This is a genomic window from Kosakonia sp. LAM2021 (assembly GCF_016620385.1).
Taxonomy (GTDB): domain Bacteria; phylum Pseudomonadota; class Gammaproteobacteria; order Enterobacterales; family Enterobacteriaceae; genus Kosakonia; species Kosakonia sacchari.
In genome coordinates, this window is the sequence record NZ_JAENHT010000006.1 from 230,687 (window position 1) to 286,340 (window position 55,654).

At 53.6% G+C, this 55,654-nt stretch carries 50 protein-coding genes and 1 pseudogene (1 of these 51 only partly in view); 20 read left to right on the top strand and 31 right to left on the bottom strand.

From position 1 onward, the window contains the following. From elbB to JKP81_RS15065, 3 genes are all read right to left on the bottom strand, one after another. Nucleotides 1-231, bottom strand: the 5' portion of a protein-coding gene (gene elbB / locus JKP81_RS15055) for an isoprenoid biosynthesis glyoxalase ElbB (RefSeq protein WP_200552361.1). The gene continues 423 nt to the left of window position 1, outside the view; only the first 231 of its 654 coding nucleotides appear in the window; it begins with the start codon at nucleotides 229-231; the stop codon falls past the left edge of the window. A gap of 235 nt (nucleotides 232-466) precedes the next feature. Beyond that, the gene (arcB, locus tag JKP81_RS15060) at nucleotides 467-2,803 is read right to left on the bottom strand and encodes an aerobic respiration two-component sensor histidine kinase ArcB (RefSeq protein WP_200552362.1); all 2,337 of its coding nucleotides are present in this window, start codon (nucleotides 2,801-2,803) and stop codon (nucleotides 467-469) included. A gap of 101 nt (nucleotides 2,804-2,904) precedes the next feature. After that, nucleotides 2,905-3,831 (bottom strand): TIGR01212 family radical SAM protein, encoded by a 927-nt coding sequence (locus JKP81_RS15065; protein ID WP_200552363.1) that lies wholly within the window; start codon nucleotides 3,829-3,831, stop codon nucleotides 2,905-2,907. 670 nt (nucleotides 3,832-4,501) lie between these two features. On the opposite strand from JKP81_RS15065, the gene gltB reads away from it, so the two are divergent. Further along, nucleotides 4,502-8,962, top strand: coding sequence for a glutamate synthase large subunit (gene gltB / locus JKP81_RS15070; RefSeq protein WP_200552364.1), 4,461 nt, complete (start codon nucleotides 4,502-4,504; stop codon nucleotides 8,960-8,962). Between the two features lie 9 nt (nucleotides 8,963-8,971). Next, complete coding sequence (locus JKP81_RS15075; protein WP_200552365.1) at nucleotides 8,972-10,390, top strand: glutamate synthase small subunit; 1,419 nt, start codon at nucleotides 8,972-8,974, stop codon at nucleotides 10,388-10,390. A gap of 96 nt (nucleotides 10,391-10,486) precedes the next feature. Here JKP81_RS15075 and sspB read toward each other — a convergent pair whose 3' ends face one another. From sspB to zapE, 5 genes are all read right to left on the bottom strand, one after another. After that, complete coding sequence (gene sspB / locus JKP81_RS15080) at nucleotides 10,487-10,990, bottom strand: ClpXP protease specificity-enhancing factor (protein WP_175273260.1); 504 nt, start codon at nucleotides 10,988-10,990, stop codon at nucleotides 10,487-10,489. 4 nt (nucleotides 10,991-10,994) lie between these two features. Further along, entirely contained in the window at nucleotides 10,995-11,633 is a 639-nt protein-coding gene (sspA, locus tag JKP81_RS15085) for a stringent starvation protein SspA (protein WP_017457310.1), read from the bottom strand. A 313-nt stretch (nucleotides 11,634-11,946) separates the two neighbouring features. Continuing rightward, the gene (rpsI, locus tag JKP81_RS15090) at nucleotides 11,947-12,339 is read right to left on the bottom strand and encodes a 30S ribosomal protein S9 (protein ID WP_000829818.1); all 393 of its coding nucleotides are present in this window, start codon (nucleotides 12,337-12,339) and stop codon (nucleotides 11,947-11,949) included. A gap of 15 nt (nucleotides 12,340-12,354) precedes the next feature. Continuing rightward, complete coding sequence (rplM, locus tag JKP81_RS15095; protein ID WP_004868222.1) at nucleotides 12,355-12,783, bottom strand: 50S ribosomal protein L13; 429 nt, start codon at nucleotides 12,781-12,783, stop codon at nucleotides 12,355-12,357. Between the two features lie 255 nt (nucleotides 12,784-13,038). Next, nucleotides 13,039-14,166, bottom strand: a complete 1,128-nt coding sequence (zapE, locus tag JKP81_RS15100) for a cell division protein ZapE (RefSeq protein WP_200552366.1) — start codon at nucleotides 14,164-14,166, stop codon at nucleotides 13,039-13,041. Nucleotides 14,167-14,355: 189 nt separating this feature from the next. Between zapE and zapG the strand changes: the two genes are divergently transcribed. The 3 genes from zapG to degS all read left to right on the top strand — a co-directional run bounded on the left by zapG (nucleotide 14,356) and on the right by degS (nucleotide 17,460). Then, nucleotides 14,356-14,754: a Z-ring associated protein ZapG gene (gene zapG, locus JKP81_RS15105; RefSeq protein WP_017457307.1), complete on the top strand. Its 399-nt coding sequence runs from the start codon at nucleotides 14,356-14,358 to the stop codon at nucleotides 14,752-14,754. Nucleotides 14,755-14,923: 169 nt separating this feature from the next. Further along, nucleotides 14,924-16,300 carry a serine endoprotease DegQ gene (gene degQ / locus JKP81_RS15110; protein ID WP_200552367.1) on the top strand — a complete coding sequence of 459 codons (1,377 nt, stop codon included), beginning with the start codon at nucleotides 14,924-14,926 and terminating at the stop codon, nucleotides 16,298-16,300. Nucleotides 16,301-16,392: 92 nt separating this feature from the next. Further along, complete coding sequence (gene degS, locus JKP81_RS15115; protein WP_200552368.1) at nucleotides 16,393-17,460, top strand: outer membrane-stress sensor serine endopeptidase DegS; 1,068 nt, start codon at nucleotides 16,393-16,395, stop codon at nucleotides 17,458-17,460. A 65-nt stretch (nucleotides 17,461-17,525) separates the two neighbouring features. On the opposite strand, the gene mdh is transcribed toward degS, so the two are convergent. Next, nucleotides 17,526-18,464 (bottom strand): malate dehydrogenase, encoded by a 939-nt coding sequence (gene mdh, locus JKP81_RS15120; protein ID WP_200552369.1) that lies wholly within the window; start codon nucleotides 18,462-18,464, stop codon nucleotides 17,526-17,528. A 409-nt stretch (nucleotides 18,465-18,873) separates the two neighbouring features. Here mdh and argR point away from each other — a divergent pair, with 409 nt between their 5' ends. From argR to yhcN (JKP81_RS15135), 3 genes are all read left to right on the top strand, one after another. After that, nucleotides 18,874-19,344 carry a transcriptional regulator ArgR gene (gene argR / locus JKP81_RS15125; protein WP_017457303.1) on the top strand — a complete coding sequence of 157 codons (471 nt, stop codon included), beginning with the start codon at nucleotides 18,874-18,876 and terminating at the stop codon, nucleotides 19,342-19,344. 381 nt (nucleotides 19,345-19,725) lie between these two features. Further along, nucleotides 19,726-19,989 (top strand): peroxide/acid stress response protein YhcN, encoded by a 264-nt coding sequence (gene yhcN / locus JKP81_RS15130; RefSeq protein ID WP_017457302.1) that lies wholly within the window; start codon nucleotides 19,726-19,728, stop codon nucleotides 19,987-19,989. Nucleotides 19,990-20,090: 101 nt separating this feature from the next. Continuing rightward, on the top strand, nucleotides 20,091-20,354 hold the full coding sequence (gene yhcN / locus JKP81_RS15135) for a peroxide/acid stress response protein YhcN (RefSeq protein ID WP_200552370.1): 264 nt from the start codon (nucleotides 20,091-20,093) through the stop codon (nucleotides 20,352-20,354). A 60-nt stretch (nucleotides 20,355-20,414) separates the two neighbouring features. Here yhcN (JKP81_RS15135) and JKP81_RS15140 read toward each other — a convergent pair whose 3' ends face one another. The 5 genes from JKP81_RS15140 to aaeX form a co-directional block, all read right to left on the bottom strand. Continuing rightward, nucleotides 20,415-20,684 carry a hypothetical protein gene (locus JKP81_RS15140; RefSeq protein ID WP_200552371.1) on the bottom strand — a complete coding sequence of 90 codons (270 nt, stop codon included), beginning with the start codon at nucleotides 20,682-20,684 and terminating at the stop codon, nucleotides 20,415-20,417. A gap of 44 nt (nucleotides 20,685-20,728) precedes the next feature. Further along, on the bottom strand, nucleotides 20,729-22,183 hold the full coding sequence (locus JKP81_RS15145; protein WP_200552372.1) for an NAD-dependent succinate-semialdehyde dehydrogenase: 1,455 nt from the start codon (nucleotides 22,181-22,183) through the stop codon (nucleotides 20,729-20,731). Between the two features lie 82 nt (nucleotides 22,184-22,265). Further along, entirely contained in the window at nucleotides 22,266-24,233 is a 1,968-nt protein-coding gene (gene aaeB / locus JKP81_RS15150; RefSeq protein ID WP_200552373.1) for a p-hydroxybenzoic acid efflux pump subunit AaeB, read from the bottom strand. Nucleotides 24,234-24,238: 5 nt separating this feature from the next. Next, nucleotides 24,239-25,171, bottom strand: coding sequence for a p-hydroxybenzoic acid efflux pump subunit AaeA (gene aaeA, locus JKP81_RS15155; protein ID WP_200552374.1), 933 nt, complete (start codon nucleotides 25,169-25,171; stop codon nucleotides 24,239-24,241). Between the two features lie 7 nt (nucleotides 25,172-25,178). Beyond that, nucleotides 25,179-25,382: a p-hydroxybenzoic acid efflux pump operon protein AaeX gene (gene aaeX, locus JKP81_RS15160; protein ID WP_017457296.1), complete on the bottom strand. Its 204-nt coding sequence runs from the start codon at nucleotides 25,380-25,382 to the stop codon at nucleotides 25,179-25,181. A gap of 178 nt (nucleotides 25,383-25,560) precedes the next feature. Here aaeX and aaeR point away from each other — a divergent pair, with 178 nt between their 5' ends. Next, complete coding sequence (gene aaeR / locus JKP81_RS15165) at nucleotides 25,561-26,484, top strand: HTH-type transcriptional activator AaeR (protein ID WP_044489502.1); 924 nt, start codon at nucleotides 25,561-25,563, stop codon at nucleotides 26,482-26,484. 39 nt (nucleotides 26,485-26,523) lie between these two features. On the opposite strand, the gene tldD is transcribed toward aaeR, so the two are convergent. The 8 genes from tldD to csrD all read right to left on the bottom strand — a co-directional run bounded on the left by tldD (nucleotide 26,524) and on the right by csrD (nucleotide 38,815). Continuing rightward, on the bottom strand, nucleotides 26,524-27,969 hold the full coding sequence (tldD, locus tag JKP81_RS15170; RefSeq protein WP_200552395.1) for a metalloprotease TldD: 1,446 nt from the start codon (nucleotides 27,967-27,969) through the stop codon (nucleotides 26,524-26,526). Nucleotides 27,970-28,052: 83 nt separating this feature from the next. Further along, nucleotides 28,053-31,862, bottom strand: coding sequence for an AsmA2 domain-containing protein YhdP (gene yhdP, locus JKP81_RS15175; protein WP_200552375.1), 3,810 nt, complete (start codon nucleotides 31,860-31,862; stop codon nucleotides 28,053-28,055). Between the two features lie 55 nt (nucleotides 31,863-31,917). Beyond that, nucleotides 31,918-33,387, bottom strand: coding sequence for a ribonuclease G (gene rng / locus JKP81_RS15180; RefSeq protein ID WP_200552376.1), 1,470 nt, complete (start codon nucleotides 33,385-33,387; stop codon nucleotides 31,918-31,920). Continuing rightward, on the bottom strand, nucleotides 33,377-33,970 hold the full coding sequence (locus JKP81_RS15185) for a nucleoside triphosphate pyrophosphatase (RefSeq protein ID WP_200552377.1): 594 nt from the start codon (nucleotides 33,968-33,970) through the stop codon (nucleotides 33,377-33,379). The genes rng and JKP81_RS15185 overlap by 11 nt, the downstream gene beginning before the upstream one ends. Before the next feature lie 7 nt (nucleotides 33,971-33,977). After that, a complete protein-coding gene (gene mreD, locus JKP81_RS15190; protein ID WP_017457290.1) occupies nucleotides 33,978-34,466 on the bottom strand; it encodes a rod shape-determining protein MreD in 489 nt (162 codons plus the stop codon). Continuing rightward, a complete protein-coding gene (gene mreC, locus JKP81_RS15195) occupies nucleotides 34,466-35,464 on the bottom strand; it encodes a rod shape-determining protein MreC (RefSeq protein WP_131407861.1) in 999 nt (332 codons plus the stop codon). Before mreC ends, mreD begins: the two co-directional genes overlap by 1 nt. Nucleotides 35,465-35,528: 64 nt before the next feature. Further along, entirely contained in the window at nucleotides 35,529-36,572 is a 1,044-nt protein-coding gene (gene mreB, locus JKP81_RS15200) for a rod shape-determining protein MreB (protein WP_006818047.1), read from the bottom strand. A 305-nt stretch (nucleotides 36,573-36,877) separates the two neighbouring features. Next, a complete protein-coding gene (csrD, locus tag JKP81_RS15205) occupies nucleotides 36,878-38,815 on the bottom strand; it encodes an RNase E specificity factor CsrD (RefSeq protein WP_200552378.1) in 1,938 nt (645 codons plus the stop codon). A gap of 289 nt (nucleotides 38,816-39,104) precedes the next feature. On the opposite strand from csrD, the gene msrP reads away from it, so the two are divergent. From msrP to JKP81_RS15260, 11 genes are all read left to right on the top strand, one after another. Continuing rightward, nucleotides 39,105-40,106, top strand: coding sequence for a protein-methionine-sulfoxide reductase catalytic subunit MsrP (gene msrP, locus JKP81_RS15210; RefSeq protein WP_200552379.1), 1,002 nt, complete (start codon nucleotides 39,105-39,107; stop codon nucleotides 40,104-40,106). Beyond that, the gene (gene msrQ / locus JKP81_RS15215; RefSeq protein WP_200552380.1) at nucleotides 40,107-40,706 is read left to right on the top strand and encodes a protein-methionine-sulfoxide reductase heme-binding subunit MsrQ; all 600 of its coding nucleotides are present in this window, start codon (nucleotides 40,107-40,109) and stop codon (nucleotides 40,704-40,706) included. A gap of 235 nt (nucleotides 40,707-40,941) precedes the next feature. Next, on the top strand, nucleotides 40,942-41,394 hold the full coding sequence (aroQ, locus tag JKP81_RS15220; protein ID WP_200552381.1) for a type II 3-dehydroquinate dehydratase: 453 nt from the start codon (nucleotides 40,942-40,944) through the stop codon (nucleotides 41,392-41,394). 21 nt (nucleotides 41,395-41,415) lie between these two features. Further along, on the top strand, nucleotides 41,416-41,883 hold the full coding sequence (gene accB, locus JKP81_RS15225) for an acetyl-CoA carboxylase biotin carboxyl carrier protein (RefSeq protein ID WP_131407871.1): 468 nt from the start codon (nucleotides 41,416-41,418) through the stop codon (nucleotides 41,881-41,883). Between the two features lie 11 nt (nucleotides 41,884-41,894). Continuing rightward, on the top strand, nucleotides 41,895-43,244 hold the full coding sequence (gene accC / locus JKP81_RS15230) for an acetyl-CoA carboxylase biotin carboxylase subunit (protein ID WP_017457283.1): 1,350 nt from the start codon (nucleotides 41,895-41,897) through the stop codon (nucleotides 43,242-43,244). 108 nt (nucleotides 43,245-43,352) lie between these two features. Continuing rightward, on the top strand, nucleotides 43,353-43,595 hold the full coding sequence (locus JKP81_RS15235) for a YhdT family protein (RefSeq protein WP_200552382.1): 243 nt from the start codon (nucleotides 43,353-43,355) through the stop codon (nucleotides 43,593-43,595). After that, nucleotides 43,585-45,036, top strand: coding sequence for a sodium/pantothenate symporter (panF, locus tag JKP81_RS15240; protein WP_200552383.1), 1,452 nt, complete (start codon nucleotides 43,585-43,587; stop codon nucleotides 45,034-45,036). Before JKP81_RS15235 ends, panF begins: the two co-directional genes overlap by 11 nt. 11 nt (nucleotides 45,037-45,047) lie before the next feature. Beyond that, a complete protein-coding gene (gene prmA, locus JKP81_RS15245; protein ID WP_200552384.1) occupies nucleotides 45,048-45,929 on the top strand; it encodes a 50S ribosomal protein L11 methyltransferase in 882 nt (293 codons plus the stop codon). 369 nt (nucleotides 45,930-46,298) lie between these two features. After that, nucleotides 46,299-47,264, top strand: coding sequence for a tRNA dihydrouridine synthase DusB (dusB, locus tag JKP81_RS15250; protein WP_044489505.1), 966 nt, complete (start codon nucleotides 46,299-46,301; stop codon nucleotides 47,262-47,264). A gap of 25 nt (nucleotides 47,265-47,289) precedes the next feature. After that, nucleotides 47,290-47,586, top strand: coding sequence for a DNA-binding transcriptional regulator Fis (fis, locus tag JKP81_RS15255; RefSeq protein WP_000462905.1), 297 nt, complete (start codon nucleotides 47,290-47,292; stop codon nucleotides 47,584-47,586). A 640-nt stretch (nucleotides 47,587-48,226) separates the two neighbouring features. Continuing rightward, nucleotides 48,227-49,099, top strand: coding sequence for a hypothetical protein (locus JKP81_RS15260; protein WP_200552385.1), 873 nt, complete (start codon nucleotides 48,227-48,229; stop codon nucleotides 49,097-49,099). Between the two features lie 239 nt (nucleotides 49,100-49,338). Here the strand turns inward: JKP81_RS15260 and JKP81_RS15265 are convergent, their stop codons facing one another. The 9 genes and pseudogenes from JKP81_RS15265 to JKP81_RS15305 all read right to left on the bottom strand — a co-directional run. Next, nucleotides 49,339-51,000: a terminase large subunit gene (locus JKP81_RS15265; RefSeq protein WP_200552386.1), complete on the bottom strand. Its 1,662-nt coding sequence runs from the start codon at nucleotides 50,998-51,000 to the stop codon at nucleotides 49,339-49,341. Then, nucleotides 50,984-51,340: a phage terminase small subunit P27 family gene (locus tag JKP81_RS15270; RefSeq protein WP_086598361.1), complete on the bottom strand. Its 357-nt coding sequence runs from the start codon at nucleotides 51,338-51,340 to the stop codon at nucleotides 50,984-50,986. Before JKP81_RS15270 ends, JKP81_RS15265 begins: the two co-directional genes overlap by 17 nt. Before the next feature lie 130 nt (nucleotides 51,341-51,470). Then, a complete protein-coding gene (locus JKP81_RS15275; protein ID WP_044180648.1) occupies nucleotides 51,471-51,623 on the bottom strand; it encodes a hypothetical protein in 153 nt (50 codons plus the stop codon). Beyond that, nucleotides 51,616-52,059, bottom strand: a complete 444-nt coding sequence (locus JKP81_RS15280) for an HNH endonuclease signature motif containing protein (protein WP_200552387.1) — start codon at nucleotides 52,057-52,059, stop codon at nucleotides 51,616-51,618. Before JKP81_RS15280 ends, JKP81_RS15275 begins: the two co-directional genes overlap by 8 nt. Next, nucleotides 52,059-52,352, bottom strand: coding sequence for a head-tail connector protein (locus JKP81_RS15285; protein WP_044179441.1), 294 nt, complete (start codon nucleotides 52,350-52,352; stop codon nucleotides 52,059-52,061). The genes JKP81_RS15280 and JKP81_RS15285 overlap by 1 nt, the downstream gene beginning before the upstream one ends. Beyond that, the gene (locus JKP81_RS15290; RefSeq protein WP_200552388.1) at nucleotides 52,349-52,687 is read right to left on the bottom strand and encodes a phage head closure protein; all 339 of its coding nucleotides are present in this window, start codon (nucleotides 52,685-52,687) and stop codon (nucleotides 52,349-52,351) included. Before JKP81_RS15290 ends, JKP81_RS15285 begins: the two co-directional genes overlap by 4 nt. Next, the gene (locus JKP81_RS15295) at nucleotides 52,684-53,910 is read right to left on the bottom strand and encodes a phage portal protein (RefSeq protein WP_044179436.1); all 1,227 of its coding nucleotides are present in this window, start codon (nucleotides 53,908-53,910) and stop codon (nucleotides 52,684-52,686) included. The genes JKP81_RS15290 and JKP81_RS15295 overlap by 4 nt, the downstream gene beginning before the upstream one ends. A gap of 1 nt (nucleotide 53,911) precedes the next feature. Further along, a complete protein-coding gene (locus JKP81_RS15300) occupies nucleotides 53,912-54,472 on the bottom strand; it encodes an HK97 family phage prohead protease (RefSeq protein WP_044179433.1) in 561 nt (186 codons plus the stop codon). 52 nt (nucleotides 54,473-54,524) lie between these two features. Further along, a pseudogene (locus JKP81_RS15305) lies at nucleotides 54,525-55,535 on the bottom strand (phage major capsid protein); the annotation flags it as partial. Nucleotides 55,536-55,654: the final 119 nt, after the last annotated feature.

A 55,654-nucleotide genomic window follows, 5' to 3' on the forward strand; every position in this document is an offset into this window, starting at 1 on the left:
CGGCTGGACATTGCCACGGGCAATACGGGCGGATTCAATCAGTACATTACGGCGCTCAGCCAGCGTCTCGCCCGTCGAATGGTTTACCACATCGCTTTGCCATTTATCGGGAGCGAAACAGACCGCCTGCGCACCATGACGGGCAATTGCTAGCAGCGTAATCACCGCTTCATGAATCTCCGAACCGTCATACACACCTGCGCCACTGAGAATCACGCCGACTTTTTTCATTTTGCTCATCCTTTATGCAACGTACTGACGATAATTAAAAATTTTGATAAGGGAGCCTTGCTTCACACATTTCACTGATTGATGTAACAAATCATTTAAGATTTGCTATCTTATGTGCGTGTGGTCGAATTTTTTCAGGCTACGCCCTTGCAAAAAATAACAATAACTCAATTACGGCGCAGCCACGATTTCCCTGGTGTTGGCGCAGTATTCGCGCACCCCGGTTAATCCGGGGTCATTTTTTTCCAGCGTCCGCCACCCAGGCTTTTAACACCGCCACATCGTTGCGCCACTCCTGCTTCATCTCTTCCACCCAGTCGCCAACATTGTCCCACCAGGCAGGAAGATCGGGAGACTGAATCTGCTGGCCAAGCTGTTGCAGATGGCGCAGCCCGACAGAACCTGCGGCGCCTTTAATTTTATGGCCCTCTTCCACAATTCCTTTTTGGTCGCGCGCGGTCAGGTTTGATTCAAGCACGCTCAAATACCCCGGCATCATTTTTTCAAACACGTCCAGCCCGTCAGTAATCAATTTCGGCCCGACCAGCTCGATATACTGCTCAAGCATGGCGGTATCAAGCAGGGTTTGTACTTTGCTGTTGTCCATGGTTGTCACTGGCTCCTCCTCACTTTCACTCGCGTCCCAGAACTTTTTAATCATGGCAGTTAATGCCGGGACTGCCAGCGGTTTGCTTAATACATCATCCATGCCCGCATCGAGGTATTCCTGTTTATCTTTCAGTACGTTGGCGGTAAGTGCCACCAGCGGCGGTAAATCCTCACGCGCGTAACGGCGGGTCAACTCTCGCGAAATATCCAGCCCGGTCATATCCGGCAACTGAATATCCAGCAACACCAAATCGTATTCACCCGGCGTGAACATCTCCAGCGCAGCAGTGCCGGTCATGGCGACATCCACGCTGCTGCCCAGTTTTTCCAGCACCGAGCGCGCGACAATCACGTTCAGCTCGATATCTTCCACCAGCAGCACATGCAACGCCGGAAGCGGCATATCATCATCTTCAAACGCGTCTTCAACTTCTTCCGCCACCGCCGGAGCGTGAATGGTCAAGGTAAATATCGAACCCGCCCCAGGCTCACTGCTGACGGTAATGTCGCCGCCCATGTTTTTCGCCAGGCGGCGCGAAACGGCCAGGCCAATGCCAGTTCCTGTCGCCGGTTTACCGCCGTGGCTATCTTTCACCTGGTAATACATGGCGAAAATTTTATCCTGCTCATCGCGGGGAATACCGATCCCGGAATCCTGCACTTCAAAGTGCAGCATATCGCCTTCGTCATAACGCACGCGCACCACGACCTGCCCTTCACGGGTAAATTTGACCGCGTTGCTGATAAGGTTCCACAGGATCTGGCGCAAACGCGTACCGTCCGTAACCACCTGATGCGGCAGCGGCAACGTTGGATCAAGGACAAAGCGCAACCCTTTCTGGTGCGCCTGCAGGGCAGACAGGTTTTCCAGATCGGCCAGGAAACTGGTGAAATCAAGCGGTTGATTATCCAACTGGACTTTGCGCCGCTCCATCTTATCCATGTCGATAATATCGTTGAAAATATTGCCGAGCGTTACGGCGGAGACATGGATCGTCTTCAGGTATTTTTCCTGCTCTTGCGTTAAATCGGTATCCAGCAGAATACGGCTTAACCCAACAATGCCATTCAGCGGCGTACGCAGCTCGTGGCTGATGGTGGAAATAAAGGTGGTCTTATCCCGGCTGGCGCGCTCCAGCGCGTCCTGGTAGCGTTTACGCTCGGTGATATCGCGACCAAAGCCCATCAGCCCATGGCGTTTACCGACGCGATCGTAATACGGGACTTTGCGGATCTCGAAACAGGCTTTGCGGCCGTCCGGGTAATCCAGCCACTGTTCGTAGGTTAAAGAGACGTTGTGACGGAAAACTTTTTCGTCGGTCTCGATCACTTTTTCTGCCGCTTCCGGCGAGTAGACATCCTGCGGTTTGAGGTGAATAAGCTGTTTCTCGCTCTTACCGGTCAGCAGCTCCATCGCCCGGTTACAACCGGAGAACTCTTTGTCTTCATTGCGATAGAACACAAGATCCGGCGAAGCGTCGAGGAAGGAACGCAAAAAAGAAGATTGCTGCTCGAGCTGGATTTGCGTCTGCTCACGCTCCTGCATCTCTATTTTGAGTTTTTCAAAGGTTTCCTGGCGCTCGGCTTCCGCTTTCTCGCGGTCGCTGATCTCCTGGTTAAGCTTGGCAATATTGTCTTTCAACTGCACATTGAGCTTCAGGTCGCGATCGCGCATCTCTTCCAGTTTCTCGACCAGCCGCGACAAACGCTGGCGCGACTCTTCGAGCTGCTCAACCACCACCGACAGGAAATAGACCGCCCATGGCGTGATCAGCAAGCCAAAAAAGATGGAGCGGATAACATCAATGTTTTCCACTTTCCCCTGCAACACCATGGTAACGGCCATCTGCACCACGATTGCCAGCACCACTAGCGCCAAAGCAAGCAGCATGGAAAAACGCACCAGACCCAGCTTCATCATCAGGTCGACGTAATATTGCGCCAGTAAACGGATTTGCTTCATAGAGATTTCCTCGAACAATTCCGCTCAATAATACTCAATTATGAGCAAGGCGTTGAAGCTTGTGCGAAAAATGCAGAGGTGATTAGCGTTTCGCGATGAGATCAGACAGGTAATTGCCAGCAACGCCCCAGCGCAGAACCTTGCCCGCCCTGCTCTTTGAGGTAGCGATCCAGCTCGACCATTCCCGTCCAGCGGTTTTCACACCACAGCGGGGCAAGCAGTGTCGGGCGGCGTGCGCTGGCGGAAACTCGGTGGAAAATCACCTCCGGCGGCGTATGGCGAATCATTTCGCCGGCAATCACGGTGTACTCTTCCAGTTCTATTCCATTGAGGCGCCCCGCTTCCCACGCCTTCGCCATAATGCTGCCTTTCACGATATGTAAAGGATGTAACTTGATGCCGTCGACGCCGGTCTCTACAACGCGCTGTATCGTCTCCAGGCACTCCACGTGGCGCTCGCCGGGTAATCCGACGATAAGATGAGCGCAGACTTTCAGGCCGCGTTCGCGGGCTTGCCGCGTCGTGTGTTGATAACAGGCGAAGTCGTGCCCACGATTGATACGATGCAACGTTTTATCATGCGCGGTCTGCAAACCCAGCTCCAGCCACACTTCATAACCTTGCTCGCGGTATTCGCACAACAAATCCAGCACGGCTTCAGGGACGCAGTCCGGGCGTGTTCCCACACACAAGCCGACAATATTCGCCTGGCTGACCGCCTGCTGGTACATCGCACGCAGCACCTGCACTTCTGCCCAGGTGCTGGTGTACGCCTGAAAATAGGCGAGATAACGCCGGGCGCGGTTCACCAACTGCGCCTGGTGAGCAAGCTGTGCGGCAATGGATTGATGCTGCTGCGCTTCATCGGCAAAAGAGGCGACATTACAGAAAGTGCAACCGCCGCGACCAATGGTGCCATCACGGTTAGGGCAGCTAAAACCGCCATGTAAGGTCAGTTTATGGACTTTTTCGCCATAGCGGCGGGCAAGATCCCCACCAAACATATTGACTAATTTCTGTAACTGCATAATCTGAGAGGCCGCCCGAATAAAAGGGCGTAGCCTGCCACTTTTAGCTTTCGTCGGCGATGACCTGGATCAATCGCCCTGGAAGGCTTTTATTCATTGCATAATCAGTCAATATAATCGCAATTTCATTCATCCTTAAGACGATTACTTTTCCTTATGTCGCTGCGTTATTTTGCAGAAATACTATCACGCGTGAAAAACAGTGTGTTTATGCAACTCTGACGTACATAGCAGAATAAAAATCTGCCATTAAAACCCCACTCAGAATAGAACATCAGAAACAGCGCTTTTAGATAGTGAGTCAGATCACACTCGGCTGCCGCTTAGTAACGCGTTTATTGAATGTAAAAATCATTAAATAACCTTATTTATCAACGCAATAAACATTTTTTAGCACATTTTTGTATAAATAAGCTCGGCATTTGACCTGTGTACGGATTCCCGATAACTTGGGAATCCGCTGGAAGCTTTCTGGATGAGCAGTCTGCTCATCATATTTATGCAGTAATTGAGATTCCCTCTTAAGCAAGTCCTCAACACTTGTGTATCGATGCGAAAAGGAAATTAAAGAGGGCGACATGCGAGGCAATTGCCCCGTCGCCATGCTCTTTTTGTGCCTGTGCGTAACGTTCTGGAGGGGCTCTCGTAGAGCCTGGGGAGGTTCACTGATATGTTGTACGATAAATCTCTTGAGAGAGATAACTGTGGTTTCGGCCTGATCGCCCACATAGAAGGCGAACCTAGCCACAAGGTAGTGCGTACCGCTATTCACGCACTGGCCCGAATGCAGCACCGCGGCGCGATTCTCGCCGACGGCAAAACCGGTGACGGTTGTGGCCTGCTGCTGCAAAAACCCGATCGTTTTTTCCGTATCGTTGCGGAAGAACGCGGCTGGCGCTTAGCCAAAAACTACGCCGTTGGTATGTTGTTCCTGAACCAGGATCCCGAAAAAGCCAGCGCGTCGCGCCGTATTGTAGAAGAAGAACTTCAACGTGAAACCCTGTCGATTGTCGGCTGGCGCGATGTGCCAACCAACGAAGGGGTACTCGGTGAAATCGCCCTCTCCTCGCTGCCTCGTATTGAGCAAATTTTTGTTAACGCCCCTGCGGGCTGGCGTCCGCGCGATATGGAGCGCCGTCTGTTTATCGCCCGTCGCCGCATCGAAAAGCGCCTGCAGGAAGATAAAGAGTTCTACGTATGTAGCCTCTCGAATCTGGTGAACATCTATAAAGGTCTGTGTATGCCGGCGGATCTGCCGCGCTTCTACCTGGATCTGGCGGATCTGCGTCTGGAATCAGCCATTTGCCTGTTCCACCAACGCTTCTCCACCAACACCGTACCGCGCTGGCCGCTGGCACAACCATTCCGCTACCTGGCACATAACGGTGAAATCAACACCATTACCGGTAACCGCCAGTGGGCGCGTGCACGTACTTACAAATTCCAGACGCCGTTGATCCCCGATCTGCATGATGCCGCGCCATTCGTCAATGAAACCGGCTCCGACTCCAGCTCAATGGATAATATGCTCGAACTGCTGCTGGCGGGCGGGATGGATATTGTACGCGCCATGCGTTTACTGGTGCCGCCAGCATGGCAGAACAACCCGGAGATGGATCCGGATCTGCGCAGCTTCTTTGACTTTAACTCCATGCATATGGAGCCGTGGGACGGCCCGGCGGGCATCGTGATGTCCGATGGTCGTTTCGCCGCGTGTAACCTCGACCGCAACGGCCTGCGCCCGGCGCGTTATGTCATCACCAAAGACAAGCTGATCACCTGCGCCTCTGAAGTGGGGATTTGGGATTATCAGCCGGACGAAGTGGTCGAAAAAGGCCGTGTAGGCCCTGGCGAGCTGATGGTTATCGATACTCGCGGCGGGCGCATTCTGCACTCCGCCGAAACCGATGACGATCTGAAAAGCCGCCACCCGTACAAAGAGTGGATGGAGAAAAACGTTCGCCGCCTGGTGCCATTCGAAGACCTGCCGGATGAAGAAGTCGGCACGCGCGAAATGGACGATGACCTGCTGACAAGCTACCAGAAACAGTTTAACTACAGCTTCGAAGAGCTGGATTCGGTAATTCGTGTGCTGGGTGAAAACGGCCAGGAAGCGGTCGGCTCAATGGGCGATGACACGCCATTTGCCGTGCTCTCCAGCCAGCCGCGCATCATTTATGACTACTTCCGCCAGCAGTTCGCGCAGGTTACCAACCCGCCTATCGATCCGCTGCGTGAAGCGCACGTGATGTCGCTGGCGACCAGCATTGGCCGCGAGATGAATGTCTTCTGCGAAGCGGAAGGCCAGGCGCATCGTTTGAGCTTTAAATCGCCGATCCTGCTGTTCTCTGATTTCAAACAGCTAACGACAATGGAAGAGGAACACTATCGCGCCGATACGCTCGATATCACCTTTGACGTCACCGAAACCACGCTGGAAGAGACCATCAAAGCGCTGTGCGATAAAGCCGAGCAGATGGTGCGTAACGGCACGGTTCTGCTGGTGCTCTCTGACCGTAATATCGCCAAAAACCGTCTGCCGGTTCCGGCACCGATGGCCGTTGGTGCGATTCAAACTCGCCTGGTGGATAAGAGCCTGCGCTGCGACGCCAACATTATTGTCGAAACCGCAAGTGCGCGTGATCCGCACCACTTTGCGGTGCTGCTGGGCTTCGGCGCGACGGCAATCTACCCGTACCTGGCCTATGAAACGCTGGCGAAACTGGTAGACAGCAAAGCCATCGAAAAAGATTACCGCACGGTGATGCTGAACTACCGTAACGGCATCAACAAAGGGCTGTATAAGATCATGTCCAAAATGGGCATTTCGACTATCGCCTCTTATCGCTGTTCGAAACTGTTTGAAGCCGTCGGCCTGCACGATGACGTCTCCGATCTGTGCTTCCAGGGCGTGGTCAGCCGTATCGGCGGAGCCGGATTTGCTGACTTCCAGCAGGATCTGCTGAACCTCTCAAAACGCGCATGGCTGGCGCGTAAGCCGCTGGAGCAAGGCGGTTTGCTGAAATATGTCCATGGCGGCGAGTACCATGCGTACAACCCGGATGTGGTGCGCACGCTGCAACAAGCGGTACAGAGCGGCGAATACAGCGATTATCAGCAATACGCGAAGCTGGTGAACGAGCGCCCGGCGGCAACGCTGCGCGATCTGCTGGCGATTACGCCGAATGGCGAAGCGGTGAGCCTGAAAGATGTTGAACCGGCGACGGAGCTGTTTAAACGCTTCGATACTGCGGCAATGTCCATCGGCGCACTGAGCCCGGAAGCGCACGAAGCGCTGGCGGAAGCGATGAACAGCCTCGGCGGCTTCTCCAACTCCGGTGAAGGCGGCGAAGATCCGGCGCGTTACGGCACCAATAAAGTGTCGCGCATTAAACAGGTGGCCTCTGGTCGTTTCGGCGTTACGCCTGCGTACCTGGTCAACGCGGATGTTATTCAGATCAAAGTGGCTCAGGGGGCAAAACCTGGCGAAGGCGGTCAGTTACCGGGTGATAAAGTCACGCCGTACATCGCTAAACTGCGTTATTCCGTGCCTGGCGTTACGCTGATCTCTCCGCCGCCGCACCACGATATTTACTCTATCGAAGATCTGGCGCAGCTGATTTTCGACCTGAAACAGGTCAACCCGAAAGCGATGATCTCCGTCAAACTGGTTTCCGAACCGGGCGTTGGCACCATCGCGACCGGCGTGGCGAAAGCCTACGCGGATCTTATCACTATCGCCGGTTATGACGGTGGCACCGGCGCAAGCCCGCTATCTTCGGTGAAATATGCCGGTTGTCCGTGGGAGCTTGGCCTGGTAGAAACCCAACAGGCGCTGGTGGCTAACGGTCTGCGTCATAAAATCCGTTTGCAGGTGGATGGCGGTCTGAAAACCGGCCAGGACATCATCAAAGCGGCGATTCTGGGTGCGGAAAGCTTTGGTTTCGGTACCGGCCCGATGGTGGCGCTGGGCTGTAAATATCTGCGAATTTGTCACCTGAACAACTGCGCGACGGGTGTTGCAACCCAGGATGAGAAGCTGCGTAAAAACCATTATCACGGTTTGCCGTTCAAAGTGACCAACTACTTTGAATTTATCGCCCGTGAAACCCGCGAGCTGATGGCACAACTGGGCGTGAAACGTCTGGTGGATTTGATTGGCCGCACCGATCTGCTCAAAGAGCTGGATGGCTTTACCGCCAAGCAGCAAAAACTGGATCTGTCGAAACTGCTGGAGACGGCAGAACCGCACCCGGGTAAAGCGCTGTACTGCACTGAGCACAACCCGCCGTTTGATAATGGCGTGCTGAATGCGCAGTTGCTGCAACAGGCGAAACCGTTTGTCGATGAGAAGCAGAGCAAAACCTTCTGGTTCGATATTCGCAATACTGACCGTTCCGTCGGCGCGTTGTTATCAGGTTATATCGCGCAATCACATGGCGACCAGGGGCTGGCGGCAGATCCGATCAAAGCGCACTTTAGCGGCACCGCTGGCCAGAGCTTCGGCGTGTGGAACGCAGGTGGCGTTGAGCTGTATCTGACTGGCGACGCTAACGACTACGTGGGTAAAGGTATGGCTGGCGGCTTGCTGGCGGTACGTCCACCGGTTGGTTCTGCTTTCCGCAGCCACGAAGCGAGCATTATTGGTAACACCTGCCTGTATGGCGCAACCGGCGGTCGTCTGTATGCTGCAGGCCGTGCGGGTGAGCGTTTCGCGGTACGTAACTCCGGCGCAATCACCGTGGTGGAAGGTATCGGTGATAACGGCTGTGAATACATGACCGGCGGCATCGTCTGCGTGTTAGGTAGAACCGGCGTTAACTTTGGTGCGGGGATGACAGGCGGCTTCGCCTATGTGCTGGATGAAGATGGTGAATTCCGTAAACGCGTGAACCCGGAGCTGGTGGAAGTACTGAGCGTCGATGACCTCGCCATCCACGAAGAGCACCTGCGTGGCCTTATCACCGAGCATGTGCAGCATACCGGTTCGCAGCGCGGCGAAGAGATCCTGGCGAACTGGCCAGCCTTCTCCAGCAAATTCGCGCTGGTTAAGCCGAAGTCCAGCGATGTGAAAGCACTGTTGGGTCACCGTAGTCGTAGCGCAGCAGAGCTGCGTGTGCAGGCGCAGTAAGGGGTAGCAATGAGTCAGAACGTATACCAGTTTATCGACTTGCAGCGCGTTGATCCGCCGAAGAAAGCGCTGAAGATCCGTAAAATTGAATTTGTTGAAATCTATGAGCCGTTTTCAGAAGGCCAGGCTAAAGCACAGGCAGATCGCTGCCTCTCTTGCGGCAACCCTTACTGTGAGTGGAAATGCCCGGTCCATAACTACATCCCGAACTGGCTGAAACTGGCAAATGAGGGGCGTATTTTTGAAGCGGCTGAGCTGTCGCATCAGACCAACACCCTGCCGGAAGTGTGTGGCCGCGTTTGCCCGCAAGACCGGTTGTGTGAAGGCTCCTGTACGCTAAACGACGAGTTTGGCGCGGTAACCATCGGCAACATTGAACGCTATATCAATGATAAAGCGTTCGAAATGGGCTGGCGCCCGGATTTGACCGGCGTGAAACAGACCGATAAACGCGTGGCGATTATTGGTGCAGGCCCGGCAGGCCTGGCCTGTGCCGATGTACTGACCCGTAACGGCGTGAAAGCGGTGGTGTTCGATCGTCACCCGGAGATCGGCGGCCTGCTGACCTTCGGTATTCCGGCCTTTAAGCTGGAAAAAGAGGTGATGACCCGTCGTCGTGAAATTTTCACCGGTATGGGTATTGAGTTCAAACTCAACACCGAAGTGGGTCGCGACGTGCAGATTGACGAGCTGCTGCAAGAGTACGATGCGGTGTTCCTTGGTGTCGGGACTTATCAGTCGATGCGCGGCGGGCTGGAAAATGAAGACGCAAACGGCGTATTCGATGCACTGCCGTTCCTCATCGCCAACACCAAGCAGATCATGGGTTTCGGCGAAACGCCGGAAGAACCGTATGTCAGCATGGAAGGCAAACGTGTTGTAGTGCTTGGCGGTGGCGATACCGCGATGGACTGTGTGCGTACGTCAGTGCGCCAGGGCGCGACGCATGTTATCTGTGCCTATCGCCGTGACGAAGAGAACATGCCAGGTTCGAAACGCGAAGTGAAAAACGCGCGTGAAGAAGGCGTCGAATTCCAGTTTAACGTGCAGCCGCTCGGCGTTGAAATCAATGCAAACGGTAAAGTGTGTGGCGTGAAGATGGCACGCACCGAAATGGGCGCGCCGGATGCAAAAGGTCGTCGTCGTGCGGAAATCGTTGCTGGTTCTGAACATGTGGTTCCGGCCGACGCGGTTGTTATGGCATTTGGTTTCCGCCCGCACAGCATGGAGTGGCTGGCGAAACACAGCGTTGAGCTGGATTCGCAGGGCCGTGTGATTGCGCCAGAAGGCAGCGAAAATGCGTTCCAGACCAGTAATCCAAAAATCTTTGCCGGCGGCGATATCGTGCGTGGCTCCGATTTGGTGGTAACGGCGATTGCCGAAGGCCGTAAGGCGGCAGACGGCATCCTGAACTACCTCGAAGTGTAATATCTATGTAGCGACCAAAAAGGAGGCTTCGGCCTCCTTTTTTATGCGCATTTTACACGCAAAAAAAAGCAGAACCGTCAGGTTCTGCTTTTCAGGTTACTTCACCACACGCAGCGATGGACGCCCACCGCGCGGCGGCGGATCGTCATCAGGGCTGTTATCGTGATCGTCTTCGTGATCGGGTTTATCACCGTCGATAACCGACATCACCGTCTCGTTTTCCTGCGCAGAAGTATTGTCGTCATCGTTCAGGCTGACGACCTCTTCATCGTACGCGGCTTCCGGTTCAAACATCGTACCGGCACCGTTTTCACGGGCATAAACCGCCAGCACGGCAGCCATTGGCACTTCAACCTGACGCGGAACGCCGCCGAAGCGCGCGTTGAAACGCACTTCGTCATTCGCCAGTTCCAGGTTGCCGACCGCACGCGGCGCAATGTTCAACACGATCTGCCCGTCACGCGCATACTCCATCGGCACGCGTACGCCCGGCAACGTCACATCAACAACCAGATGCGGCGTAAGCTGGTTATCCAGCAGCCATTCGTAGAAGGCCCGCAGTAAATACGGACGGCGTGGAGACAGTTGTGACAAATCCATGCAATTAACCCCGGCCCAGGCGCATTTCGCGCTCGGCTTCTGTCAGAGAGGCAAGGAAGGAATCACGTTCGAAAACGCGCGTCATATACCCTTTCAGCTCTTTCGCACCGGCACCGCTCAGTTCGATACCCAGTACCGGCAGACGCCACAGCAGCGGTGCGAGGTAGCAGTCAACCAGGCTGAACTCGTCGTTCAGGAAGTAAGGCTTCTGGGTGAACAGCGGACCAATCGCCAACAGCTCTTCACGCAGCTGTTTACGCGCCGCGTCCGCCTGTGCGCCACTGCTGTTCTGGATGGTATTCATCAGCGAATACCAGTCCTTCTCAATACGATGCATGTACAGACGGCTCTCACCGCGCGCCACCGGGTAAACCGGCATTAACGGCGGGTGCGGGAAACGCTCGTCCAGATATTCCATAATAATGCGTGATTCCCACAGGGTGAGTTCACGATCTACAAGTGTCGGTACGCTTTGATTCGGGTTGAGGTCAATCAGATCCTGAGGAGGATTATCCTTTTCCACGTGCTCAATTTCGAAGCTGACACCTTTTTCGGCCAGCACGATACGGACCTGATGGCTATAGATGTCCACAGGACCAGAAAACAGCGTCATTACCGAACGTTTGTTGGCAGCGACAGCCATGAAAACCTCCAGGTATATATTCAGAATTTACTGCTACCGGACTTACTCGACCGGTCAGATGTTGAGTTAACTACCCGCGCGTACTGTCACTCTCGTTGTAAGGCAAACAAAAAATGAACAATCCCAGCCATTTGGGCAGAAAATTGGATGATAGTTTACCAGATTTTGCGGGCTTTGTGGTGAGGGGATTCTGGAAATGCTGAAAAAGAAGAGATAATCAATGGATTGCTGTGGATAACACGATCTTTATCCATAAAAAAACCCGGTTCGCACCGGGTTTTTTCGCCAATCGTTCTGCCGAAGCAGAAACCAATTAACGTTTGGAGAACTGCGGACGACGACGTGCTTTGCGCAGACCGACTTTTTTACGTTCAACCTGACGCGCGTCACGAGTGACGAAGCCAGCTTTACGCAGTTCGGAACGCAGGGACTCGTCGTACTCCATCAGAGCGCGGGTGATACCGTGACGGATCGCACCAGCCTGACCGGAGATACCACCACCTTTAACGGTGATGTACAGGTCCAATTTTTCAACCATGTCGACCAGTTCCAGCGGCTGACGAACTACCATGCGGGCAGTTTCACGACCAAAGTACTGTTCCAGCGAACGCTGGTTGATTACGATTTTACCGTTGCCCGGTTTGATAAACACGCGAGCGGCGGAGCTTTTGCGGCGACCAGTGCCGTAGTATTGATTTTCAGCCATTGCCTATAATCCCGATTAGATGTCAAGAACTTGCGGTTGCTGTGCCGCGTGGTTGTGCTCGTTGCCAGCGTAAACTTTCAGTTTACGGTACATAGCACGACCCAGCGGGCCTTTTGGCAGCATGCCTTTAACCGCGATTTCAATCACACGCTCAGGACGGCGAGCAATCATCTCTTCAAAGGTCGCTTCTTTGATACCACCGATGTGGCCGGTGTGGTGGTAATACATTTTGTCTTCGCGCTTGTTGCCGGTTACAGCAACTTTTTCTGCGTTCAGAACGATGATGTAATCACCCGTATCAACGTGCGGAGTGTATTCCGCTTTATGCTTACCGCGCAGGCGACGAGCCAGTTCGGAAGCCAGACGGCCCAGAGTTTTACCGGTCGCGTCAACAACATACCAGTCGCGTTTTACGGTTTCTGGTTTAGCTGTAAAAGTTTTCATTAAAAGCTTACCCAAATAATTAGTTACACGTTGGTGAACACCCAAACGTTTAGTCAGTTGAGGTTCACACGACATTGTCCAGCAAACCTACCCCTTCGAATAGCCTATGCCGGCGCAGAGAAAGTTTCGGGAAAAAAACCTTCTTGTAACGTGGGGTCGCAGGATTATAGAGAAGTCGGGGTCAAAGATCGACCCCTTTTCGTGATTTGACGCAGGTTTTGTCGCCCTCTGGCAATAAAAGAAGGCAAGGCCGCATCAGGGCATATGCGCGCGTTTCAGATATTCTTCGCTCTGCATCTCTTGCAAACGAGATAAACAGCGCTGGAACTCAAACTTCAGCCGCTCCCCCTGGTAAATGTCATGCAACGCTGCCGCGGCGCTAACCACCAGCTTCACGTGGCGCTCGTAGAATTCATCCACCAGCGCGATAAACCGGCGCGCTTCACTCTCCATCAGCGGCGTCATCACCGGCACATCAAATAACATCACCGTATGAAAGAGCCGTGAAAGCGCAATGTAGTCATGCTGGCTGCGGGCATCCACGCAGAGGGTAGAAAACGACACCGCCAGCGTCTGGTTTTCCACACCCAGCGTGGGCAATGGTCGATGATTAATCTCTAATTCCGGCGCGTGTTGTCGTGCCGCACCCGCTAACGCCAGCCATAGCTTGTCCATTTGCTGAGCGGTACTAGCATCTAACGGCGTTAACCACAGGTGCGCCTGCGTTAGTGTACGCAGGCGGTAATCCACACCCGCATCGACATTCATGATGTCGCAAAACTGCTTAATAGCGTCGATGGCAGGTAAAAACCGCGCCCGCTGCAAACCGTTACGGTACAGCTCATCCGGCGGAATATTCGATGTCGCCACCAGCGTGATACCGCGCGCGAACAGCGCTTTCATCAGCCCACCAAGCAGCATGGCATCGGTGATATCCGACACAAAAAATTCGTCAAAGCACAGCACATCGGTTTCGGCTTTAAAGCGGTCAGCCACGATTTCCAGCGGATCGCTTTGCCCCTGTAGAGAAGTCAGCTCTTCATGGACGCGCAGCATAAAGCGGTGAAAGTGCAGACGCTGTTTACGCTCGCCGGGCAGGCTTTGATAGAACATGTCCATAAGCCAGGTTTTTCCCCGCCCGACGCCGCCCCACATATAGAGGCCACGTACAGGTGCGGCTTCTTTAAGCTCACGTTTGCCGAGCAACTTGCCAAACTTCGCCATCAAACCGCCACTTTGCGGCGCGGCGGGTGCGCTGCGGTTAATTAATGCCTGGTAAATGACATCCAGCCGCGAGACGGCTTCTTTTTGCACATCATCCGGTTGATGACTACCCTCGTTCAGGGCATTTAAATATCGCGATGTTGGGGAAAGGCTCTGCATGGTGTTGTTGTTATTCCTTGAAAATCGATCCGCCCCCACAGGGTTGACGAAAAAAAGGCCGTTCTACACTACGCGATGCTGCGTCAGGATTCCACTTCTGCACGATTAGCGGTTATAGTGGCACAATCAGGCGCAGGCAGGAGCTTGCAGCCCACACCCTACGGAATCAAAAAACAACGGGAGAAGTTCATGACCTGGGAATATGCGCTAATTGGGTTGGTTGTCGGCATTATTATTGGTGCCGTGGGTATGCGTTTCGGAAACCGCAAATTGCGCCAACAACAGGCCTTGCAGTACGAGCTGGAAAAAAACAAAGCGGAACTCGAAGAGTATCGCGAAGAGCTGGTAAGCCACTTTGCCCGCAGCGCTGAGCTGCTGGATAACATGGCGCACGATTACCGCCAGCTTTATCAGCATATGGCGAAAAGTTCGTCCAGCCTGCTGCCGGAAATGTCCGCGGAAGAGAACCCGTTCCGCAACCGTCTGGCCGAGTCCGAAGCCAGTAACGATCAGGCGCCGGTGCAGATCCCGCGCGACTATTCGGAAGGTGCTTCCGGCCTGCTGCGCGGCGGCGCCAGCCGTAAATAATCGAACACATCTTAAATATTTGCGGGCGCGTTCCTTGCGCCCGTCCCTTCTTGCGCATCGCAGCTATTATTTAGTCATTCACCTCATTGTTACCCGGTTGAAATTTCAATAACATCAAACTGTTTTGGGGCGTCATTCCTTCCACTTCAGGTTACGAGAGTCAGCATCAATGAAGAAACAAACCCAGCTGTTGAGTGCATTTGCGTTAAGTGTCGGGTTAACTCTCTCGGCACCCTTTCAGACCTTTGCGGCCATGCCGTCACAAGTCCCTGGTCAGGGAGCATTACCCAGCCTCGCGCCGGTGCTGGAAAAAGTTCTGCCGGCGGTTGTCAGCGTGCAGGTAGAAGGCACGGCGGTACAAGGCCAGAAAGTCCCTGAAGAACTGAAAAAATATTTCGGCGAAGAGATGCCGGATCAACCCCAGCAGCAACCGCAGCCGTTCGAAGGCCTTGGTTCCGGGGTGATTATCGACGCCGCCAAAGGTTACGTGCTGACCAATAACCACGTGATTAACCAGGCACAAAAAATCAACGTACAGTTGAATGATGGACGTGAATTCGAAGCCAAATTGATTGGCGGGGACGATCAGAGCGATATCGCGCTGCTGCAATTACAAAATGCGAGCAATCTGACGCAAATTGCCATCGCCGATTCCGATCAGCTGCGCGTCGGTGATTTCGTAATTGCCGTCGGCAACCCCTTCGGCCTGGGACAAACCGCCACGTCCGGGATTGTTTCTGCGCTGGGTCGCAGCGGCCTGAACCTTGAAGGGCTGGAAAACTTTATCCAGACCGATGCTTCCATTAACCGTGGCAACTCCGGCGGCGCGCTGCTCAACCTGAACGGCGAACTTATCGGTATTAACACGGCGATACTCGCACCGGGCGGCGGTAGCGTCGGCATCGGTTTTGCGATTCCAAGCAATATGGCGCAAACCCTCTCTCACCAGTTGATTCAGTTTGGTGAAATCAAACGCGGCCTGCTGGGCATTAAAGGCACCGAAATGAGCGCAGATATCGCCAAAGCCTTTAACCTGAACGTGCAGCGCGGCGCATTTGTCAGTGAAGTGCTGCCGAATTCGGGTTCGGCGAAAGCGGGGATCAAATCGGGTGATGTGATTGTTAGCCTGAACGGTAAGCCATTGAGCAGCTTCGCTGAACTGCGTTCACGTATTGCGACCACAGAACCGGGTGCCAAAGTGAAACTGGGCCTGCTACGTGATGGCAAACCACTGGATGTTGAAGTGACGCTTGATAAAAGCACCTCATCTTCTGCTAGTGCCGAATTGATCTCCCCGTCGCTGCAAGGCGCGGAGCTGAGCGATGGTCAGTTGAAAGATGGCACCAAAGGCATCACCGTCGGTAATGTGGAAAAAGGCAGCGCCGCTGCGCAGGCTGGCCTGCACAAAGATGATGTGATCATTGGCGTGAACCGCGATCGTGTACAGTCGATTGCGGAAATGCGCAAAGTGCTGGAAGCGAAACCGTCTGTCATGGCACTGCATATCATGCGGGGCAACGACAGTATCTATCTGCTGCTGCGCTAAGTAATTCTATCGCCGGACATCACCGCCTGCGTGTGATGTCCGGATAACTCATGTTATGCTGCTGCCGTTCTCCTTTTAATGACTATCCCATCATGTATGTGAAGCTTTTACGTTCCGTGGCAATCGGTTTGGTCGTCGGTGGTCTGATCATCGCCACCATGCCTTCGCTGCGTAAAAATATTCCGCTCGCGACGCCGCAAATCGACAGCGCCGATGAAACGCCTGCCAGCTATAACCCGGCAGTGCGTCGCGCAGCGCCTGCGGTAGTGAACGTCTATAACCGTAGCCTGAATAGCTCCACCCATGATCGCCTCGAAATCCGTACGCTCGGTTCCGGCGTCATCATGGATCAACGCGGCTATATCATCACCAACAAGCATGTGATCAACGATGCGGACCAAATCATTGTCGCGCTGCAGGATGGTCGGGTGTTTGAAGCGTTACTGGTGGGCTCGGATACGTTGACTGATCTTGCGGTATTGAAGATTAATGCGAACGGCGGCTTGCCGGTGATCCCCATCAATACAAAGCGCACGCCGCATATCGGCGATGTGGTGCTGGCGATCGGCAACCCGTATAACCTTGGTCAAACGACGACTCAGGGGATTATCAGCGCCACGGGTCGTATTGGTTTGAATCCCAGCGGGCGGCAAAACTTTCTGCAGACCGACGCGTCCATTAACCACGGAAACTCCGGCGGCGCGCTGGTGAATTCGCTGGGCGAACTGATGGGTATCAACACCCTGTCGTTTGATAAAAGTAATGACGGCGAAACGCCGGAAGGCATCGGGTTCGCCATTCCCTTCCAGCTGGCGACCAAAATCATGGATAAGTTGATCCGCGATGGCCGCGTGATCCGTGGCTATATCGGCATTGGCGGCCGTGAGATCGCACCGTTGCATACTCAGGGCGGCGGTATCGATCCGATCCAGGGAATTGTCGTCAACGAAGTCTCGCCGGATGGCCCGGCGGCGCGCGCGGGGATTCAGGTCAATGATGTGATCACCTCGGTGAACGGAAAACCGGCTGTTTCCGCCCTCGAAACCATGGATCAAGTGGCGGAAATCCGTCCTGGCTCGGAAATTCCGGTCGAGGTCATGCGCGATGACAAGAAACTCACCTTCAGGGTCACGATTCAGGAATACCCGGCGACCAACTGAGTACCATAAAAAACCGGAGCAACAGGCTCCGGTTTTTTCTTCCTGCAGGTGCAGGCCAACAAGGCTTAACGATTAACGAAATCGACGCCAAGCTGAATATCTTTTTTCAGCGTATCCAGCATACCATCCAGCGACTGCTGTTCAAACGCGCTGAGCTTACCGATAGCGTGACGCTCCTCGATACCGTTTTTGCCCAGCAGCAGCGGCTGTGAGAAGAAACGCGCGTGCTCGCCGTCACCTTCCACATAAGCACACTCAACCACGCCTTGCTCGCCCTGCAACGCGCGCACCAGCGACAAACCAAAACGTGCGGCGGCCTGGCCCATAGAAAGCGTTGCTGAACCGCCACCCGCTTTCGCCTCTACCACTTCGGTACCGGCGTTCTGAATGCGTTTTGTCAAATCAGCCACTTCCTGCTCGCTGAAGCTTACGCCCGGGATTTGCGACAACAGCGGAAGGATTGTCACGCCAGAGTGCCCACCGATAACCGGGACTTCGACATCCGTCGGCTGTTTGCCTTTCAACTCTGCCACGAAGGTGTTGGAACGGATGATGTCCAGCGTGGTCACGCCAAACAGCTTGTTCTTATCGTAAACACCGGCTTTTTTCAGCACTTCAGCGGCAATCGCGACTGTGGTATTCACCGGGTTAGTGATGATGCCAATACAGGCTTTCGGCGCGGTTTTCGCCACCTGAGCGACCAGATTTTTCACGATACCGGCGTTGACGTTAAACAGGTCGGAGCGATCCATACCCGGTTTACGCGCCACACCTGCGGAAATCAGTACCACATCGGCACCTTCCAGCGCGGGCGTCGCATCTTCGCCGGAGAAGCCTTTAATGGTAACAGCGGTAGGAATATGACTGAGGTCAACGGCAACCCCAGGGGTTACAGGTGCAATATCATACAGAGAGAGTTCTGAACCTGAAGGCAGTTGTGTTTTCAGTAGTAGGGCGAGCGCTTGACCGATACCGCCGGCCGCGCCGAGGACTGCGACTTTCATCCTAAACTCCTTATTATGGTTAGCTAAATATTTTGTTACTCCGTTGCGGCGACCTTAATCCACCCTGGTAATTATGACAATAAACGCGCCAAAATAGTGCGGCGCAGCCCACTGTTAAGATCTTATATAAGGATGGATATGACCGTCAGATCGGCAATCTAAGCAACTAACACTCAGAGTTTATAATATAGCTGTGATATTCACCAAAATAACATCAACTTTATAACATTTAATTTACTTTTTAATCTTATTTGCGACGTAAGACACATGTGGCTGTGCTTCATCACAGGATTTGATAAACTTCGCGCCTTCTCAGCAGTTTTCAGAAAATCCCTCGCGAGAATATTTGCATAAAAATTCATCAATATGCATAATAATGTTGTTTTCACGGCCATATTACGGGTGACTTATGCGAAGCTCGGCAAAACAAGAAGAATTAGTTAAAGCGTTTAAGGCGCTTCTTAAAGAAGAGAAATTCAGTTCTCAGGGAGAAATTGTTCAGGCTCTGCAAGAAGAGGGCTTCGACAATATCAATCAGTCTAAAGTCTCTCGCATGCTGACCAAATTCGGCGCGGTGCGCACGCGCAACGCGAAGATGGAAATGGTCTACTGCCTGCCGATAGAGCTGGGTGTACCCACGACCTCCAGTCCGCTGAAAAACCTGGTGCTGGATATCGATTACAACGATGCCGTCGTGGTGATCCACACCAGCCCCGGCGCTGCGCAGCTGATTGCGCGTCTGCTGGACTCTCTGGGTAAAGCGGAAGGCATCCTTGGTACCATCGCCGGAGATGACACGATTTTCACCACGCCAGCCAAAGGCTTCACGGTGAAAGACCTCTACGAAGCGATTCTGGTACTGTTCGAACAAGAACTGTAATTAATGTCTCTCCCCCGGCTTCGCTCGCGGGGGAATGTTCGGCTTTTCGCTCCACAATTCGACTTTTCACCTACCGCTAACTTAGCAGTTAGTGCGATTTATGGTTTCCATTTCCTTTCACAGCGTATACCACCGCACAAAAAATCAAATTCATCTATCCATATGATTTTCTTAACTATCGTTAACTAAATTTTTACCTGAGCGCTAGTTTTTATGCTTTTCTGCAATATAAAACTGCAAATGCTATTCCCATTCATCATAGTTATAATTAGCTTGGTATTAATTATTCGCGTGACTAGTGTATACTTGATTTTGTGATGAGGGTCACGAAACAAGGCCCTGCGAAAAATTTAAAGAAAAGAATACGACGAGGTAAGAGACATGAATATCAAATCAACCGTTGCAACATTGAGCATCCTTTCAGCCCTGTCATTTGGCGCTTTCGCGGCGGATTCCATCAACGCGGAACAGGCGCAATCTCGCCAGTCGCTGGGTACTGTTTCCATCGGTTCTGTCACAGCGTCTCCGATGGATATGAACGCGCAACTGAGTAAAAAAGCGGAAGAACAAGGTGCTTCAGCTTACCGCATCATTGAAGCACGTAGCGGCGACCAGTGGCACGCCACCGCAGAGCTGTATAAATAAGTTTTACCGATAACCCTATCTAACCGTCACTCAACGGCACCAGGCACAAAAATAGCAGTTTAATCCTTCTCGCCGTTGAGTCTCTTTTAAGGAGACAGACAATGAAACGTAATCTCATCATCGCATCCCTTGGCCTTGCATCCCTGATCTCTTTCGGCGCGAGCGCCGCAACGCTTGTTAACAGCGATCAGGCCAACAACCTGCAATCTATCGGCAGTGTTTCTATTTCCCAAAGAGCGGGCGTCCCGATGGACATTCGCCAGGAGCTCTCTGCTAAAGCCGATCAGGCTGGCGCGAGCAGCTACCGTATTATTGAAGCGCGTACGGGTGATAGCACCCACGTTACGGCTGAACTGTATAAATAAACCCTCGTCGTCTTGTCCGACGACTTGCCCCTGCCTGTCAGGGGCTTTTTTTTGCCTCGCTCACCGCACATTAAAACGCAGTTCGCCTTCCAGCTCCTCTTCCGCTTCATCAAATAGCAGGATCAACGCGCCAAAACGGCGGCGCTGTTTTTCCGGCAGATGAATAAATTCAATTTCCAGCGGCAAAGGCAGCGCACCATCCATCACCGTGTCCCACAGGGAATCGAGATCGTGAACTTTCTCGCGCTCAATAGCGAACAGGCGGCTAAACTCGCGGTAGAAAGCACTTTGATCGTCTATATGTTTAAAATCGAAAGTGTAGATATTCATTTTCCGCCATCAGCCCAACAGGGCGGCAAACGCCGCCCACATGATTACAATCCCCCAAGGTGCAGAGTTTTCACTTCCAGAAACTCTTCCAGCCCCAGCACAGAACCTTCCCGGCCAAGACCGGACTCTTTCACCCCGCCAAATGGCCCCAGCTCCGTTGACACCGCACATTCGTTAATGCCGATCATGCCGCTTTCGATCGCCTGCGAAACGCGGAATACCCGCTGCAGGTTCTGCGTATAGAAATAGGCGGCCAGACCAAACGGTGTTGCGTTGGCGCGTTGCACCACCTCCTCTTCACTGGTGAAACGGAAACAGGCAGCTACCGGACCAAATGTCTCTTCCTGCGCCAGTTTCATGCCATCGCTGCAATCACCCAGCACCGTTGGCTGCCAGAAGTTCCCGCCGAGGCTGTGCGGTTTACCGCCGGACAATACTTTCGCCCCTTTGGCGACGGCATCGTCGACATGCTCGCGCACTTTGTCCACCGCAGCGCGTTCAATCAGTGGCCCGACGACCACCCCCTCATCCAGACCATTACCTACTTTTAGTGCATTAACAGCCTCTGTCAGTTTTTGCGTAAAGGTATCGTAGACAGATTCATGGATGTAGAAGCGGTTAACGCTGACGCACACCTGCCCCGCATTACGGAATTTATTGGCGATAGCGCCCTGCACCGCCGCGTCAATGTCGGCATCCTCAAACACGATATAAGGCGCATTTCCTCCCAGTTCCATCGACACCTTTTTCATGGTTTCAGCCGCGTTGCGCACCAGCGTTTTCCCCACCGCCGTCGAGCCGGTAAACGAGATTTTGCGTACTTCTTGGCTGGCCATAATCGCATCGCTGATTTCAGACGTATTCCCGGCAACAGCGTTCAGCACGCCATCCGGCACACCGGCTTTTTTCGCCAGCGCCAGCAACGCAAAAGCGCTAAGCGGCGTGTTATTTGCCGGTTTGATAACGCCGGTACAGCCTGCCGCCAGCGCGGGTCCAAGCTTGCGGGTTAACATCGCCATCGGGAAATTCCACGGCGTAATCGCGGCCACCACGCCAATGGGTTCTCGCGTCGCCAGAATGCGTGAGCCGGGTTTGATGGGCGGGATAATTTCACCGTTGGCGCGTTTCGCCTGCTCAGCAAACCACTGAATAAAGCTGGCGGCATAGTCGACTTCACCTTCCGCTTCTTTCAATGGTTTGCCCTGCTCAGTGGTCATTAATCTGCCAAGCCAGCTTTTGTTTTCAATGATCAATTCATACCAGCGATACAAAATGGTCGAGCGCTCTTTCGCGGTTTTCGCTCGCCATGCGGGAAAGGCGCGCGTCGCGGCGGCAATGGCTTCTTCTGTCTCTTTCTTGCCTGCTTTGGCGACTTTCGCGATAGTTTCGCCCGTAGCCGGATTCAGAACGTCAAATGTGGTATCCAGCGTTTTCCAGACACCATCCACCAGATAGCCGGTCTGAAAAAGCGCATTGTCCTGCAGTGACTGCGTTGTCATTTGTCCTCCTGATCTGCGGTTTATAAAAACTCTTAGAAAGTATAGCCATAAAAAAACCGACGCTTTTGGCGTCGGTTTGGCATTAACTGCTGGTCAGCGCATGTTGGTATTTGTGCAACATACCTGTTAGCCGGTGTACCGGCTCGGTAACCTGCGGTGGCGCGTTCCAGTGATGTAGCTTGTGCTGGTAGATATCCAGTTCTTCCAGCAACTGGGTGAAGTAACGGCGACGTTTCGTGTCGCTGCCCGCCGATATCACTTGTGATGCCGTACGCCGTAACTGGCGATGAAACGCCGAAAGATCATCATTGATCGGCACCGGCGCATCCCGCAGGCGCTGGTGCGCAATAATCAATGTCAACGCGAGGCGGAACTTCGCGATATCACCAGGAAATTTATTCAGCAGTAAAAAAAGCTGTTGATACAGCGCAGGCAAGTGGTTCTCCTTGCGACGCGCGGTATTCGTGGTCATCGCCGAAACGGCAGCGGAAACAAACTGGTTCAACAACACGCGCCCGGTGCGCGCCTGGGAGTTATCGCGCACCAGCAAAAGCACAACCATCGCCAGAACCACGCCAACCAGCTGCCCCAGCGCGTTATCAAGAAACTGGCTGAATTTAAAGGTCATCGGGTTATCAAGCACCAGAATATTAATGGTGCCCGCCAGCGTCGCCATTGAACCCAGCCGCCTTTTTTGCACTTCAATACCAATAAAGAACGCCAGCACCGCCAGGCTAATACACAGCAACAACATACTTTGTTGCGTCGATGGCAGGATAACCAGGTAATAGAACGAGCCAATCGGCAGCGCCCATAACATGCCGTAGATAAAATCTTTCGCCACCATTTTCGGGTTCGGCAGACGCATCGCCAGCGACGTGACCACCGCGATCATTACCATTGAGCCGCTGCCAGATGTCCAGCCGGTCCACAGCCAGAACAAGGTGCCCAGCATGCAAGAAAGCGTGGTGCGCCAGAAGTTCACCATCGCATGGTGGCGTTCGGCTGATTCCGCTTTCACCACCACTTCGCCCTGTAACACCTCTTCTTCGACGGCGCTGATTTTCGCGTTGCCAATAACCCCGCGTTTTAGCAGTAGATAGCGGGTCGCCGCACCAACCCAGCTATAAATAGTAACTGGCGTTTCCCGCTCACCGGTCCAGGCGATGACCCGGCGCATTCTTTTTAACTGCTTATGCATCTCCTGCACGTTGTCGACCGGCCCGGCAAACAGCTCGCGAAATGTGTCGGTGATAAGCTCCGGGCGGGTGTTCTGAATCAGATACGTTTCACACGCCTGGGTAATCAGCGTCAGCGACAAGGTGTTGATCACTTTCAGGCGGCGGTTAGCGCGCCCCCAGCGGGAAGACTCAATATTCAGATTGCTGCGCATCCCTTCAAGTGCATTGGTACGACGCACCAGCGCAGCCCAGGCTTTGTCCACCTCTTCGCTATCGCCATGCTTGATGCACAACTGCATCAGTTGATAGTGGGCCAGCAGCAGGCTATCGAGCTCGCGGTCAATTTCCTGTTTGACGGAGCGCGGAGAAAAGAGCAGATCGGCAACAATCGCGCAGAGAATACCCACCACAATTTCACTGCAGCGCTCAACGGCAAATTGAGGTGCCAGCAGTGGTTCCGTCTGAATAGTGACGACAATAATTAACGCGGTGTAACCCGCCAGCCCCCAGGCGTAAGAGTTTTCAACGCGCACCAGCGACGAGACCCAGGTACAAAACCCGGCCCAGACACAGCACATCATTAACATCAGCAGCGGGGTGCGGATCAGCATAATGATGATGGCCAGCCCGGCGATACAACCGATAAAGGTGCCGACAATACGCAACATCCCGCGGTAGCGAATCGCCCCGGAATAGGGCTCGCCACCGGCGGCAAAAGCGGGTCCCGCCGCGACAATCGCCGCGGTTAACACCGCCCAGCGCGGGGTTTCAAGCTGAAAGTGAAAGCCAACAAACAGTGCCAGCACCACGGCAAAGGCCAACTTGAAAGCAAAACGCAAATGCTGGCTGGCAATGGATAACAGCCCCATAGCGATTACCCCAGCTCACGCAGGCGATGCGCCATTTTGCGAAAGAACGAATCCTGGCTTTCATCACGATCGGATTTACCCGTCACCACCACCGTTGCGGTCGTTCCCGCTGGCCACAGGTTACCTTGTTGTTTGTCGAGACGAATACGTACCGGCACACGCTGCGCCAGCCGCACCCATTCAAGGTTGGAATCGATGGTCGCCATGCCTTTGCTGTCATTGCTGCTGCTGGCATTCGTGACGCCTGCCGCGATGCTATCCACCGTACCTTTCAATACCAGGTTGCTGCCAAGCGGGGTGATCTCCGCGCGATAACCGGGACGCACGCCTTCCAGCTTGGTCTCTTCCATATACGCCAGAACATAGAACGTGTGTTGTTTCACCAGCGCCACCGCGGTGGAACCTCGGGTAATAAATTCACCGGCGTACACATTCAGGTTCGTAACCCAACCATCGGCCGGTGCACGAATGATCGTGCGCTCCAGATCCAACTTCGCCAGATCGCGGGTTGCCTGAGCTTTGGCCAACTGATGCAGCTCGGTTTGCAGGGTGTTGTTGGCCTGGTCGATCTCTTCGCGCGACATGGCCTGAACGCCCAACTGGTTACGGCGCCCGGCTTCACGGCGTTTCTCCGCCACCAGCGCTTCGTAATAGGCAACGTCGGCTTCATCTTCCGCCAGCGCTTTTTGGTAACGCGGTTGATCGATGGTGAACAGCACCTGGCCCTCTTTCACCAGTTGGTTGTCATGCACATTGACGGCGGTGACAAGCCCGGTGACATCCGGCGCGATAGCGACAACATCGGCACTAAAGCGCGCGTCGCGCGTCCAGGGCGATTCAGTGTAATAAACCCAGGCACGGAAAATCGCGACGAACGCCAGGATTACCAGCACCATAGTGATAGCGGTGCGAGAGATATTTCTTGTTAGTGTTTTCACTTCTACCTCAAACAAACAGGCGCGACAGCAGGTAAAAAAGGCAGCAATACAGCGCAGTGTTAAACAATGCCGGGTGCCAGACAAAGTCATAGATCCCGGTAGGGACCAGCACCCGGCGCACCAGCCAGAAGATCGCCAGTGACAAAATTAATTCGACAAAAATCGGTGGGAACGACAAACCGAACACCACGATGACGGGAAACAGACTCATGTTGACCTTGATTAGACAGCGTGCAGGTGACAATTCGTTCTAACGTCACCGCAGGAGTAAGGGCAAGGAGAGCCAGGCGAGAGTGACGTGAATATTCTTAATAGATAGTATATTAACGTAACTGTTATGCTGTTATCTATATTATGTGATCTAAATCACTTTTAACTCAGAGTGAATAATGGAACGACTAAAACGCATGTCGGTGTTTGCCAAAGTGGTGGAATTAGGTTCGTTTACCGCCGCCGCCCGACAGCTACAAATGAGTGTTTCCTCCATCAGCCAGACCGTCGCCAAACTGGAAGATGAGTTGCAGGTAAAGCTGCTGAACCGCAGCACGCGCAGCCTGGGGCTCACCGAAGCAGGGAAGATTTACTACCAGGGCTGCCGCCGGATGCTGCATGAAGTGCAGGACGTTCACGAGCAGCTTTACGCCTTTAACAACACACCAATCGGTACGTTGCGCATTGGCAGTTCTTCAACCATGGCGCAAAATGTGCTGGCAAAAATGACCGCCGATATGCTCAAAGAGCATCCAGGTTTATCGGTAAATCTCGTCACCGGTATCCCGGCGCCGGATCTGATTGCTGACGGTCTGGATCTGGTGATCCGCGTCGGCGCGTTGCAGGATTCCAGCCTCTTTTCCCGCCGCCTTGGCGCGATGCCAATGGTGGTTTGCGCGGCAAAAAGTTACCTCGCCCAATACGGTATTCCTGAAAAGCCTGCGGATATGGTTAACCACTCATGGCTGGAATACAGCGTGCGTCCGGATAACGAATTTGAGCTGGTGGCGCCAGAAGGGATCGCCACGAGACTTATCCCGCAAGGGCGTTTTGTCACTAACGATCCAATGACGCTCACGCGCTGGCTGACGGCCGGCGCCGGGATCGCATTCGTGCCGTTAATGTGGGTGATCGACGAGATCAACAGCGGTCAACTTGAGATCCTGCTGCCGCGCTACCAGTCGGATCCGCGCCCGGTTTACGCACTCTATACCGAGAAAGATAAGCTGCCGCTGAAAGTGCAGGTGTGTATTAACTATCTGACGGATTACTTTATTGAAGTGGCGAAGGTGTATCAGGGAATGCAGGGGCGCAGCGTGTGAGGAATTCACCCTCTTCGTGCGAAGAGGGTGAGAAGAGCGTTAAGCCGTACCGCCGACGGTCAGGTTATCGACTTTCAGCGTCGGTTGGCCCACACCCACCGGCAGGCTCTGCCCCTCTTTACCGCATACGCCAACGCCGTTATCCAGTTTCAGATCGTTACCCACCATGGAGATCTGCTGCATCGCTTCGATACCGGAGCCAATCAGCGTTGCGCCTTTCACCGCTTTGGTGACCTTACCTTTTTCAATCAGGTACGCTTCAGAAGTGGAGAAGACAAATTTACCGGAAGTGATATCGACCTGGCCGCCGCCAAAATTCGGGGCGTAGATGCCGTAGTCGACAGATTCGATAATCTCCTGCGGAGTTGATTTGCCCGCCAGCATATAGGTGTTGGTCATACGCGGCATCGGCAGATGCGCGTATGATTCGCGACGCCCGTTACCGGTCGGCTTAACACCCATAAGACGCGCGTTCAGCTTGTCCTGCATATAGCCTTTCAACACGCCGTTTTCGATAAGCACGTTGTACTGGCCCGGCGTTCCTTCATCATCAATCGCCACCGAGCCGCGACGATCGGCGATGGTGCCATCGTCCACAACGGTACACAGTTCTGATGCCACCAGTTGTCCCATTTGACCGCTAAATACAGAGGTTCCACGGCGGTTGAAGTCGCCTTCCAGCCCGTGACCAACCGCTTCGTGCAGCAGCACGCCCGGCCAGCCCGCGCCCAGTACCACCGGCAGCGTGCCCGCAGGTGCGGCAACAGCAGAAAGATTTACCAGCGCCATACGCACGGCTTCTTTCGCCCACGCATCCGCGCGAACGTCGCCATCCACATCCTGCAAGAACCAGTCATAACCAAAACGACCGCCGCCGCCGCTGGAACCGCGCTCGCGTTTGCCGTCGTCTTCAACCTGTACACTCACGGAAAGGCGTACCAGCGGGCGAACATCCGCCGCCAGCGTACCGTCGGTCGCCGCCACCAGAATGAGTTCATAAACGCCAGTCAGGCTGGCAGTCACTTCCTGCACGCGTTTATCCGCCGCGCGCGCCGCTTTATCCACGCGACGCAGAATATCGAGCTTCTCTTCACGGCTCATGCTTTGCAGCGGATCGATGCTGGTATAAAGGCTTTTATGCTCAACAGCGCCCAGCGTTTTCACTTTGCCATCGCCCTCTTCCCGCACGATGGTACGCGCAGCCTGTGCGCTCTGTTCCAGCGCCAGCAGGCTGATTTGGTCCGCATACGCAAAACCGGTTTTCTCACCGCTGACGGCGCGCACACCCACGCCCTGGTCGATATTATAAGAGCCATCTTTAATGATGCTGTCTTCTAAAACCCAGGATTCGTGATAGCTCGACTGGAAATAGAGATCGCCGTAATCAAGACGACGCGCGGTCAGTTGACCGAGAATAGCAAACAGATCCTGATGGCTCAGGCCGTTTGCTGCCAGAAGTTGTTCACTTACCAGATTAAGACTCATCATTTTTTCTCGTCGTTGCCGCCACAGCGGGCAATAAAAAGTGCGATATAAGGAGCTTGAGGCAATTCGCCGATGCCGTCAAATCATTGCTTTTTGTCCGTACGCGCCTGGCGCAGGACTTCGTTGATTTGCGGCTGATCGACCGGGCCGGTAATGCGGTAGCGCAGAATCGAGACTTTGTTCCACAGTGGCCCCAGCACTTTGCTGGCGGCAAACACCGCCGCACCGACAATCGGGTTAACGGCAAAGGCCGCCGCCACACCGACAGTCGCGGAAATTTCTGGCGCTACCACCGCTTCCATATCCAGCTCGCGGCGCACCAGGTTCACCGAACCTTTCATGGCGATATCCGCTTCCAGACCGTCCACCAGCGTATCGTCGGTATGCAGCACACCGTCTTTGATCCACGCGGTGCTGCGAATGGAATCAAACCAGAACCCCTCGCTGCTGAAGGTATCGCTGAAGTCAAAACGCAATTTACGCCACAGCGAATCGACACTGAACAGGCGCAGCAACTGCCCGGCATGACCAGTGCTGATATCGGTAATTTTGCCTTTGCCAAGACGCGTACGCAGGATGCCATTGAGCGACTCTTCCTGCGGCTGCCACGGCGTGCTGCGCCAGTGCAGGTCATAATTAATATCAAACGACGAATCACGCACCGGCGTCGGTATGCCAAAGAAGCCCATCGCTGAATCAATTTTCTCGCCGCGCAGTACACCTTTCAGTGAGGTACGCTCCGCGCCTTCACGGTTGACCCATTCACCGTCGGCGGTAAGCCGCGCAGTGCCGCTGTCCACCAGGCCGTTTGCCAGCGTCAGCGTATCGCCCTGAATGGCGAAATCACCATCGATGCGACCATATTTTTGCCCCCACAGCCAGCACTCCGCACAGCGCAGCTGCAAATCCGGCCAGCCGGCAAAATCCACCCGCGTCTGGCCGCGCAACAGCGTTGAAGGGGAAGAGATGTCGTTATCGTCCGGTGGCGCATTCGACGGGTTGTAGTAGAGGTAGCGAATCGCAGCCTGCCACGGCGCATTATCATGGATCGTCAACGTACCGCTGATTTCGCGCCCCTGCGCTTCGATGGTCGAACCTGAACCTTGCGGCTGCGAAACAATGCTGAGGTTATTCCACTGCTGCCCGCCCAGCGTCAGAGCTGGCGTACGCAGCGTAATGCTCTGCGGGAAGGTGGTTGCACTGCTGACATTATTTGCCACGCCCTGTCTGAACAGACCCAGCCACTGCGCCCCGTTCATTGGCGGCAAGTTGAGCTCAAGCCCGGCCTGCTCCGGCAGCGGCGGCAGTGTACGGCTGTCCGAGGTCCAGATCCCGCGATCGAGCGTCAGCTTATTATTCAGCAACCAGCGGCTATTGAAATGGTTGTTGCCACCGGCATTACCGGTTAAATCGAAACTGTGCAGGTTCCCTTCTACCTTCACTTTCAACGGCAATGCCTTGCCTGCGGGTTTATCCAGCGGCGGCGGTAACGTGCTGGCAAGGCTGCCCAAATCGCCGTCAATAGTGACCTTATAAGTGGTGCCGCCACGGTGCGGCAACTCAACGCCAACATCGCCTTTCCATGCGATGCTGCCGCGCAGCGCATCATTAAGTTGTGGGGGTAAAACGCCGGTTTTTGCCGGTTGCCAATTTCCGTTGAGATTCACCGCCACCTGATAGGCTTTATCCCCTTCGGTGGTGGAGAAATCGAGGTTCATCGGTTGGTTAAACCACGTTGCCTGTAGTGGTTCGCTTTTCAGCGTACCGTTCTCGAAACTGAATTTGCCGCTGAGATTCTTCAGTGTGCTATTAAGTGGCTTGATAAACAGGCTGTTGTTGTTCAGCGCCACGTCACCTTTGGCGACGGTCTGCTCCCCGTCCAGCGGGATATCAAGATGTAAGCGAGCGCTTACATCGCCATCAATTTGCAGCTCATCCAGCGCGCTGCCCAGCGTATCGTGCAGCGGCGTCTCTTTGAAATAGAGCCCAACGGCTTTGCCCGGCCCGTTAATGTCCGCGTCAATCAGCAGCTTCTCTTTGACGTAATCCGGGATGTTGGCGGTCAGATTGCTGGCCGTTACACCGCCCAGCGCCACTTTACTGCTTTTCATCCACAAGCCATCGTTGAGGAAGTCGAGATCGATATCGAGGTTTTGCAGTGCCGGCCAGTCAGGCTGGAAAGCAAAGGTCGCGTTGCGAAGCGGCACTGAGACTTCAAACTGGCCTTCATTGTGCTTAAACGGGAAGAGCTTCGGATTACCGCCAAACAGCAGCGTGGCATCTTGCGTCTGCCCGCCTTTGATCGACGAACTCAGATACGCCACCAGCTCTTTACCCATCAAATTTTCCGGGAAGTAGCGCCAGGCTTGCCCGGCATCCGTCACATTGATGCCGGCCAGGATACCTAACCAGGGCTCATCACCTTGTAGCTGGAGATAACGAAAATCACCGTGCGCGCGCAGGGCATTGGCCTGAACGTCGATATTGCGCCCATCCAACTGGAAGCCATGTTCGTTATTAAGCCAGTTCAGCGTGGCAACGCCTTTTTCAATCTCCAGCGGTTCGGGGAACACCGTCTTATACGGCATCTTCGCCTGCGCGATATCGGCGGTTAAGCGACCATTTTCCAGGCTGCCGGCAAGCGTTCCACTCAGGTGTTCAACACCGGGCAGTAATTCCCACTGTTGCCAGGCAATATCCTGCCACTGGGCGTGGAAGCGCGTTTTTTCGGTCGCCTGCAACGGGATGTCCAGCGCCAGCTGTTCCAGCTTGCCGCGAGGCTGCATGGTGTGCCAGATGTCGTACAGCTCCGGGGAGATTTTCTGCGCAATCGGCAGCAGCCCTTCTAAGCCACTGAGTTCAAGGTGACTGGCACGAACGCGCAATTCATCACTGCGCACGCTGCTGGCACCGCCCACTTCCTGCGCCGGAACCCAGGCAAAACTCAGCGCGCCCTGCGGCCACGGATGGTCATCAATTGCGATACGCGTTACCGGTACATCAAACTGCCAGCCTTGCTGCTGACGAGAGACATGGGCGGTAAGGTTATCGACCGTCATGCGGTGCTGCGTATTATTGCCCTGCCAGCTGGCACCGCCTTTTTTCAGCCATACATCGCCGCTTTCCACCACGCCTTTGCTTAATGTCATCCAGCCTTCAAGGCTGAAGCGCGCGAAATCCAGCGCGACCTTATCCTGCATCCATTTGGCGAGCCAGGGTTTGACATCAATGTCGTCCGCCTGCAACCACACGCGGCCATTATTCAACAGCCCGTTGTCGTCACGCAGATCCATGCGCACCTGCATAATGCCGTGCTGACCGGTGAGGCTCGAAAGGCTGACTTGCCCTTCCGCACGGTGACGATCGTTGCCGTTAAGCCAGGTAAGTTGCGGGATCGCCAGCTCAGCGCGCTGTCCGGAGAGCGTTAAGAAACTGATGCGGCTGTCTCGCAGATCAAAGTGATCGAACTGGCGCAAAAACAGATCGCTGATGCGATCCGTGGTGATAGGTTCACCGGTGTCATTGCGTTGTAGCGGAGTATTGCTATGCGCGACCAGCTGATAAAAGGTGAGATTACGGAACTGCCAGCGCATGTGCAGCAGGCTTTGCCAGACATCCAGCGCCAGCGTCACGCGTTTGACCGACAGCTCGCCGCCATCGGGCAGCGTCGCGTTAATGTCGCGCACGTCCAGTTCAGGACCGAAATTTTCCCAGCGCGCTTGTATCTGGCTGGCCGAGACAGGAACGCCGGTTTGTGCGGTGATTCGCGCCAGAATGGGCTCACGCCAGCTATCCAGGTGGGGCAGAACAAGGCGCAGCCCACTTACCAGCAGCGCCGCGATAATAATCAGCGTCGCGCCTGTAAGCAGCAATATCCCCGGCAGTCGCCTCACGCCTCTCTCCTTGTCAACCAAACCCAGACTCGCTCATGTCGCAGCACGCTGCGACTTACATCATTACTACGTCAAACTGCTCCTGATTATAGAGCGGCTCGATTTGCACTTTTACCTGCTTGCCAACGAAGATTTCTACCTCCGCCAGCGCGTGCGACTCTTCACCTTTCAGGGCTTCTGCCACCGCCGGGGAAGCGTAAACCAGGAAACGATCGGAATCATAAGCATGATGCACGCGAACGATCTCGCGCATGATTTCATAGCACACGGTTTCCACCGTTTTGACGGTGCCGCGGCCATGACAGGTGGGGCATTCATTGCAGAGGACATGTTCCACGCTTTCGCGCGTGCGTTTGCGCGTCATCTCGACCAGACCAAGCTGTGAGAAACCATTAATGCTGGTCTTGACCCGATCTTTGCTCAGCGCCTGCTCCAGCGAGTGCAACACGCGACGGCGATGATCGTCATTATTCATATCGATAAAATCGATGATGATAATGCCGCCCAGATTGCGTAAGCGCAGCTGGCGGGCAATGGCCTGCGTGGCTTCAATGTTGGTGTTGAAGATGGTGTCGTCGAGATTGCGATGGCCGACAAACGCACCGGTGTTGATATCAACGGTGGTCATCGCTTCGGTTTGATCGATGATCAGATAGCCGCCGGACTTCAGCTCCACTTTGCGCTCAAGCGCGCGCTGAATTTCGTTCTCCACATCGTATAGATCGAAAATCGGCTGGCGGCCGCTGTAGTGTTCGAGCTTGCTGGTCATCTCAGGAATGTATTCCGCCGTGAACTCCAGCAGCGCTTCAAACGTCAGACGCGAATCCACACGGATACGATCCAGGTGAGCGTCGGCGAAATCACGCAGCACACGCTGCGCCAGCGCCAGTTCGCCGTAGAGTTTACAGCGGCTTTGCTGGCGCTTTTTACGCTCCATCACCTTCGTCCAGACGCGCTTGAGATACGCCGCATCGGAGGCGAGATCCTCTTCGCACACGCCTTCAGCCGCAGTGCGAATGATAAAACCGCCCTGCTCATCGCAATACGCCGCAACGACCTGTTTCAGACGTTCACGCTCGGCTTCACTCTCAATACGCTGGGAAACGCCAACATGGGAAGCGCCTGGCATAAAGACCAGATAACGGGATGGCAGGGTGATATCCGTGGTCAGGCGCGCACCTTTAGTACCCAGCGGATCTTTCACCACCTGCACCATTAAATCCTGCCCCTGACGGACAAGCTCGGAGATGTCGCGCACGGTGAAGTTTTTCTGCTCTTCCCCGGCAACGCATTCGGTGTGCGGCATAATGTCGGAGGCGTGAAGAAACGCCGCCTTTTCCAGACCAATATCTACAAAAGCCGCCTGCATGCCCGGCAAAACCCGGCTGACCCGACCTTTGTAGATATTGCCTACTATCCCGCGCCGTGCTTCGCGCTCGATGTGGATTTCCTGCAGGATGCCGCCGTCAATATAAGCGACGCGTGTTTCCGATGGAGTAATGTTGACCAACAATTCAGCCGTCATGATTATCTTTTCCCTCACGCAGTGCGTTAAAATTGCTCAGCAATTCCCAGGTTTCCACCAGCGGTAAACCCACAACGGCATGATAACTACCGTTTATTTTTCTCACGAAACAGCCACCCAGCCCCTGAATGCCATAAGCACCGGCTTTATCCAGCGGTTCCCCACTGGCGACGTAATCAGCGATATCCTTTTCCGATAACACTCTGAAAGTCACTTCTGTTTCCACCAGACAATCGAGCAAATGTTGGCTATCCGCCAATGCAACCGCCGTCATCACCTGATGTGTTTGCCCGGAAAGCAGGCGCAGCATACTGGCAGCATGCGAGGAGTCTTTTGGTTTTTCAAGCACTTCACCATTAAATATGACGATCGTGTCCGCGCCCAGCACAGGCAGATCGCTTGTGGCCATCGCCACACCGGCCTGCGCTTTTTCGCGCGCGAGGCGTAACACGTACTGGCGGGCGCTCTCCTGCACCTGACGCTGTTCCTCAATACCCGGAACAATACGCGCGAAAGTGACGCCCAGTTGTGTGAGCAACTCCTGGCGACGAGGAGAACCGGAAGCAAGCCAGATATCAGTCATAAACGCCTTATTGCACCGCAAACTGCTGGCGGATCTTACGCATTAACAGGAAGAGCCACGGCCAGAGCACGCCATTGACCAGGCTGCTCCAGAAAATTTCTGGTTTAAACGAAACATTAATAACCAGAAACTCCGCCCAGAAGACAATAACTTCTGTCGCCAGCGACAACAGCATCACCACCAGCGCCTGTTGCCAGAGCGCCAGATTACGGAACAACTGAAATTTCAGTGCGACCAGGTAGGCGACAATACTTAACGAAAGCGCGCGTACACCGAGGGTGGATCCGCTAATCAGATCCAGTATGGCACCCATCGCGAAACCCGTGCCAACATTTACGCGGTGCGGCAGCGCGAGGATCCAGTAAAGCAAAATGAGCAATACCCAGTTTGGCCGGTAGACAATGATCTCATCCGGCCAGGGCATGATTTGAAGCAACAGAGCAATTAAAAACGAGAGCCAGATAACCCAGCGCCCCTGGCTACGATAACTTGCCACTATTGCCCTCCCGGAGAGACTTGCGGCGGCGGTTGCGTAATGCCAGTCGCCGGAGCGGGCATTGGCGCAGGCGGACCCATCGCATCAGGAGAAGGAAGTACCTGCGGCATCATTTGCAGCAGACGTTCGTTCGCCACACGATGCACATCTTCCGGTGTTCTTGGGTTAGTACCGTTACGATCTGCGCCCCACAATAGCAGCAGATAACGCAAACGTTGCAGACCTGCTGTTGGACGCGCCTGAATCACGGTGTAGGCACGTTGCGTATCCAGCTTAACCGACGAAACCACCGCAACCGGGTACCCTTCAGGGAAACGCCCGCCCAGACCCGACGTCACCAGCACATCGCCAACGCGAATATCCGTATTCGCCGGTAAATGTTCGAGTTGCAGATCGTCTGTGCAGCCGTTACCGGCGGCAATCACGCGGATATCGTTACGCAGCACCTGAATCGGCAGCGCATGAGTGGCATCGCAAATCAACAGGACACGGCTGGTCAGCTTCGCTACCGCGACAACCTGGCCGACCACGCCTTTATCGCTGATCACCGGCTGGCCTTCATAGACGCCGTTCGCGCTGCCTTTGTCGATAACTACCTGGTCGCTGTAAGGATCGTTAACCGTCGAGATAACCTGGGTCACCATTTTCTGCTCATCCTGACGCAGCGGCGAACCCAGCAGTTCACGCAAACGCGCGTTCTCCTGCTTGTACTGCCCTAACATCAGCAGCTCACTGTTTTTTAGCAGCAGTTCCTGACGTAATGCCCGGTTTTCAAGCTCAAGCTGGTCGCGCGACGCCAACGTCTGGGAAACGTTATCTAATAATTCGCGGGGACCATTGGAAATAAAATAGAAAGGACTGACGGCAGTATCCATGTACGTTCTGATTTGGCTGAACGTACCGAGGCGGCTGTCGGCAATAATGACTCCGAGCGCCACCAAAACCGCCAGAAAAAGGCGAATCTGCAGTGACGGGCCACGGCTAAAAATTGGCTTCATAGGCTTTGCGTATTCTCAGGCCAGACAGATGCGAAGCGACAATACGCTTCGCATCTGACGCGGACTATTCTTCGCTGAACAAGTCGCCGCCGTGCATGTCGATCATTTCCAGCGCCTTGCCGCCGCCGCGCGCTACGCAAGTCAGTGGATCTTCTGCAACTACAACTGGAATACCCGTTTCTTCCATCAACAGGCGATCAAGGTTACGCAGCAGCGCGCCACCACCGGTCAATACCATACCGCGCTCGGAGATATCAGAAGCCAGTTCCGGCGGGCACTGTTCCAGCGCAACCATAACGGCGCTCACGATGCCAGTCAGCGGTTCCTGCAGCGCTTCCAGAATTTCGTTGGAATTCAGGGTGAAACCACGCGGAACACCTTCAGCCAGGTTACGGCCACGCACTTCGATTTCACGCACTTCATCGCCCGGATACGCAGAGCCAATTTCGTGTTTGATACGTTCTGCGGTCGCTTCACCAATCAGGGAGCCGTAGTTACGGCGCACGTAATTAATGATCGCTTCATCGAAGCGGTCGCCGCCGATACGAACAGAAGAGGAGTAAACCACACCGTTCAGGGAGATAACGGCAACTTCAGTGGTACCACCACCGATATCCACCACCATTGAACCGGTCGCTTCAGAAACCGGTAAGCCAGCGCCGATTGCGGCCGCCATCGGTTCTTCAATCAGGAACACTTCACGAGCACCAGCACCCTGCGCGGATTCACGAATAGCGCGGCGTTCAACCTGGGTGGCGCCAACCGGCACACAAACCAGAACGCGCGGGCTCGGACGCATAAAGCTGTTGCTGTGCACTTGTTTGATAAAGTGCTGAAGCATTTTTTCGGTCACGAAGAAGTCGGCGATTACGCCGTCTTTCATCGGGCGGATGGCAGCGATATTGCCCGGCGTACGACCAAGCATCTGTTTCGCTTCATGACCGACTGCGGCCACACTTTTCGGTGAACCGGCACGATCCTGGCGAATGGCCACCACGGAAGGCTCATTCAGTACGATGCCTTGTCCTTTTACATAAATCAGGGTATTCGCGGTACCCAGGTCAATGGACAGGTCATTGGAAAACATGCCACGAAATTTTTTCAACATACTAAGGGATAATCCTGAAAGCTGGGGCGGAAACAAAATCCGCTTACTTTACCAACCACACGTAGCAGCGACAAGGCATAAGAATCATCTGCTACGGTGAAAATTAGTGCAGTTTGTTTCCTTTGTTGCAAAACGACATGATTCTGCCTGGAAGTAAAAAAAGCCAATCTTCCAGCCTGTTGCGTTTGCAGTTTTTCATAAGGACAAACCGGCTTTGTTCACTGCGATAATCCGGCGGGCAGGCACGCACACCCCCAAACATGGCAGCGCGCGTTATTCTACGTGAAAACGACTTAAACAGCAGTTCAAACCGAGTATCTTTGCGAATATTTTTTCACATTGGTATCGAGCGGTTGAGAAGCCGCGATAAAATCGCCCTGCCCACCCACAACACCCCGTTCCACCAGCATCTGCCATTCGCCACGAGAGCGAACGCCGGTCGCGAAAACTCGCGTTCGTGTGCCTTTGCACGCTTCGACGAGGCTCTGCACCAGAAGCTGATTTTCGGTGCGCTTTTCAATGTTCCTGACCAGCCCCGGATGCAGCTTTAATAACTCAACATCCAACGCTTTAATCCAACTGGTGCTCACCAACGTCAGACCCGCCTGATTGACCACTACGCGGGCACCTAATGCGTTGATTAAACGCACCACCGACTGTAACCGGCTGATATGTTGACAAACATCCGCCTCAGCAAGTTCAAAAATAATCCGTTTACGTTGAGATTTTTCGCACTGCATTAATATATCGCGTAGCCAGCGTTGAAAACGGGGGCGGATCAATGATTCCACTGTTATTTGCATGGCGAGGTTTTCTTCCGGCCAAAAACCCATAAACGGAATCAGACGCGTCACCTGCAGGCGGTCATACTCTTCAGCCAGGCCAAACTGCTGCACCATGGGCATATACTCTTCAGCAATCACTTCTTGTTCACCGTCGAATATGCGGCACATCAGTTCGCGGTGGTGAACCTGACCGTCACGGTTAATCGCTGGTTTCTGATAAACGCGCGGCCCACCGCGACTCAGCATCTGCTCAATCAGCGTCCGCCAGCGCACATTTCCGCGACCTTGTTCCGGCAATGTGGCGTCATACACTGACCAACTGTTTCCGCCCTGTAACACCGCGTTGCGTGCTGCGGCTTCGGCATGCTCCATGACTTGCACACCGGGTTGCCCGCTGCGCCAGGCGCAAATCCCAATGTGCATGATGTCTTCTCGGGTAAGTGTTTTGTTCGGGGGTAACCCTTCCACCGCTTTTAGGATCTGCCCGGCAATGCTCTCCGCCTCCTTTAATGTGCGATGCGGCAGCAGCACGGCGAAGTCGCTGCGATGGTAGCGCGCCAGTAACGCGCCGGGATAACGCATAATAAAGGTAGAAAGCAGGTTAATGAGCGTAAAGAGATACTCTTCGGTGGTGGTTCCGCCGCTATCTCGCAGCAGATCAAAGTCCGGCAAACGGATCATCATCACCACGCCGTGCGAGCCCACTTTTTCCTGATCTTCCAGCAGCGTGGCGAGCTGGTTATCAAAAAACAGGCGGTTATTCAGGCCGGTGCGCGTGTCCTGCGCGGCGTAGGAGCGAATTAGCGTATCCAAACGGCTACGTTGATCGCTGGCAAACTGAATATCGGTCAACAGCACATCCAGCGCGCTGCTGGTGCGCGATGGCCACTCATAAATGCTGCCGCGAACCTGCGGCCCGCGCTCGCCGTTGAGGATCCGAGTTGCGCGTGTCTCCAGCAGTTCCTGCCCGGAAAGCTGTCGCCGTAGCCAGCGTACGGAAAGAAAGAGGATCACTATCATAAAAGCGATCGCCACTGTCAGCGGCGCGGTGGTTAACAACGAACGAAAGTAGTTCGCCATGGGATCCTGGTAAACCAGCGTGAAGGTGAAACCGGGATTTTTCAGGGAGGGAATATGCAGTTCACGATATTGATAGTTGCTGCCCGCCGGGCGATAACTTCCGTTATGCGAATAGCTGAGCACCGTGCGCCGGCCTTGCTTAATCTGAATCTCGATAATGTCTACCGGCACCATCAGTTCATCGAGCTGCGGCAACAGCCGGGAAATCGGTGTTGAGATCAAGCGTGTATCGACAATCGCCGCCACCGCTTCCACACGATTGGCAACCTTGTTTTGAATCGCATTATAGAAGCTCAGTGAACACCCAATCAGGGTGACGAAAAACGCCAGTCCTGTCAGTAGCGTCACAAAAGCTGAAAATTTCGTCGTTAATCGCATCCTTGTGTTAACTCCGCTTGTATAAAGAACGAAACGATACCGCTCAGGGTTACGTCATTGAAGTAAGTACTAACTTTGATGTCTACCCGCGTCCCGGGATAGCGTGCAGGCGGCAGGGAAAACTGGCACCGCGTTTCATATCTGCGAGTATAGACCTCAGAAATTTTTTGCCAACAATCAATAAGCCTGAAAAATGTCTTAACCTGACTATTTACAATGTTTGGTAACACACTCGTGCTCGCGCTCACGCTGCGCTTACACCATGCTTGACGAGAGACTAACGGAGGATGTGATGAAGAAAAAACTAACCGAAGCCGATGTCACTGCGGAATCCGTTTTTATGTTACAGCGCCGCCAGGTGCTGAAAATGCTGGGAATTAGCGCCTCGGCATTGACCCTGGCACCCGGTGCGCGGGCCGATCTGTTGGACTGGTTTAAAGGCAATGACCGGCCAAAAGCGCCGTCAGGAAAACCGCTCGATTTCACGCAACCTGCGCAGTGGAAAGCCTCTCTCCCGCTGACGCCGGAAGAGAAAGTCACCGGTTATAACAACTTCTATGAATTTGGTCTCGATAAAGCCGATCCTGCCGCCAACGCCGGAGGAATGAAAACCGATCCCTGGACATTAACGATTGATGGTGAAGTGGCGAAACCATTAACGCTCGACCACGCGGCGCTGACCACGCGTTTCCCGCTGGAAGAGCGAATCTACCGGATGCGCTGCGTTGAAGCCTGGTCGATGGTGGTGCCGTGGATCGGATTCCCGCTGCATAAACTGCTGGCGTTAGTTGAACCCACCAGCAACGCCAAATATGTCGCGTTCCAGACACTTTACGCACCGGATCAGATGCCGGGACAAAAAGACCGATTTATCGGCGGCGGCCTCAAATACCCGTATGTTGAAGCGCTACGTATAGATGAAGCGATGCACCCGCTTACGCTGCTTACTGTCGGTGTATATGGCAAAGCGCTGCCGCCGCAAAACGGCGCACCAATCCGCCTGACTGTACCGTGGAAATATGGCTTTAAAGGCATCAAATCGATAGTCAGTATCAAGCTGACCAGTAAACGGCCACCGACAACCTGGAACCTTGCCGCACCCGATGAATATGGTTTCTACGCCAATGTGAACCCGCGTGTTGATCACCCACGCTGGTCACAAGCGACGGAACGTTTTATTGGATCCGGCGGCGCGCTGGATGTAAAACGTCAGCCAACGCTGCTATTTAATGGCTACGCTGAAGAAGTGGCTTCGCTTTATCACGGGTTAGATCTGCGGGAGAATTTCTGAGTGCGCTTAACGGCAAAACAGGTGACATGGTTAAAAGTCGCATTGCATCTGGCGGGTCTGCTGCCTTTACTTTGGCTTTTCTGGGCGGCGAATCAGGGCTATTTCAGCGCCGATCCGGCGAAAGACATCCAGCATTTTACGGGCAGAATGGCGCTTAAATTCCTGCTCGCCAGTTTGCTGGTAGCACCGCTCGCACGCTACGCGAAACAACCTTTATTAATCAGAACCCGGCGTTTGCTGGGACTGTGGTGCTTTGCCTGGGCGACGCTGCACCTGACCAGCTACACCTTGCTGGAACTGGGCATCAATAATCTTTCATTATTAGGACAAGAGCTGGTAACGCGCCCTTATTTAACGCTGGGTGCCGTAAGTTGGCTGATTTTGCTGGCATTAGCATTGACCTCAACGCAATGGGCGCAGCGCAAGCTGGGCAAACGCTGGCAACAACTACACAATTTCGTCTATCTGGTGGCGATCCTCGCGCCGATTCACTACCTTTGGTCAGTGAAAATCTTGTCACCGCAGCCGGTTCTTTACGCTGCCGCCGCAATTGGGCTATTAGCATGGCGTTATAAGAAGTTTCGCCAATGGTGGCGTTAACACGCTCATTGTGTGCAGTTCTCCGCAGATCTACTATCATTCGCCGCCAGATTCCGGGCGGTGGTTGATAATCTTCCCTGATAAGACCAGTATTTAGCTGCCAATTGCTACGAAATCGTTATAATGTGCGACTTTGGTTTTCCTGACAGGGGTTTTTAGCCTCTGAAAAGGTGACAATCGCGAATCGAAGGTATATTTTGTTTTTTACCCGAGAATCGCAGGAGATAGCGGCACAATGGCTGGCAAGTTCCACATATTAGTTTTAAACGGACCGAACCTGAACATGCTTGGCACCCGTGAGCCGGATAAGTACGGCACGCTTACGCTCAGCGAGATTGTTAACGGTTTGAGCACCGAAGCGGCATCGCTTGATGTGGAACTGGCGCATTTTCAGTCAAACGCGGAGTACGCAATCATCGACCGTATTCATCAGGCTAAAGACATTATGGACTTCATCCTGATCAATCCGGCCGCGTTTACGCACACCAGTGTTGCTATCCGCGACGCACTGCTGGCGGTCGGCATCCCGTTTATCGAGATCCACCTGACCAATGTGCATGCGCGGGAGCCATTCCGTCACCACTCGTATCTGTCAGATATCGCCGAGGGCGTTATTTGCGGGCTGGGTGCGGAAGGTTATTCATACGCTTTACAGACGGCGGTAAAACGCCTGTCACAATCACACTAAACAAGAGTACGGAACCCACTCATGGATATTCGTAAGATTAAGAAACTGATCGAGCTGGTTGAAGAATCAGGCATCTCCGAACTGGAAATTTCTGAAGGCGAAGAGTCTGTGCGCATCAGCCGCAGCGCGCCGAATGCTGGCTTCCCGGTTATGCAGCAATATGCTGCGCCGATGATGCAACAGCAACCAGCCCTGTCTAACGCTGTCGCACCTGCCGCAGCGCCGGAAGCCCCTGCAGCCGCAGCGGAAATCAGTGGCCACATCGTACGTTCCCCGATGGTCGGAACCTTCTATCGCACCCCGAGCCCGGACGCGAAAGCGTTTATCGAAATCGGCCAGAAAGTCAACGTGGGCGATACCCTGTGCATCGTTGAAGCCATGAAAATGATGAACCAGATCGAAGCCGATAAATCAGGCGTGGTGAAAGCCATTCTGGTTGAAAGTGGCCAACCGGTTGAATTTGACGAGCCGCTGGTCGTCATCGAGTAAACGAGGCGCACATGCTGGATAAAATTGTTATCGCCAACCGCGGCGAGATTGCACTGCGTATTCTTCGTGCCTGTAAAGAACTGGGCATCAAGACTGTCGCTGTGCATTCCACTGCGGATCGCGATTTAAAACACGTACTGCTGGCAGACGAGACTGTATGTATCGGTCCTGCGCCATCAGTAAAAAGCTATCTGAATATCCCGGCAATTATCTCCGCAGCCGAAATCACCGGCGCTGTGGCAATTCACCCGGGTTATGGCTTCCTCTCTGAGAACGCCAACTTCGCTGAGCAGGTTGAGCGCTCTGGCTTTATCTTCATCGGTCCGAAAGCTGACACCATCCGCCTGATGGGCGACAAAGTGTCGGCAATCACCGCCATGAAGAAAGCTGGCGTTCCGACCGTACCGGGTTCAGACGGCCCGCTGGGCGACGATATGGATGCAAACCGCGCCCATGCTAAACGCATCGGTTACCCGGTTATCATCAAAGCCTCCGGCGGCGGCGGCGGTCGCGGTATGCGCGTTGTACGCAAAGACGCCGACCTGGCGCAGTCCATCAGCATGACGCGTGCGGAAGCGAAAGCCGCTTTCAACAACGACATGGTGTACATGGAAAAATACCTGGAAAATCCTCGCCACGTCGAGATCCAGGTGCTGGCCGATGGTCAGGGCAACGCTATCTATCTGGCAGAGCGCGACTGCTCCATGCAGCGCCGTCACCAGAAAGTGGTCGAAGAAGCACCGGCACCGGGCATCACTCCGGAACTGCGTCGCTATATCGGTGAGCGTTGTGCGAAAGCCTGTGTCGATATCGGCTATCGCGGAGCGGGCACGTTTGAGTTCCTGTTCGAAAACGGCGAGTTCTACTTCATTGAGATGAACACCCGTATTCAGGTTGAACATCCGGTTACCGAAATGATTACCGGCGTAGACCTGATCAAAGAACAGCTGCGTATTGCAGCCGGTCAGCCGCTGTCCATTAAGCAAGAAGAAGTTGTGGTGAAAGGCCATGCGGTGGAATGCCGTATTAACGCCGAAGATCCGAACACCTTCCTGCCCAGCCCGGGCAAAATCACCCGCTTCCATGCCCCTGGTGGGTTTGGTGTGCGCTGGGAATCGCATATTTACGCCGGTTACACCGTACCGCCGTATTACGATTCAATGATTGGCAAGCTTATCTGCTACGGCGAGAGCCGCGATGTGGCGATTGCGCGCATGAAAAATGCGTTGCAGGAGCTGATTATCGACGGTATCAAAACCAACGTTGATCTGCAGATGCGTATTATGAGCGACGAGAACTTCCAGCATGGTGGCACCAACATCCACTATCTGGAGAAAAAACTCGGTTTGCAGGAAAAATAATCTGCAATCAGCGCAAAAGGCCGGATCTTCCGGCCTTTTTTGTTTTTCTCTCCCCTCAACTTGCCCATAGGGTACAATCCCCGCTTTCTTCATTTACAAGGGACAAAAATGGACAACCGTTTTGTTCAGGCTCACAAAGAAGCCCGCTGGGCGCTGTGGCTGACCCTTTTTTATCTTGCCGCCTGGTTAGTGTGCGCTTACCTACCGGGTACAGAGCAGGGCTTCACCGGACTGCCGCGTTGGTTTGAACTGGCCTGCCTGCTTACGCCGCTGGTATTTGTTTTGCTTTGCTGGGCGATGGTGCGCTTTATCTTCCGCGATATCTCTCTGGAGGATAACGATGCAAACTGAAATTATCGCCGTGCTGATAATCTACCTGATCGTCGTCTTCGGCCTCTCTTTCTATGCGATGCGCCAGCGTAGCAGCGGTACTTTCCTGAGCGAGTACTTCCTTGGCAGCCGTTCTATGGGCGGATTTGTGCTGGCGATGACGCTGACCGCAACCTATGTCAGCGCCAGTTCTTTTATTGGCGGGCCGGGAGCCGCGTACAAATTTGGCCTTGGTTGGGTGCTGCTGGCGATGATCCAGGTTCCCACCATTTGGTTGTCGCTGGGCATTCTCGGCAAGAAATTCGCGATTCTGGCGCGTCGCTACAATGCGATTACGCTCAACGACATGCTGATGGCGCGCTACCAGAGCCGTGCAGTCGTGTGGATTGCCAGTGTCAGCTTGTTGGTGGCATTTGTCGGTGCGATTGCCGTGCAGTTTATCGGCGGCGCGCGTCTGCTGGAGACCGCAGCTGGCATCAAATACGAATCGGGCCTGCTGATCTTCGGCATTACCATCGCGTTGTATACGGCGTTTGGCGGTTTTCGCGCCAGCGTCCTGAACGACACCATGCAAGGCATGGTGATGTTGATCGGTACGCTGGTGTTACTGGTCGGCGTGATCCATGCGGCGGGCGGTTTACATAACGCCGTTGATACCTTGCAGCATATCGATCCTAAACTGGTTAGCCCGCAGGGCGCACACGACATCCTTTCCCCGGCGTTTATGACCTCGTTTTGGGTGCTGGTGTGTTTTGGCGTTATCGGTCTGCCGCATACCGCTGTGCGCTGTATTTCGTATAAAGACAGCAAGTCGGTGCACCGTGGGATCATTATCGGCACCATCGTCATCGCGCTGTTGATGCTGGGAATGCACCTAGCGGGCGCGCTTGGCCGCGCTGTGCTGCCGAATCTGTCGGTGCCGGATCAGGTCATTCCTACACTGATGGTCGAAGTGTTGCCGCCGTGGGCCGCAGGGCTGTTCCTTGCCGCACCGATGGCCGCGATCATGTCCAACGTCAACGCGCATCTGTTGCAGGCTTCCGCGACGATCATCAAAGATCTGTGGTTAAGCGCGCAGCCGACTAAAATTCGTCATGAACCACGCTTAAAACGCATTTCCACCATTACAACGCTGGTACTCGGCATTTTGATGATGCTGGCCGCATGGCGTCCGCCAGAGATGATCATCTGGCTGAACCTGCTGGCGTTTGGCGGGCTTGAAGCGGTATTTCTGTGGCCATTGGTGCTGGGTCTTTACTGGGATCGCGCTAATTCCACCGGCGCGCTCAGCGCCATGATTGTTGGCGGTGCGCTGTATGCCGCGCTCGCCACCTTTAATATTCAGTACCTGGGCTTCCATCCGATTGTGCCCTCGCTGCTGTTAAGTTTGCTGGCCTTCATTGTCGGGAACCGTTTCGGTCAACCCGCACAGCAAACCCCGACTATTTCTGTTAATGAATAAAGAGTTATGCCATGCCTTGGATCCAACTGAAACTGAACACCACCGGCGCGAATGCGGAAGATCTGAGCGATGCTCTGATGGAAGCAGGCGCGGTGTCCATTACCTTCCAGGACACGCACGACACGCCCGTATTTGAACCGCTGCCGGGTGAAACCCGGCTGTGGGGAGATACCGACGTTATCGGCCTGTTCGACGCGGAAACCGAGATGGCAGAAGTTGTTGCCCAACTCGCTTTTCACCCGCTGCTCGGCGAAGGTTTCGCCCACAAAATTGAGCAACTGGAAGATAAGGACTGGGAGCGCGAATGGATGGATAACTTCCACCCGATGCGCTTTGGCGAGCGACTGTGGATCTGCCCGAGCTGGCGCGACGTGCCGGATGCCAATGCGGTGAATGTGATGCTCGATCCGGGTCTGGCATTCGGCACTGGCACACACCCAACCACCTCTTTGTGTCTGCAATGGCTCGATGGTCTGGATCTTGTCGGCAAAACCGTGATCGATTTTGGCTGCGGCTCCGGGATCCTTGCGATCGCCGCCCTGAAACTGGGTGCGGCGAAAGCGATCGGTATTGATATCGATCCGCAAGCGATCCAGGCAAGCCGTGATAACGCCGAGCGCAACGGTGTTTCCGAGCGTCTCGAATTGTACTTGCCGAAAGACCAGCCAGACGCGATGAAAGCCGATGTGGTGGTCGCCAATATCCTGGCTGGCCCTCTGCGTGAATTGGCACCGTTAATCAGCGTATTGCCCGTCGAAGGCGGTTTGCTGGGGCTCTCTGGTATCCTTGCCAGCCAGGCAGACAGCGTATGCGAAGCCTATACAGAGCTCTTTACTCTTGACCCGGTGGTCGAGAAAGAAGAGTGGTGCCGTATTACGGGACAGAAAAGGTAAAACTGAACGTGGCCTGCCGGCCACGTTTCGTGGAGCCAGCGCGCTGAACTGTCGAAAAAAGCAGCCAAAATGCCGATGAGAAAATTGCGAGCAGCTTCGCAAAAATCGTCATTTTTGTCTGAAAAAACAGCAGTTCAGCCGCTTATCACCCGTGAAAAAACGATAACTTGTGCGAATTTATGCGTTATGTGAAATTTTTACCTTTTACATAACCCTATGAAAAACATGATTTAATACGTTTATTGCCCCGGTGGACTGGCTATTCCTTGATCTACAACAGAGGATTGCTCAAAGTTTGGCCTTTCATCTCGTGCAAAAAATGCGTAATATACGCCGCCTTGCAGTCACAGTATGGTCATTTCTTAACTCATGCGCATCGGACACCACCAGCTCAGAAATCGCCTGATCGCAGCGCCCATGGCTGGCATTACTGACAGACCATTCCGGACGTTGTGCTACGAGATGGGAGCCGGTTTAACCGTATCCGAGATGATGTCTTCTAACCCACAAGTGTGGGAAAGCGACAAGTCCCGACTGCGGATGGTGCACATTGATGAACCCGGTATTCGCACCGTGCAAATTGCCGGCAGCGACCCGGATGAAATGGCGGAAGCCGCACGTATTAACGTGGAAAGCGGCGCCCAGATTATTGATATCAATATGGGTTGCCCGGCTAAAAAAGTGAATCGCAAGCTTGCAGGTTCCGCCCTGCTGCAATACCCGGATCTGGTGAAATCTATCCTGACCTCGGTAGTTAATGCAGTGGATGTTCCTGTCACTCTGAAGATTCGCACGGGTTGGGCTCCAGAACACCGTAACTGCGTAGAAATTGCCCAACTGGCTGAAGAGTGTGGTATTCAGGCTCTGACCATTCATGGACGCACCCGCGCCTGTTTGTTCAACGGAGACGCTGAGTACGACAGTATTCGGGCAGTTAAGCAGAAAGTTTCCATTCCGGTTATCGCGAATGGCGACATTACTGACCCGCTTAAAGCCAGAGCTGTGCTCGACTATACAGGGGCGGATGCCCTGATGATAGGCCGCGCAGCTCAGGGAAGACCCTGGATCTTCCGGGAAATCCAGCATTATCTGGACACTGGGGAGCTGCTGGCCCCGCTGCCTTTGGCAGAGGTTAAGCGCTTGCTTTGCGCGCACGTTCGGGAACTGCATGACTTTTACGGTCAGGCAAAAGGTTACCGAATCGCACGTAAACACGTCTCCTGGTATCTCCAGGAGCACGCTCCGAATGACCAGTTTCGGCGCACATTCAACGCCATTGAGAATGCCAGCGAACAGCTGGAGGCGTTGGAGGCATACTTCGAAAATTTTGCGTAAACAGAAATAAAGAGCTGACAGAACTATGTTCGAACAACGCGTAAATTCTGACGTACTGACCGTTTCTACCGTTAACTCTCAGGATCAGGTAACCCAAAAACCGCTCCGTGACTCGGTAAAACAGGCACTGAAGAACTATTTTGCTCAACTGAATGGTCAGGATGTTAATGACCTGTATGAGCTGGTACTGGCTGAAGTAGAACAGCCACTGTTGGACATGGTGATGCAATACACCCGTGGTAATCAGACCCGCGCGGCGCTGATGATGGGCATCAACCGCGGTACGCTGCGTAAAAAACTGAAAAAATACGGCATGAACTGATTAAAATCAGTTAAATGTTTGTTTAAAAAGGCGCTACTCGGCATTGGGAAGCGCCTTTTTTATGACATTGACTACACCATTGACTACACATAAGTACGAACTACTCTAAACAATAATGCATGTTACTGACCGGGAGGCTCGGTCGCTTCCAGGTAAACGAGAAGCCCCTACATTGGGTTATTCAGTATTCTTTCAGTTAGAACCATAGCAACTTCAGAGTGAATGTTTAGCCACTCGTTAACATTTAATTCGTAGCCCTGTTATCGAGCTATTTCTGCAAAAACCGTTTCAAGATAATTTCCGTCCTCACTTCTATTGCCTGCTCTTTTGGTTGTACTTAAGGTAATGCCTCCTTTATCCATCATTGCCCTTTTAAATTTTCAATTACTGAATATTTTCAAAGAATATCGATACGAATCTGTTCTGAGTATGCCATTTTTGCTCCACACGTAATAAGTAATTGAATGCAGTGATACTTAATGTAAACTTTATCGTAACTATGAATTTTTCCTCTACAAGGTTGAAGTCCTTTGCAGAAATTGTAGGATGTACGAAGGGTCCTTCAACTATCTTCACTAATGCATGTGAAGAGTACGTTGTTCAGGGTTAATAATTAATTTACCTTTAGAGTGACATCATAATGGCTAAAAACACTGGCAAGGCTTATGAGGAATTTGTTCGAACAATACAACAAAGCTTAATAACTGCCGAAGGTATGTCTCATTTAAAAAATATAGAAGTTGAAACTAATAAAAAATTAACAGACAGAAACGGTATTGAAAGGCAGTTTGATGTTTATTGGGAGTTTGATTTAGGGGGCTACGTTTATAAAACGGTCATTGAATGTAAAGATTACGCATCAAGCATTACTGTTGAAAAAATTGATGCATTTATTGGTAAAACTGCAGACATACCAGGATTAAGACTTATTTATGCAACAAAGACTGGTTACCAGAGTGGGGCCAGCATAAAAGCTGAGCAGCATAAAATTGATCTTCTTATCGTCCGAGAAGCTGATGAAAGAGAATGGACGGCCGAAGACGGAACGCCGTTAATCAAAACCATCCAATTAAATATCGTCGCTCTTACAAGCCCCAGAATAACCTCTTTCGCGCCTAATGTTGACACAGATTGGTTAGAAAAACAAAAAGATCTAAATGCAGATATAATAAACCATGCATTTACCTCATCATTAAATAACGAAATATTTATAAGTAATGAATCAACAGGGCATAAATTTTCACTCTTTGACTTATCTCATTTGTTACTCAAAAAAATACCCGACATTCAGTACGGAAAAGGAACATTTAGTGAGGAACTGGATAATTCTTATCTTGAAACCAAGGCTGGCGATATAAAAATAAAAATAAAAGGTTACAAGCTCGACTATGAATATCATGCCCCCATAACAACCTCCTCAGTAATTGATTATTCTAAAGATCTGTTAGGCATAGTTGAAAAATATAATACTGGCACAAAGCAGATGATATTTAAAGACGGCAAAATCAAATGATAAAATCAAGCCTGGCAACCTTGCCAGGCCATTTTATAATGTAATTATTTAATTACATATTTTGATTATACCCATTGCTGATCTTCGACATAAACTCCTGAAACGTAAGCACTCCGTTGATGCGACGTTTACGTGAAAGAGAGGTACTGGATAAGGCGGTAGTGGACTTTACCAAAAAACTTACCGGCTGCTCACCCAAACGGATAGTCGCAATTACTTCGTGATTAGTCTTTCTCCTGTCAGATACCGTCAAATGTCGCCAGCCTTTGTTTGTGTCTAGCACTCATATCGAAAGTAAAGTCCTCGTGCTCAGACTGGAAAGTACCAAATGCCATCAGAGCAGATACCGCCGGGTCTATCTTGTTGGAGGATTTCTTTTTGTTGGGCTTGATATTGGCGTTGGCGTCAGACTCCATTACCACATTTCCAATCGCCCAGGCCAGAACCGGATCTCCTCGATGGCGCACCACCTTGCGGTTAACGAAGACCTCAAAGGATTTCGCTACCGGGCTGAACCTGAGATAGGTTTGCGGGAACGGCTCCACATCGAGGCCAGCCCCCTGTAGCTGGGTGCGCAGGTGTGTGGCGTTCCACGTATCAAAGCCCACCAGCCGGATATTGAAGGTTTCAGCATCGCGCAGGATATCGTCACGGATGCGGTCATAGTCGATACAGTCGCCGGGTGTGGTGCGTATCCAGCCCGTTTTCACCCACTGGCGGTAGATTGCGCGGTTTTTGTTGGCGACGTTAAGCAGTTGGGCTTCCGGGAGATAATGTCGGGTCAGAAGGCGGATCTCCCTGTCGAACGGGAAAGCGTAGCTCACGCTGGTGATATCACTGGTTGAGGACAGGTCAAATCCGGCGTAACACTCCATTCCGGCCAGCTCCGCTTCGGTATAATCGAGCGCACAGGCATCCCATGCACCGGCCCCCATCCACGGCGTGGAACCCTGGCACCAGATGTTGAAACGTTTGGTCAGCATTTCCACCCACTGCGACGGTATGCCCCGCGCTTTTTGGATGGTGGATTCCAGCTTTGCCGCGTCAACGGAAACATGCAGGTTAGGGTTAGCCTTGATCCACATATCAGGCTGCTCAACCTCGCTTTCGTCGTCCAGCTCGTAGATCAGGACAAAAAGCGAATCGTTGCTCTCTTCCCCGGCCAGAATCTGACAGCAGTAGTCATAATGCTGCTTACAGGCCGAGACAACGTTACTCCCGGCGGTAGTGATGGCGAACAAAATCGCCTCCGGACGGGCGCCCATACCCAGCTCAAGCGCGGAATAAACGCCGTTATCCGGGTGAAGGTGGTACTCATCGACAATCGCCAGGCTGGGGTTAGTCCCTTCAATGGTGGCCGCTTTCGCCGCCAGCGGCTTTAGCAGGCTGTTGCTCTTCGGGAAAATGACCTTATGCGCCTGAATATTTACGCGCTTTTTCAGCGGTTTTGACAGCAGGCACATCTGGCGGGCATCGTCGAACACGATTCGGGCCTGATCCCGGCTCACCGCCGCCGTGTAGATATCCTGCTGGCCTTTCTCCATCACCAGGAACCAGTTAGCCAGCATGGCGGCCACCGTGGATTTGGCGTTCTTGCGAGGCACTTCTATAAAAGCGCTGCTGTATTTCCTCCGGCCTGACTTCCTGACTTTAAACCCCAGCAGGTTAGCAAAGGCGAACTGCTGCCACGGCTCCAGCCCGATGGGCTGGCCCCGTAGCGGCCCTTTGACGTGAGGACAGAGCCGGGAGAATGCGATAAATCGCTCCACGGTCGCCGTGTCGAACTCATAACGGGGGTGATTCAGGTCTGAAAAGTACCTTTCCACGGCCTGTTTTACGCGCTTACAGGCCGGAATTTCGCCCGTTTTTATCGCGTTTGCGTACTCATCCCAGACGGTCAAGCTCGTCTTCCTCTTCCGTTTCCACCGGGTTACGGCGGCGGCTTACCGGATCAAAGCCCAGCAGCGACGACATTTTAATCATGATTTTTTCCGCATCGGCCTTTGCACTCAGCGCCGGATTCCGACTCTCGCCGCCCTGGCTGTTAACGATGCTGAACCCACGGCTGGCAAGGTCTTCCACTGCTTTGCGGTACATCGAATAGTTGACGCAAAAAAGCTCAAGGTTGTTCCAGTCGGCGGGGGTCAGATCCCCGCGCTCCGCCAGTTGCTTGGCTTTCGCTTTCCACTGCTGCGCGGCTAACTCATCAAGGTAAGCTGGCGGTTTCGGTGGTCTTGCCATAAAAATTTCTCATTTCCGTCGCGTTTTATTTTCAAAAAAATCACCGTGCGTAAAAATTTGAGGGGGCGGGCGGTGCCTTGCACCCGGGGTTTTGTCCTGAAAACCTCCCCCACCCTGCCCATGCGTCCCGTCAGCGGTTGCGGAAACATTCCATCACCTCCCGATCACGTTCACTCATACGCTTCACGGGCTGGCCCTCATCGCGTCTGACACGGCCCTTCATGAAGCCATCACGGCAGCGCATTAATGATCGGTACAGATTCACCACGTCTTTCTCATTCATCGGGTGCCTCATACATCCAGTCATTACGTTGTGCTGCACGCTCTTCCTGCTCGCGGTAAAGACCTGCTTTGCGCTGCACTTTGGTGATTGGGTCTTGCTGTGTGGTCTTCTGGTTATGATGCGTCTGGCATAACGGCTGGTGATTCCACTCAGGCCAGAACAGAACATCATTACCGCCGTCGACAGGGATGATGTGATCGACAATCTTTGCAGGTACGTAGAGGCCCAGCTTCTGGCACTCAACGCACAGGGGATGACGTTTCAGATACTGAGCGCGGTACTTCTCCCATGAAGCTGAATAACCGCGGGCGCGACGGTGGCCGCGTCGGGCATCCTCTGCCCGCCACGCTTCCCTCTTGTGTTCATCGCATTTGCCGGACTTCACCCGCTTATTGCATCCCGGCTCGGTGCACCGGCGTAGTGGTTGCCACGGCATCAGTACACCCCCACATCACGGTAGACAGACCACAAAGCAGAGACCGCCATCGGTATCTCTCTGGCGTCGGTATCACCAATCATTGTGCGGTACTCATACAACTGAGAGACGTACATCAGGCAGCCAATCCTGATAGCGGGGGTAAACTCCAGACCGTTATCAAATCGCTTGCCGATATGCTTCTGGCAAACTTCCAGTGCCGCTTCTATATACGCCTGTATCAGAGTGTCTTCGTAATCATCATCAATACGGCAATGCAGCTTTGCTTCTTCAAGTGTGATTTCTGCTGTCATTTTTCCGTTCCTGTCTTACAGAGAATTTCCAGCCGCGTACCTTCCGCATCAGGTACAGGAGGCCCGATAATATTGAGAGTGTTGCCAGCAAATGGGCCAGTGAGTACTTTCAGACGACTGGCGGCCGTGATATCACGGCGAAAACGCACCCACACGCGGATTGTCGCTTCGGCAAGCTCAGCACCTGACGCCATTAATTCCCGACCGCTGATCCCCTTTACCTCAGCCCAGATAGTTTCCCCGTCTTCCCATACCTGAATAACCTGCCCGGAAGGTGTTCTCGATGAAGTGAAAGTGCGGATAGTGACGCGATTTCTCAGTCCTCCGGCTCTCATTCGTCACCTTCCTTGTTGTCATTGCTGATCTTCACTTCCTGTTTCCATGCCTGGCTGTATTCGTCGCCACCTTCACGCGGCGGCATCCCCTCTTTTTCTCGCGCTTCGTTCGGATTAATAATCCCGTTCTTGATCCCGCGCTCATAAGTGGCGTAACGGTCGGTAGGGGTGGCACGAAGAAGATCGGCAGAGTCGAATTCCACCTGGTAGCGGATGCCCGGGACAGGTGATGCCACCAGCAGCGCGGATTTAATCTGCTGCTCGAAGTTGGCCAGCCAGGGGCGCATTGTCATGGTGAGAAAGGCGCGGCTCGCCTCACTGAAGTTGCTGTAGGTGCTGTTGCTGTATTCCTGCAGGAAGATGGGCGACACGTTGAACATGCGGGCAATGTCTTCAATAGAGAACCGGCGGGAGGCCAGCCACTCGGCATCCTGATTGCTCATGCCAAGCTGCTCGTATTCCATGCCACCTTCAAGGATCGGCGTTTTACCGGCATTTCTGGCACCTTTGTAACGCTCCAGCGCATCCAGCGCTTTCTTGCCGTTAGTGCTGTCGAGCCATTCTTTAGCCTTCACGATACCCGCCGCCATCATGCCGTCTTTCATAATGCTGGCGCCGTGGCGCTGCTGGGCCAGACCTAACCCCAGCGCCTCACGGCAGATGGTGATCGGCGAGCGCCCCAGAAAACCATCATCGGTCGAGTAACGCAGGTGCAGAATCTCTTCCTGCAGGTAGGTACGTACTACCCCGGTAAACGGTTCAGTGATGGTGTATTTGTACTTATGCTCGCCGATACGCTCAGGCACCACTGCACCCGGCGCATACGGATGCAGGGACTGCGGCTGGCCGTCTCGGCCCCACTGGATCACCGCATAGGCGTTACCGTTCAGCAGACAGTGGCGCATCATCGTGCGCTTGAACTGGTAAGGTGTCTGGCAGTCGTTCGGCTGCTCATTCAGGAGAAAATCGACCGGGTGATTGCTCAGCCATTCCCGCGCCTCGCGCCCGTTATCGTTGCGCACCCGGTACAGATAGCAGGGCATTGTTGCCACCGCCTCGCTGATAACCGCCACGGCATTCATTACCGCCGGCAGGGATTCCGCAGTACCCGCAGACACATATTCGCCTGATCCGGTATTTGGAATCCCTGCCATCGCCAGAAACTCATCAATGGTCAGGCTGCGCTGATCTGTTTTGCGGCCAAAAGGCCAGATATTCCACATATCACAGCCCCGCCAGGTCAGCCCAGCGGCGACGGTTATCACCAGTGCGCATAAGTTCAGGATGCTGGGAGAAAAGCGAACGGTGCGCGATTTCCACGCCGGATTCAGGGTAAGCAGGCATTGAGGTAACGGTGATTTCCCGCAGTTCGGCAGCGGTCACGGTACGCAGGTAAGGAGACTGGCCGACATCCCACGCCTCTTTCAGTGCCCGGAAACCAAAGCTCATGCCGGAAATATCCCCGCGCTCCACCAGCGCCAGCACATCATTACCAAGCTGAGTGTCTGGTGGCGTCAGCTCGAAGCGCAGCCCGGTATCATCTTCGGACAGTACCAGCGTGCCGGATTTGGTACGCCCCAGCAATTGGGCATAGTTATGCTCATACAGCGCACGCACATCACTGCCGGAAGCCAGGCTGTCTTTAAACGCTCCCGGCGCGAACTGCTCGCGGAACTCATCCCAGATCACTTCTGAGAGGCTGTTCCAGCGCACCGCGTACCCCACCAGCTTTTTGTTGCTGGCGCTCAGATCGGAAGTGCGGATTTCAAAATCGATTGTTTTCATTGTCTGGACTCCACAGAGGGCAAAAAGGGGCCGGAGCCCCTTAAACATCAGATCAGGAACCGGAGCCGGAAAGCTCAAGCACCTTGATGGCACTGGAGTCCACCACACCACCGCCCAGGTATTTATCGGTGTGCACCTTGTAGAAACCGGGTTCGGTGATGTTGTCGGGACGGGTGCGCACGCCAGTGGTGTGATCCACGATGAAGTAACCGCGCTTGAAGTCGCCGACTGCCAGGAACGCTTCACCCGCAGCCGCATCAGGCATCGTCTCCAGATACTGAACCGGACGGCCCAGCAGGGTATCAGGGGAGTCAGCGACAAGACGATCGCGCCAGATGTAATCGCCGTTGCCGTTTTTCAGCTTTTGAAGCGTGGCGGCGGTGTTGGAGTTCATCACCCATACAGCATTTTTGCGGTATTTGGCTTTCAGCTTGTACAGCAGGTCGATCAGGCCATCGGAGTTAACAGCAGCGGTGGTCATCTTCTCCAGCGTGCCGAACGGACGGGTTTTATCGCTGGTGGCCGCGCGTGGATAGGACAGGAACCCTCTGGATTTTTTATCACCGTCGCCGTTCACAAAGTCGCTTTCTTCGGTAGCGGTGAAGGTGTCGGTAATTTCGGAAGACAGCCAGCCCAGAATATCCACCTCGGAGAAGTCGAGGATCTCCTGAGTTGTTTTCGGGTAGGCGTAGATCGGGTTGAGTTTGATATCAACGCGCTCCATCTTCGGCGTACTGGTTTCGGTACGTGATTCACCCTCGGTGCCGCGCTTAACTGTAGTCCCGCCCACTGACACCAGTTTCTGGTATTCGTTGGTTTTGGTGGTCTTTACCGTGGCAATGGAGCGCATAACGCTGTCATCCTGCAACTGGCGCATGATCTCTTTGTCCAGCTCAGGGATAACGGTATAGCCGCCATCACCCTGCACCAGCGTGGAGAGCGAGCGGGTGTCGCCGGTCATGATGTAGTGGCGCAGCTCATCATTGGTCACGCCTTTACCTTCAACGGAGGTACCTGGCAGATTGCGCTGATCGTCGGCGACGGCTTCAAGGCGGGTAATTTCTGAATCGCCACGGGTTTAACAGACACCTCAGAGTCATTTAAGATGGCTTAAAGAGAGGTGCCCATGAGCGGTAAGCGTTATCCCGAAGAGTTTAAAACTGAAGCAGTCAAACAGGTTGT

What these genes read in the sequence shown, in the direction of transcription:
- arcB (WP_200552362.1), bottom strand. Translation starts at nt 2,803, where the DNA reads ATGAAGCAAATCCGTTTACTGGCGCAATATTACGTCGACCTGATGATG.
- JKP81_RS15065 (WP_200552363.1), bottom strand. Translation starts at nt 3,831, where the DNA reads ATGCAGTTACAGAAATTAGTCAATATGTTTGGTGGGGATCTTGCCCGC.
- gltB (WP_200552364.1), top strand. Translation starts at nt 4,502, where the DNA reads ATGTTGTACGATAAATCTCTTGAGAGAGATAACTGTGGTTTCGGCCTG.
- JKP81_RS15075 (WP_200552365.1), top strand. Translation starts at nt 8,972, where the DNA reads ATGAGTCAGAACGTATACCAGTTTATCGACTTGCAGCGCGTTGATCCG.
- sspB (WP_175273260.1), bottom strand. Translation starts at nt 10,990, where the DNA reads ATGGATTTGTCACAACTGTCTCCACGCCGTCCGTATTTACTGCGGGCC.
- sspA (WP_017457310.1), bottom strand. Translation starts at nt 11,633, where the DNA reads ATGGCTGTCGCTGCCAACAAACGTTCGGTAATGACGCTGTTTTCTGGT.
- rpsI (WP_000829818.1), bottom strand. Translation starts at nt 12,339, where the DNA reads ATGGCTGAAAATCAATACTACGGCACTGGTCGCCGCAAAAGCTCCGCC.
- rplM (WP_004868222.1), bottom strand. Translation starts at nt 12,783, where the DNA reads ATGAAAACTTTTACAGCTAAACCAGAAACCGTAAAACGCGACTGGTAT.
- zapE (WP_200552366.1), bottom strand. Translation starts at nt 14,166, where the DNA reads ATGCAGAGCCTTTCCCCAACATCGCGATATTTAAATGCCCTGAACGAG.
- zapG (WP_017457307.1), top strand. Translation starts at nt 14,356, where the DNA reads ATGACCTGGGAATATGCGCTAATTGGGTTGGTTGTCGGCATTATTATT.
- degQ (WP_200552367.1), top strand. Translation starts at nt 14,924, where the DNA reads ATGAAGAAACAAACCCAGCTGTTGAGTGCATTTGCGTTAAGTGTCGGG.
- degS (WP_200552368.1), top strand. Translation starts at nt 16,393, where the DNA reads ATGTATGTGAAGCTTTTACGTTCCGTGGCAATCGGTTTGGTCGTCGGT.
- mdh (WP_200552369.1), bottom strand. Translation starts at nt 18,464, where the DNA reads ATGAAAGTCGCAGTCCTCGGCGCGGCCGGCGGTATCGGTCAAGCGCTC.
- argR (WP_017457303.1), top strand. Translation starts at nt 18,874, where the DNA reads ATGCGAAGCTCGGCAAAACAAGAAGAATTAGTTAAAGCGTTTAAGGCG.
- yhcN (WP_017457302.1), top strand. Translation starts at nt 19,726, where the DNA reads ATGAATATCAAATCAACCGTTGCAACATTGAGCATCCTTTCAGCCCTG.
- yhcN (WP_200552370.1), top strand. Translation starts at nt 20,091, where the DNA reads ATGAAACGTAATCTCATCATCGCATCCCTTGGCCTTGCATCCCTGATC.
- JKP81_RS15140 (WP_200552371.1), bottom strand. Translation starts at nt 20,684, where the DNA reads ATGAATATCTACACTTTCGATTTTAAACATATAGACGATCAAAGTGCT.
- JKP81_RS15145 (WP_200552372.1), bottom strand. Translation starts at nt 22,183, where the DNA reads ATGACAACGCAGTCACTGCAGGACAATGCGCTTTTTCAGACCGGCTAT.
- aaeB (WP_200552373.1), bottom strand. Translation starts at nt 24,233, where the DNA reads ATGGGGCTGTTATCCATTGCCAGCCAGCATTTGCGTTTTGCTTTCAAG.
- aaeX (WP_017457296.1), bottom strand. Translation starts at nt 25,382, where the DNA reads ATGAGTCTGTTTCCCGTCATCGTGGTGTTCGGTTTGTCGTTCCCACCG.
- aaeR (WP_044489502.1), top strand. Translation starts at nt 25,561, where the DNA reads ATGGAACGACTAAAACGCATGTCGGTGTTTGCCAAAGTGGTGGAATTA.
- tldD (WP_200552395.1), bottom strand. Translation starts at nt 27,969, where the DNA reads ATGAGTCTTAATCTGGTAAGTGAACAACTTCTGGCAGCAAACGGCCTG.
- rng (WP_200552376.1), bottom strand. Translation starts at nt 33,387, where the DNA reads ATGACGGCTGAATTGTTGGTCAACATTACTCCATCGGAAACACGCGTC.
- JKP81_RS15185 (WP_200552377.1), bottom strand. Translation starts at nt 33,970, where the DNA reads ATGACTGATATCTGGCTTGCTTCCGGTTCTCCTCGTCGCCAGGAGTTG.
- mreC (WP_131407861.1), bottom strand. Translation starts at nt 35,464, where the DNA reads ATGAAGCCAATTTTTAGCCGTGGCCCGTCACTGCAGATTCGCCTTTTT.
- mreB (WP_006818047.1), bottom strand. Translation starts at nt 36,572, where the DNA reads ATGTTGAAAAAATTTCGTGGCATGTTTTCCAATGACCTGTCCATTGAC.
- csrD (WP_200552378.1), bottom strand. Translation starts at nt 38,815, where the DNA reads ATGCGATTAACGACGAAATTTTCAGCTTTTGTGACGCTACTGACAGGA.
- aroQ (WP_200552381.1), top strand. Translation starts at nt 40,942, where the DNA reads ATGGCTGGCAAGTTCCACATATTAGTTTTAAACGGACCGAACCTGAAC.
- accB (WP_131407871.1), top strand. Translation starts at nt 41,416, where the DNA reads ATGGATATTCGTAAGATTAAGAAACTGATCGAGCTGGTTGAAGAATCA.
- accC (WP_017457283.1), top strand. Translation starts at nt 41,895, where the DNA reads ATGCTGGATAAAATTGTTATCGCCAACCGCGGCGAGATTGCACTGCGT.
- JKP81_RS15235 (WP_200552382.1), top strand. Translation starts at nt 43,353, where the DNA reads ATGGACAACCGTTTTGTTCAGGCTCACAAAGAAGCCCGCTGGGCGCTG.
- panF (WP_200552383.1), top strand. Translation starts at nt 43,585, where the DNA reads ATGCAAACTGAAATTATCGCCGTGCTGATAATCTACCTGATCGTCGTC.
- prmA (WP_200552384.1), top strand. Translation starts at nt 45,048, where the DNA reads ATGCCTTGGATCCAACTGAAACTGAACACCACCGGCGCGAATGCGGAA.
- dusB (WP_044489505.1), top strand. Translation starts at nt 46,299, where the DNA reads ATGCGCATCGGACACCACCAGCTCAGAAATCGCCTGATCGCAGCGCCC.
- fis (WP_000462905.1), top strand. Translation starts at nt 47,290, where the DNA reads ATGTTCGAACAACGCGTAAATTCTGACGTACTGACCGTTTCTACCGTT.
- JKP81_RS15260 (WP_200552385.1), top strand. Translation starts at nt 48,227, where the DNA reads ATGGCTAAAAACACTGGCAAGGCTTATGAGGAATTTGTTCGAACAATA.
- JKP81_RS15270 (WP_086598361.1), bottom strand. Translation starts at nt 51,340, where the DNA reads ATGGCAAGACCACCGAAACCGCCAGCTTACCTTGATGAGTTAGCCGCG.
- JKP81_RS15275 (WP_044180648.1), bottom strand. Translation starts at nt 51,623, where the DNA reads ATGAATGAGAAAGACGTGGTGAATCTGTACCGATCATTAATGCGCTGC.
- JKP81_RS15280 (WP_200552387.1), bottom strand. Translation starts at nt 52,059, where the DNA reads ATGCCGTGGCAACCACTACGCCGGTGCACCGAGCCGGGATGCAATAAG.
- JKP81_RS15285 (WP_044179441.1), bottom strand. Translation starts at nt 52,352, where the DNA reads ATGACAGCAGAAATCACACTTGAAGAAGCAAAGCTGCATTGCCGTATT.
- JKP81_RS15290 (WP_200552388.1), bottom strand. Translation starts at nt 52,687, where the DNA reads ATGAGAGCCGGAGGACTGAGAAATCGCGTCACTATCCGCACTTTCACT.
- JKP81_RS15295 (WP_044179436.1), bottom strand. Translation starts at nt 53,910, where the DNA reads ATGTGGAATATCTGGCCTTTTGGCCGCAAAACAGATCAGCGCAGCCTG.
- JKP81_RS15300 (WP_044179433.1), bottom strand. Translation starts at nt 54,472, where the DNA reads ATGAAAACAATCGATTTTGAAATCCGCACTTCCGATCTGAGCGCCAGC.